The following is a 56,592-nucleotide window of genomic DNA, read 5'->3' on the forward strand; positions in this document are numbered from 1 at the left end:
AGTATGCGTGAAGCCACGCCCAAAGAAGGATTGTTTGATAGTGATCAATCGCGTTTTTATACCCAGATGCTTGATCAGCAACTGGTGCAGAATCTTTCTGACAAGGGAATTGGCCTGGCAGACATGATCGTACGGCAATTGTCACAAGCTGTCGGCAAGGAACAGGCTAACGCCATAGACGGAGCAGAATCTCTCTTGACAGCTATTGTCGGAAATGATGAGAAACCACTGGTTTCAGTGGCGCCGGGGCAAACAAAGGATCTGCCTTCCCAACTCTGGACGAATCTTAATCGGGCTACCGCTAAACCAAATTTTTCAGCTGTCTCGCCCGCATGGCGAACAAACCGGATGGGAATTGCTTCCAGCTCCGGGAATGATGGTCCTGAGATAGCTGCGGTTGATCAGCCCAGAGAGTTTGTGCTGGATGTATTGCCGCATGCCCGCAAAGTGGCGCGTGAAACCGGCATTCCTGAACATTTCATGATTGCCCAGGCCGCGCTGGAAACTGGCTGGGGCAGGCATCAGATCCGGCGGACGGACAATCAGCCAAGCTTCAATCTGTTTGGCATCAAGGCAAGCGGGAACTGGCGTGGACAAGTGGTGGAAACCATGACCACCGAATATGTGGATGGTACACCGCAAAAGATCAGGGAAAAATTCCGGGCATACAATTCCTACGAGGAAGCCTTCCGGGATTATGCGCGGTTACTGCAGAACACTCCCCGTTATGCAGCCGTGCTGAAAAGCCGCAGTGCCACAGCGTTTGCCTGGGGGTTGCAACAGGCTGGTTATGCGACTGATCCATCCTACGCGGAAAAGCTGCTGAAGATCATCAACAGTGATGCGTTGAACATATAAGGAGTTGTTAAATATTTGCTGCTTTTTTGCGAATACCAGCATCCAGTAGCAGTGGTTCCAAAGGTGTTGGATTGCTTCACGCCACCCACCTGTTTCACTATGTTCGCAGTGACGGCTAAAGCTTAAAACGGATCTCGCAAAGAGGGCGGTTGCGGGATTCATAACGAAATGAGCAAATATGATGAATCATGGCTTTAATCCCACTGGAATTTTGCCGTAAACAAATAGAAGTAATTCACGATAATCGAGGGTAGAACAATGGCAAACAGTATTATGAATGTGGGTGTTTCCGGGCTACAGGCTGCACAAACTGCCTTGCTGACGACCAGCCACAATATCAGCAATGCGACCACACCCGGTTATAACCGCCAGCAAGCTATTCAGAGTACGAATACCCCCCTGCCGCACAGTAATGGATTTATCGGCCGAGGCGTGCAGGTGTCAACCGTACAACGTATCTACAACCAGTATCTGGTCAGTCAGTCGTTGCAAGCGCAAGGCCAGAGCAGCCAATTGGATAGTCATTACAATGAGATCAAACAGATCGATAATTTGTTGGCGGATACCACTTCCGGGCTGACGCCTGCGCTGCACAATTTTTTCAATGCAGTACAGGATGTCGCCTCCAACCCGACCTCGATCCCTTCCCGCCAGGCGATGTTGAGCAACGCTGAAGCATTGGTTTCCCGCTTTCAGTCAATGGATCAGCGTTTGTCGGAAATGCGTGAGGGAGTGAACAGCCAGATTGCCAGTAGCGTGAATGAGATCAATTCACTGGCGCAGCAGGTTGTGCGGCTGAATACCAATATCCAGGCAGTAGAAGGCTCGGCAAATAGCCAGCCGGCCAATGATCTGTACGATCAGCGCGATGCGCTCATCCGTGATCTCAGCAAACTGGCCAATGTGGATGTCGTGCGTCAGAGTAATGGCCATTACAACGTCTTTATTGGTAATGGTCAGTCGTTGGTGGTCGGCACCAGTGCGATGGCACTCAAGGCGGTGCCCTCTTCAAGTGATCCGCAGCGCCTGGTGGTGGCAATGGATCAGCAAGGTGGAGAAATAGTGCTGCCAGAACACCAGTTGCAGGGGGGAAGTTTGGGAGGATTACTGGCTTTTCGCAGTGAAACACTGGATGCCATACAAACTGACTTTAATCAGCTTGCCGAGGGGCTTGCCGATACCTTCAATGATCAGCATGTATTAGGACTTGATCTACAGGGTACGGTAGGTAAAAATTTTTTTGAGGTGACGGATTCCAATCATGCTGCGCGAAGTATTGAGGTCGCAATCAGTGATCCCGCTGAAATTGCGGCAGCTTTAAATGATGGAGGCAGTTTTGATGATCGTGTGGCCGATAACCGTAATGCTTTGCAGCTTGCCAAGTTGCAGACAACAAACACTCTGCAGGGTGGAACAGCATCCTATCAGTCGGCGTATGCGAGTCTGGTCAGTCAGGTGGGTAATAAAACCCGTGAACTGGAAGTCACCAGCCAGGCACAGGAGAGCCTGCTTGCGCAGACAGATCAGGCCATACAGTCATTATCCGGGGTCAATCTGGAGGAAGAAGCTGCTAACCTGCTGCGTTATCAGCGGATGTTTCAGGCTTCCAGCAAGGTGATCGAAATCAGCAATTCGCTGTTTGATTCGTTGCTCAGAATCTGATCAATTTTTGACAGAAAAGGAATTTATCATGCGCGTCAGTACTAATACCTTATACGATCAGGGTACAAAATCCATGCTGCAACAGCAAAGTTCATTGTTCAAGCTGCAGCAACAGCTTTCAAGCGGCAAGCGCATCATGACCCCGTCGGATGATCCAATCGGAGCGGCGCGTGCTCATGAGTTGGCGCAATCGCTTTCATTGAATACGCAATATGCTGATAACCGTTACCGGGCAATGGACAGCCTGCAACAAGTGGATAGTACACTCGGCAGTGTTTCCAATGTTATCCAGAGTGTGCGAACCATGGTGGTAGCAGCGGGTAATCCGGCCTATTCTGATAATGAGCAGCAGATGATGGCCGTCGAACTGCGCGGTCATTTCGAGCACTTGCTGGGACTGGCGAATACCAAGGATGAACAGGGCAATTATCTGTTCTCCGGATTTAAGGGTAATACTCAACCGTTCGTCGAGCAGTCTGCTGGCGTTGTGACGTATCAAGGTGATCAGGAACAGCGACTGATACAAGTTTCCGGTTCCCGGCAGTTGCCGGTAAGTGAAACCGGTGATGCTGTTTTTGAACCGGGTGGTCAAAATCTGTTTCAGACAGTGGATAATTTTATTACAGCACTGAAAACCCCCGGTGGTATGCCCAATGGGGCAGTGGGTAATGTGTTGCAGGAGTTGGATACTGCTTTGGATAATGTATTGACCAAACGGGCTGCGGTTGGATCACGGCTGCAGGAAATCGATGCGCTGCAGCAAATTGGTGAGGATACTGCCGTTCAGTATCAGCAATCACTCTCGCGCCTGCAGGATCTGGATTTTGCGCAAGCTATATCTGATATGGTGCGTCAACAAGCCTTGCTGGAAGCAGCACAGAAATCCTTTACCCGTGTTTCCGAGCTGTCATTGTTTAATGTGATTTAGCCTGTTTCACTTGCCCGTGTTCAGCAGATTGCCGGTATTCAGGTAAATTCGTGACGATCTACTTTTGGAGAATGATATGAACCGGGAAGAATTGTATTTGAAGATTGCAGAGCTGCATCTCAAGCGTGTAGAAGTACTGCAAACAGTTGAATGGAGACTCACATTAAGTATCTGGACATTTATAGCGGGTATTGCGATGGTGAGTCTGGCCAATGCCAATAAAGTGAAACAGGTAGCCGTGGCTATGGGGAGCTTTCTCGGGCCTTTTGTCATATTGTCTCTGGTAAGTGCCATTTATGGGGTGCTCTGGTACTCGTATACCATCAGATTTTGCAAGAAGAATTACAACAGCCTCGTAACGGAACGTAATCGTTATCAGCGCATGCAGAATGAAGCAATAAAACTCCTTTTGAAAGCCAAATCCAGGGATTTCCTGATTAAAGCTGAGACCGAAGATAAACAGGTTGCTGAATCAGGTTTTCAGGAACCATCCTTCGAGCATCTTTCGGGTGATAGTTTTAAAAAATCAGGTATATGGCAGTTCAAGGCGGTTGTGACAGCGACATTGATGCTCTTTTCGTGGCTGCTTGTTGCAATGATTGTTGTTCCTGCTATCCAGTAAAAACCTGAATGATGCCGTAGTGGCCGCAGGTGAGCCAGTCTGGTTGAAGCGTGGTGGTTTTCGCGGCAACTTCAGGTGTAAGGCCAACCAGCACTTCTGATTTAAGTGTGCGTAAAAACAGGGCTGATCGGCCAAAACGCTGTAAAAAATAATCTTTTTCTGTGGTGTGCGACCAGCGTCGATCACCAGCAAAATAGCGATAATTCAAGTCCCCCTTGAAAATAACCAATTCTGCATTCTCAAAAGTTTCACGGGTAAGTGTTTCATCCGCATAAAAACTGGCAGGTAATCCCAATGCAGGACTGGTGCGCAGTGTCAGCTGATTTTGGCGTAACAACTGCGTAATATCTTCCCCCAGTTTGCGTGCTGCCGGAATAGATGAAACTCCCAGTTTCTCGATCAGATTTTCCATATTGATCATAGTCATGTCCGAAACAAACATCGGATAAGGTCTGACATGTGCAACGATGTGTGAACAGTAGCTGCTGATCTTGCGGATCAGCAGCAGGTCTGTCAGTACATCCATTCCGGCATTATCAAACACCAGATCAATCCGCTGCATTCGGGAAGTAATTAACTTTGTTGCCGCATCACTCTCATCTACCAGCAGCGAAACCTGATCAGCTTCCGGGATGGTGTGTTGACTGAGATCAGCTGTGTTTCCAATGACTGACCAGCGCAGCAGTTTGTGGATATCGCAGTCGGGACCACAATACTCGGCCAGTGTGGCAAGCGATTCAATGGCCTGTAAGTTGGCTGCTTCTTTAGCTGGCTGGAAAGGATCGGTCGGCGTGGCTGTGCTATAACCGAAGGCCAGCAGAATCCGTGCGTAGAAATAGAGCTCGACGGTAAGAAACGGCATGTTTGCCCAGCTCCGTCCGCTGTACGGTTTGATTATCTGATCAAGTGTGCCAAAAATTACCGGTGGCAAGGTAGTGATTTTTCCTTCCCGCATCTCTGTTGCCAGTTGCTGCAAAGCGTGTAAGACAGCTGTGTCAGCGTTATCGATAAGCTTGCCAAGAATGACAGGTAACCGCTTTTCCAGTGAAAAGGAAGCGAAGGAGCCGGGTTCTTCAGTAGTTAGACGGGGTGGAGGCAGAATTGACTGATGAGATGGCATGAGTGGTATTCTTGAATCTTATGACTGAATTGGACATTGTACCGGGAGGGTCGTGAAACGGCCATTTTCCGCAGACGGGGTGTATGGGTTGTAACAGGAGAGATGAGGATGAGATGGCTGATAAAGAGACACGACAGACTGTTATGGGTACTTGGTATGCTGATTGTTTTTCCTGGCACAAGTTTTTCTGAAGCCAGTTTCAATCGACCGTCTCTTCACAGTAGGCAATCCCAGATTCTTCCGGCAATCTGGATGGGAGGTGGTTTGTCGTATTTCCCTTTTTATATTCAACCGCTTCTGCTCTATCCGGAAATACCGGGGCTGTACCCCTGTTTCCCTTTTGGCAGTTGCATGGTGCTGCAACCGTATCGGAAATATGAACGGCGTGAGAAACAGCGGCCAGTATTCAAGCGGGGAGCGCCTTTGGCAGATGACGCCATGGAAATCTGGCGGGCAGGATTGCGCCCAGCTGTAGAGCCATTTCGTACTGATGAGCAGTTAATTATGCCGGCATTCCGGGGGCACAGCCTGATCCGGCCGGAATATCAGAAGGCTGGCAGCATTCTCCCCGAATTTTCAGCCGATGAGCGGAATGAGAACGATGAAAATGAGTGGCCAGATGAACAGTAAAATCCGGATACGAATCTGTTCATCTGGTGATGAAGCAGCACTTGCACTGATTGGCCAGGCGACATTTCTCGAAGCGTTTGCGGGCGTTCTGGAGGGACAAAATATTCTCACGCATTGTGCCAACGCCCATTCTGTTGAGTGTTATCGCAGCTGGCTAGCCGATAGCCGCTATCAACTCTGGCTGGCCGAAATCAGCCCGGGTCACGCCCCCATTGGTTACATGACTGTCGCGCCATCGCCGTTTTTGCTGCCGGACAGCTCCTCGCGTGATCTTGAATTGAAACGAATTTATATTTTCAGCAAATTTCAGGGGCGGGGCCTTGGTAAAAGGCTGCTACAGGAAGCCATTGCCGAATCACGTGCCCGCATGGCGGAGCGTTTGTTACTCGGTGTATATGAACATAATGATGCCGCCATCGGGTTTTATACCCGCATGGGGTTTCGCAAGGTAGGGACGCGCAAATTCAACATGGGCGGGCTGGAATGTGATGACTACGTCATGGGGCTGACAGTCTTTGCTTCCGAGTCTATCCATTCGGAAAATATATTGTAAACTGCCCATTGGTATGACGTGTATTCATCTCTCATAAAAATAGTCGTGTAATCAATCTAAACGGATAACAACAATATGGCCAGAAATGTGCAATGCATCAAACTTGGGTGTGAAGCGGAGGGGCTGGATTTTCCACCTTACCCAGGGGAATTGGGTAAACGGATTTTTGAAAATGTCTCCAGGGAAGCATGGGGGCAATGGATCAAACACCAGACGATGCTGGTGAATGAAATGCGGCTGAGCATGGCAGATATCAAGGCGCGCAAATATCTCGCCACCCAAATGGAAGCCTATTTCTTTGGTGAAGGAGCTGAGCAGCCGGTTGGCTACGTTCCTCCCGAAAAATAAACTATTGCGACCGTTTTCTACATTCCGGAAATATTGGGCAGGGGCTGATCGTGGTAAATAACGAACCGGACAAGGCATCGGCAACCAGGCCGGATATCCCGCTTACCAAACAGTTTTTGAATCGCGAGCTTAGCCAGATTGAATTTAATCGCCGCGTGCTGGCTCAGGCGGAAAATGAAGAAATCCCGTTGCTGGAGCGTTTGCGCTTTATCTGTATTGTCAGCAGCAATCTTGATGAATTCTTTGAAGTGCGCATTGCCGGGCTAAAAGAACAGATCAAGCTGGATTCCCCAGGTTTTGGTTCGGATGGCATGTCGCCGGGCCAGACGTTTGAACAGGTATCCAGGCAGGTGCATGAGCTGATTTCCCGGCAATATCAGCTGCTCAATGATGACGTTCTTCCCGCGTTAGTGGAGCAGGGTATCTGTTTTTTGCGTCGTAATGTCTGGGATGACAGCCAGCGTGAATGGATCCGGAATTTTTTCTTTCGTGAGCTGATGCCGATGCTGACTCCCATCGGTCTTGATCCTTTGCATCCTTTTCCGCGCGTGTTGAATAAAAGCCTGAATTTTGCGGTCGGGCTGGAAGGAAAAGATGCATTTGGCCGCAACTCTGGTGTTGCGATCGTACAGGCGCCCCGTATCCTGCCGCGTCTGATACGGTTGCCGAAAGAAGTCAGTAGCTACCCCTATAGTTTCGTATTTTTGTCCTCCATTATTCACGCGCATGTCGGCGAACTTTTCGCAGGGATGCATGTTACCGGCTGTTACCAGTTTCGCGTTACCCGCGATAGTGATTTGTATGTGGATGAAGAAGAAATCAAGAATCTGCGGATCGCATTGCAGGGCGAGTTATCACAGCGCCATCTGGGGGATGCAGTCAGGCTTGAGGTAGCAGATAACTGCTCACAGCAAATGGCAGAATTTCTGCTGGAACAGTTTGCACTCAAAAACGAGGACCTGTTCCAGGTAAGGGGGCCAGTCAATTTGGTCAGATTGATGCAGGTGTTTGATCTGATTGATCGGCCTGATCTCAAATTTCCACGTTTCGTTCCGGGTCTTCCTTTCTTGCCCCGGAAAAAGAAGGGGCATAATATTTTTGAGGTGATCAGCAAGGGTGATATCTTGCTGCATCATCCTTACCAGTCGTTTCAGCCAGTTGTTGAATTCATCCAGCAAGCCAGCGCTGATCCGGATGTTATGGCAATCAAGCAGACGGTGTATCGTGCCGGTTCAGACTCGACTCTGATGGAGGCGCTTGTGGCAGCCGCCAGTCTAGGCAAGGAAGTGACCGTAGTGGTGGAACTACTCGCTCGCTTCGATGAAGAAGCCAACATCAACTGGGCCAAGCGGCTGGAAGAAGTGGGCGCGCACGTTATTTATGGTGTCTTTGGCCACAAAACACACTGCAAAATGGCCATGGTGGTGCGGCGTGAAGCAGGCCAGCTAAAGCGCTATGTACACTTGGGAACAGGCAATTATCATACGGGAACAGCGCGGGTTTATACCGATTTTGGCTTGCTGACCTGTCATGAAGAAATCTGTACTGATGTCAGCGAGGTGTTTTTACAATTAACCGGACTGGGCAAGGCAAGCAAACTGCGGCATCTCTGGCAGTCACCTTTTAATTTGCATAACCAGATACTGAACAGCATCCAGCAGGAAGTAAAACATGCTACTGCAGGAAAGCCGGCTGCCATCATTGCTAAAATGAATGCCTTACTGGAACCGGCTGTCATTCAGGCGCTGTATGCCGCTTCCGCCGCCGGGGTAAAAATCAATCTGATTGTACGAGGTGCCTGTGCATTGCGCCCCGGTGTACCGGGGTTATCGGAGAATATCCGGGTGCGTTCCATTGTCGGGCGGTTTCTGGAGCATTCCCGTATTTTTTATTTTCTCAACAGCAAGCAGCACAACGTCTATCTGGCAAGCGCCGACTGGATGAGCCGGAATTTCTTCCGGCGCGTGGAAATTTGTTTTCCGGTGCTTGATCCACGGCTGAAAAAACGCGTTATTGTAGAAGGATTGAAACCGTATTTGCGCGATAACGTACAAGCCTGGGAAATGGATGGCGACGGGTATTACAAGCACAAATCAGCCAGAAGGAACAGTAGATTCAGTGCGCAGGAGGTCTTGCTTGAAAAGCTTGCAGCAGTTAAACAGGAGGCGATCGAATAATGTAATCTCATACAGGCGTTTTATAGTGGCGCGTGCGTAGTATCGTAATCCTTGGCAATTTCCTCTCCCATACCATCAAAGCTTTCCATGATCTCCTGTGCACGCTGTAAGGCGGCCTCAATATGGGGCAGAATATTTTCTTGGCCAATGCTGCTAGTAATGGATGAACGCTTTAGCATCTGTGCTGGCTGGTTACGTATGCCACACACAAGCAAGGTTTTGCCCGCCTGCTGCAAACGTTCAGGCAAACTTTCCAATGCATGTAGTCCTGTTGCATCAATTGCAATCATGTTGTGTAGGTGCAGAATCACAATGGGTGCGAACTGAGTAAGGTCTGTTGTTTTTTCCAATAGTTTATCGGTTGCGCCAAATAAAAATGGCCCCTGAATGCGCAAGATTGAAACATAGGAGGGGAGTCCCCTGTCTTGCAAGCTGTGAGCACGTCCGCTCTGAACATACTCATCGGTTACCGTGTAGACCGACGTTGTTTGTGATACACGATAGATATACAGCAGCGCAGCCAGCACAATACCAACTTCAACTGCAACGGTTAAATCAGCTAATACGGTTAAGCTAAAGGTGGCGGCCCATACTGCCTGCTCGGCTTTAGGAAGACGTATGATGCCGCGAATTTCTTTCCATTCTCCCATGTTGTAGGCGACGACAAAGAGCACTGCTGCCAACACTGCCAGCGGAATAAAACGCGCCAGGGGCGCTGCGATCAATAAAATGAGTAACAGTGTCAGGGCATGAATAACGCCTGCAACCGGGGTTTTTGCACCAGAACGAATATTGGTGGCTGTGCGCGCAATTGCACCGGTAGCAGGAATGCCTCCCACCAGTGGTGTGGCCAGATTCGCTACACCCTGCGCAATCAGCTCTACGTTAGAGTTGTGTTTGTCACCACTCATACCATCAGCGACCACTGCCGAGAGCAGACTTTCCACTGCTGCAAGTAATGCAACGGTTAATGCAGAAGGGAGAAGTGGAATGATCAGATCAGGTTGGAAAGCGGGCATGGTTAGTGCGGGTAAACCGGTTGGAATATCACCAAATGTACTGCCAATGGTTTCAATCGGCAGATTAAATCCCGCAGCACAAGCAGTTCCTAAGAACAACGCCACAATTGAGCCCGGAATATGTTTACTGATGCGTGGAAACAGTAAAATGACCGCCAGTGAAGCGCTTGCCATCAACACTGTTGGGATATTGATCGTGTCAATATATGTCCAGAGCATGGTAATGCGTTCTATAAATTCACTGGGAGCAGCAGGTGTTTGTAGCCCTAAAAAATCCTTGATTTGAGTTGAGGCAATCAGTAATGCAATCCCGTTAGTAAAACCAATAATTACTGGGCGCGGAATGAACTTGACTGCGGTACCCAAACCGGTAATGCCCATGATGATCAGTATCACACCAGCCATCATCGTAACCATCAATAAACCGGAAAAACCAAATTTGATAATGATGTCTGCAACAATCACCACAAACGCGCCGGTTGGGCCACCGATTTGCGTGTGCGAACCACCCAATGCCGAGATAATGAATCCGGCTACAACGGCAGTATAAATTCCCGATTGCGGAGTAGCACCTGAAGCAATGCCAAAAGCCATTGCTAATGGCAGCGCTACCAGGCCAACAGTCAGCCCGGCGATCAGATCAGCCACAAAATCCTGCCTAGAGTAGTTACGCAGGCATACAACAAGTTTGGGCATCCATTGATTCCAGCCGGAAGTGTATTTACTCATTGTTCGCCGGATTCTGTTTTATCTATCTGCTCAAGCTCCTGAAACATCATCACGGATTCCTCAATATGCGTCTGAAAGTAGCGGCGCATGATATCCAGAACCTCTATAAGAAGTGGATCACGCACCATATAAAAAACCTGATTACCTTTTTTACGCGTAGCGACAATCTGCTTGGCGCGTAAGACAGCGAGATGCTGTGAAGCATTTGCCTGCTCTAACGCCAACTTATCGATAATAATGCCGGCGGACAGCTCACCCTCTCGTAGCGCTTCTACAATAGCAATACGCGTTGGGTGTGCCAGCGCCTGAAAAACACTGGCCTTGAATTGTCGCAAAACATCCGACATTGAAACACCTGCTGTTGAAATAGAAGGATGGAAGTGTAATATTATATTTGTATATTCGCAATAAAGAATATAGCTATGAATTCTATATGTGGATGAAATAGACAAAAGACATGAGTAATACGAAAAGATATCGAGATCAGCGAAGATTGTCGTGATTCATCGTCTGCGCAATAATCGTTGACACAAGCATCTTCATCAGCGACATCAACGCCGATAGGAAGTAACATCACTCATCCACAAAACGGAAGATGTCGGCAACATGTAGTGGTCAAGTAATTTCAGACACTACGATAGGTTCCAGGGATCCAAAACTCATCTGCATCTTCTACTCCACTCACCTTTTACCTTTCGCCAGTTTAGGTGTTTATTTGGCTAACGTGGGGAAGTTGTGCAGGAGTCTTCAGGTTGTCGGCACCACAATGTCACCTGGCTGCAGCGTGGGGCACAGGCATGTTTGAATATAGGCGAGAAACGCGGCCCCGTTCATTGGGCCGTCGAGCACTAACGGAGCGGTGATCGCATCGTGACGCAGTCCCGCAATGAAGGTGGTGCTCTTCCAGTGGCCGTTGCCGTCTCATCCAGAAAGACTAGGTGACGGCAATCCCAATGCTGCTGCTCGCGGGCCCACTCAGTTCGTGCCTGACGTACGTCTGTGCGCGATTGCTCGCTGGCGTGCAGGTTTTTTTTAAACTCAACCCCCATTTGTTCAGTTGATGCCATAGCGCCGGCACCTTGATCTGAATGCCTTCTGCAGCCAAACGTTCACTAAGCTCGACAAGCGTTAGATCCGGCGTGGCTTCTATCCATTGCCGAATCTGCGCTTCCTTGTGCGCAATGCGGGATCGCCGATAACCTCCCATCGGCAAACTATGGCGCTGGCCCTCTTCTTTCCATCGCTTGCGTACCTGATAACACCTACACGCGACTCACCTCAAAGCGCCGGGCAATTGCCGTTGGACCTTCGCCACGATCCAACGCACCCAGAATGCGATCTCGAAGATCTTGTGAATAGGCATGCATAACCTTCCCCATCAGTTGTGATAGAAAATAGTCTATTACATGCATATATTTAAATCAAAAATGCTCTAGTTACACAGCAGCCCTGGTTTACCAGGGTACTTTGCAATGAGTCAGCACGGCTGCCTTGTACGTATTACCTGACTCAAAGGGCGTTTTTATAATTCCTGAATTTGAACACTTCCGTACTGTGTGGTAAGGATATGAGAGTCATCGCTGAGAACACTTGCACAAATATTTTCATCAATTGGATTGACCTTCACCCTTGGGCATCTTTCGCCTTAAGTGCCATAATTCGGCAAAATCTTTGGCTTTTTTGTGTGAAGAACCAAAACATAGTCATTTCTCGATCGATTATCATCATGTATGACAGCTAAGTCAGCTTTCAGTACATGGAAAAATCCTGGAAAAAGGGTTTATTTTTTATCCCCACATAGAATAACTTTCAAAGTCGGTTATGGATCCTATTACCCATGGGCTCATTGGTGCTACCACTACGCAGTCCTTTGCTAATAAACAAAATATTCGGCAAATATCCCTTGTTGGATTTTTTGGTGCACTCTTACCTGATTTAGATGTATTTATTAATAGTGCTGCTGATCCATTGTTAACTGTCGAATTCCATCGGCAGTTTAGCCACTCTCTATTTTTTACTCCGGTTGGCGCTCTAATTGCAACCGTAATCATTTGGTGGTTAGTTAGAAAAAAGCTAAGCTTCAAAGAAACGTATTTTTATAGTCTTTTGGCTTATGGATCTGCCTGCCTTTCAGATGCCGCAACCAGTTACGGGGTGCAATTGTTGTGGCCTTTTACGGATGAGCGGTTTTCATGGAATCTAATCTCTATTTTTGATCCTCTTTTTTCGCTGATATTGATTCTGGCGGTAGGTTTTGCATTCTATAAAAAGAAATCTCTATTTGCATGGATTGGGCTTGGGTGGATTGCCATTTATTTGGCATTTGGCTTCTCTCAGCAAAAGAGGGTAGAGGATTTGGCTCATGAAATAGCTAGCCGACAAGGCCACATAATTGAGTATTTAACAGTCAAACCAACCATGGCCAATGAAATTTTGTGGAGTATTCGTTATACGCAAGGAGATAATCTTTACACTTACGGAGTGCGACTGTTGCCTTTTTCAAAACCAAAATTATATGAAGGGGAAGTAGTGGCTTTGTTAAATTGGAAACAAAAATATGCGCCATTCAAAGGCACTACTATGTATCAAGATATCCAACGATTTAGCAAGCTTTCAGACGGGATACTGATTCTACATCCCGATTATGACTATGTAATTGGTGATGGGCGATATTCCTTATTGCCAACAACGGCTGCTCCGCTTTGGGGAATTGAGATTGATGTCACCAAATCAAATTCTCATGTACCTTTCGGCACCTACCGCAATCTTACCAAAGAAGTTCGCCAAGACTTTATGGATATGTTATTGGGTAAGTAAATGAACTTATTTCATTTGAAATGAAAAAATGGGGGGGTTGGAGCTAATAAATACAATATTCCGGGTGCCGGTGCGTTAATGGGTGATTGCATTGCCGAACTCAACGGCCTGAACCCTTCTGTCTGGCTCAAAGACACACTCATAAAATTACCTGCCTGGCCTAATAATCGAATTGACGAGTTAACGTGGTCAAGTAAAATCGGACACCTCAGTTAAGCTGCTTTTATCGATTTTGCTGCTTCTGCTTCATATTGATTCGGACTTTTGTAATCCAGGTATGAATGCAGTCTTTGGTTATTATAAAACACGGCGATATACTGCAAAATATCCTGCTGTGCTGCATGGCGGGTTTGGTAATGCCGCCATTGGCAGCGTTCCTGCTTGAGGCTGCCAAAGAAACTTTCCGCAACCGCATTATCCCAACAATTTCCCAGACGACTCATACTGCCAATAAAACCGTATGCTTTCAGTAGATTGCGGTATGCTTTGCTAGCATACTGCGACCCACGATCCGAATGCACGATCAGGCCAGGCGGTGGCCGGCGTAGCCAGATCGCCATTCGTAATGCATCACAAACCAGTGTTGTTTTCATCCGTGAGCTCATACTCCAGCCCACCACCTTTCGGGAGAACAAATCGATGACAACCGCCAGATACAGCCAGCCTTCCTGAGTCCAAATGCAGGTAATGTCGCAAACATAGACTTGATCCGGTCTGGCAACCGTAAATTGCCGATTCAATTGGTTCTCAAACACTGGCAACGGGTGATTGCTGTCCGTCGTCACCTTGTACTTCTTCCGGTGTTTCACTTGTATCCCGGCTTCTTGCATTAGTCTTCTCGCCTTCCAGCGACTAACCCGATAGTCCAAGGCATTTAGCGCTCGTTTCATCCTGCGACTGCCATAGGTGTAATCGCATGATTTTGCAATATTCTGCACAGCATTAAGTAGTTGCCTGTGGTGTAGATCATCCGGGCAATTGCAGCGGCGTTGTTCATAGTCATAGTAAGCACTGCGACTGACACCCAATAGCCGGCACATCAGGCCGACCGGGTAGGTCTTTTTCTTTTGGGTGATGAACGAATACTTCACTTCGTTTCTTTCGCGAAAAAGACCGCCGCCTCCTTTAGTATTTGCCGCTCAAGCTTTAATTGCTTGTTTTCTAGTTTAAGCCGCCGGATTTCTTCCTGCTCCGGTGTCAGTTTCCCATTACCGCGGAATGCCTGACCATTAGTATCCGCCTGGCTCTCCCTGATCCATCGCCCAAGCATGTTAGCCCTGATTTCCAGGCTTCTGGCAGCTTCTGCTATCGTTAATCCCTGATCCAGTACCAAGCTGATTGCATCCAGCTTGAATTCCTTTGTATAGTGTTTCCTGGGCTCCATTTCATCCTCCAATTAAGACTATTTTCTCTTAACTGGAGTGTCCGGGTCTATTAGACCATATCACATATGACGCTGTATGCGTTCAACCTGGCTCCGCTGGGCGCCATGGCCAAGGGCGAGATCGCCTATAATGCCGACGTCGCTACTGCGGCAGCAGAAAACCTTGCTGCGCTGGCCCGAATAGATGAATCGCGCTACTGGCCACCAGGATCGGACACGGCAACCCTGGGCGAAGAGCATACTAAGGCATTGAAAGAGATTTGGGCAGAGGGCAGCAAGATCGGCAGCCATGTGGAGAAACTGATCGAGACCAGCGCCGACATGGCCAAGGCGGCAGGCAACGGGCTGGCATCATTACGCGCGGCAATGATTCCGCTGGGAAAATCCTGCAGTGGTTGCCACGAGGACTTCCGTGCTGCGACGGATGAGTAAGTCGGCATAGCGTCGGCCAGAGGTAACTATGGCAAGATTACTGCGCTACCTGATTGTTTTGATGCTAATTGGCGGCGGCGCGTTCTGGTTCCTGACCAGTCCGCAGCGCGCAGATGTCAATGTATTCGCAGATACCAGCGGAGATGCCAAACGCGGCGAGACGATCTTCTGGGCTGGAGGCTGTGCATCGTGTCATGCAGCGCCCGGGGCCAAGGATGAGGCTCGGCTGGTACTGGCGGGCGGCTATCGGATCGTCAGTCCGTTTGGTACTTTTATAGCACCCAATATTTCGCCGTCAGACGAAGGTTTGGCTGGCTGGAGCGTAGCGGATCTGGGAAACGCGCTGTTGTATGGTACGTCCCCGGATGGCCGACACTACTACCCGGCTTTCCCCTATAGCAGCTATCAGCACATGAAGACGCAGGACATCGCAGATCTGAAGGCATTCCTGGATACGTTACCGTCCTCGGACACCCCGAACACCCCACATGAGCTTGGATTTCCCTTTACCATCCGACGCGGCATCGGTCTGTGGAAGCTGCTGAACATGTCGCCTAATTGGATGCTGGAAGCAGCCGACTCGCCGGAGCTTGAGCGCGGACGTTACTTGGTCGAGGCACTGGCCCATTGTGGGGAATGCCATACACCGCGCAACGTGACCGGGGGACTGGATCGCAGCCGATGGATGGCCGGTGCACCCAATCCGTCGGGAGAGGGCAAGATACCGGGAATTACGCCAGACACGCTGGACTGGAATACAAGGGATATCGTCTTTTACCTGGAAACCGGTCTGGACCCGGATTATGACAGCGCGGGCGCGCAGATGGTGTCGGTGATTGCCAATATGGGCCACCTGACGATCGAGGATCGCACCGCAATCGCCGCTTATCTCAAGGCATTACCACCGAGCAATTAGTAGTGATGGGAGCGTACGCTGCCCCCTGCTTTGCGGACTTCCCCAGGATGCTTCGCTGCTCACAGACGACATCCAGTTCCCTTGCAGCCGGCTTGGCAAGTGAACTTAGCGTTAACCGTTCTAAATGGTGCCGTTTTTCTCTATTCCAGCATTACCTGGGGCAGGAGCAGGCAGATACAGGCAAGCTGGGATGACGATGATTTGAGCCTCTACTAGATTCTAATGATTTATGCAGCGCATCAGGAAACTCAGCTTACCCAGTGGGAGAGTGTGAATGTGTTGGAAGTGTGGCTTTATTCCCTATCCGTGTAGGAAGACGAGAAACGTAACTCGCTACCAGTACGATTTCCGTCTTTGATGAAGGAGACTCAGCTGGTCCCCCTTTCACCGCAAGTACCAGGGTTGCTGCAGCGGGTTGCTTTACGAGTGATTCTATTGGACCTGGAATCCGTTTGGCACTGGCAACGGCCCGTGGGTCGACACCCTTTGGACGTACTATTTCCAAAGGGCCGATTGGCTCAATCGGTAACTGCCCGTTTAATGATGGTGGCGTCATCCGGTGACACGACCGGGGGCTTGGACGCGGGACCTCGTCTGGACGATCTTATACGTGTTAATGGGCATTGCCGCATAACAAAGACCTTTGCATAACCCTGATAATTTTGTTGTAGCGGTGGGGGAGGGATTTCCAAATGATACTTTTATGTGTTTTTAACAGAAAAATGAAGTTTTACTCCTTTTCCAAAGGAGTTTTTCACCCTTATGCTGCATTGGGGCAGACTGCTCCCCTTTTGAATGGCTCATCCACAAAAATTTTGTTGGCAGCTTTTTTCAGATTCATGCAGATGCTTTTCAGCACGACTTGGACATTGACTTTTATCGTGCCGAAGTAGCTGGCGCGCCCCATTCCAAATAGGTGTTTGGCCGTGCCAAAACATTGTTCGACGATATAGCGTTTTTTACTGATCAATTTGTTTACCAGCTTCTGTCGTGCCGAGAGTGGTTTGTTCCTTATATGCCCGGTGCATGATCGCGCTCTTGATTTTGTGCTTTTTCAGAAACTGCCGATTGGCGTTGGCTTACTGAACCTTTATCCGCATACACTCGATTCGCCTCGATGTGCGTGTGCGCGCCAACGATGGTTGTTTCGAAATGCACCATTTCGCTCTGGTTGGCAGGGGCGGTGTGCACCCCGCGCACGTAGCCGTCTTCCGCATCCACTCCAGTGTGATGGTCTTTTTAGGACGCGCCGCCGACTCAATCAGTATGGCATCAATCACCGCACCCGTCGTACCCTTGACCATCAAACTGTGTGATTGAATCTGTTCATTGATAGAGGCCAGAAGACCATCCAGCCTGTCGTTGACCATCAGGCGGATGCGAAACCGGCACAGAATAGTTTCATCCGGTATCGCATCCGACGAGGACAAACCGCAAAAATGCAGAAAATCAATCTGCACACGCAGCGCTTGCTCCAATCCGACAAGCTATGTCACTGACCAAGCAGGATCACCTTCAATATCATCAGTGCGTCAAACGGTTTCTGCCCTCCACCATTTGATAGCTCGCGCTTGTATAAACCAGTCAGCATCGGACGTAATGCTCCCCAGTCAATCAACGCGTCAATCTTCATCAGCGCGTTGTTTTGTTTCAGACGTTGCGCCAGTTCCAGGGATCCAAAACTCATCTGCATCTTCTACTTCTCTCACTTTTTATCTTTTGCCAGTTTAGGTGTTTATTTGGCTAACGTGGCGAAGTTGTGCAGGAGTCTTTTCAATATGAATGGGTCATCCAGGATCGGGATTCTGGTGGTTGATCTATCAGCCACCATCGTTCCCACCGTAATAAACAGATAATTCCTCCTTTACTCGTTGATTAAGATCAACTTCAAGCGCAGCAGAATACTTGAAACCTTATTTCTGAAATTTCAAAGGAGTTGATTGACTCCTGATCAGGGTAGCAAGCTGCCGCGAAGCTGACCGAATGAGCAAGGCGTAATCAAAACAAAAGATTGCGATATTTCATTCAGGAAGTTTTTTTAATTCAAAATCTTACTGAATAATGAGATTTGTTATACACCTATTTTCAAAGAAGTATGCACCGTTTACGGTGCATACTGAACGTTATGCACTTCAATTCAGAAAGGTGAGCGCATGAGAATTTTGACTTTGTCATTACCAATACTGCTTGCGGGGTGTGCAACCAACGCGACAGTTCCAAATATTCCTTCAAATGTTGTTCTGTCCGCCCCAGGGGCATACAACGAACAATATATTGAATCCGTAAAATTTGACATTGGCATAAGCCATAAACAGTCAAGCCCGGCAAAGTGCCTTGCTTTAGTTGTCAATAACAGTGAGCACACCCTTACAGACTCATCTAACTCTTTTGTAGGTGCTTACACTGGGAATTACTACAACATAGAGAAAAGTCGGCAGGTAGGCGGCGGTCAATCGCTACTCTATTCAGACGAAACCTCGGCCATAGCAAAAGGTAATACAAAGGGTACGTTCACATTTGGCTTAGTACCAATAACTAAAATTGTCACCTTCAAAATCGAAGTAAACGCCACACCTGAGAACAGGTTCATTAAATTCACAGATATCCAAGCTGCCCAAGAATCAACCGGAGCTGCAAACAACACTGGCTTCAGTAAAGCTGGTGCATGGTCTGGGGCAGAACCGATCTTCGTCTACAACCTTTTAAACAAAGTTTCAGACGACATTAAATCTTGCATGTCTGGCAGCTAAAGTATCGAAGCGCATAACAACTGGTTCAAGTCGCTCGCTGCGCTCACTGGGACGGGCTAAAGCCCGCCCCTTAACCAATCGTTAGACATCATGAGTAACGCAGTACCCGCCGAGATTTCGGTACAGCTATCACTGGCTCTCAACGCCATCGAGCGTCATCTGGAATCAACGTTGCTGGCCGTGCATTTGTACGGCTCTGCACTGGACGGTGGCCTGAAGCCATACAGTGATATTGATTTGCTGGTTACTGTGGCTGCACGGCTCGATGAGACTGTCCGACAAGCCCTGGTCGTAGATCTCTTGGAAATTTCTGCCTCCCCTGGCCAAAGTGAGGCTCTCCGCGCCTTGGAAGTTACCATCGTCGTGCATGGTGATGTTGTCCCTTGGCGTTATCCGGCCAGACGGGAACTGCAATTCGGGGAGTGGCAGCGTAAGGACATTCTTGCGGGCATCTTCGAGCCCGCCACAACCGATGTTGATCTGGCTATTCTGCTAACTAAAGTAAGGCAGCATAGCCTTGCATTGGCAGGTTCGGCCGCAGAGGATTTCTTTAACCCAGTTCCGGAAGGCGATCTATTCAAGGCATTGAGCGACACTCTGAAACTATGGAATTCGCAGCCGGATTGGGAAGGCGATGAGCGGAATGTAGTGCTTACCTTGTCTCGCATTTGGTACAGCGCAGCAACCGGCAAGATCGCACCGAAGGATATCGTTGCCAACTGGGCAATGGAGCGTCTGCCAGATCAACATAAGCCCGTACTGCTTGAAGCCCGGCAGGCTTATCTTGGACAAGGAGAAGATTGCTTGGCCTCACGCGCGGATCAGTTGGCGGCGTTCGTTCACTTCGTGAAACATGAAGCCACTAAATTGCTTAGTGCCATGCCAGTGATGTCTAACAATTCATTCAAGCCGACGCCGCTTCGCGGCGCGGCTTAATTCAGGCGTTAGATTTCACGGATACACTGATGCGAAAGCAAATTAAAATCGAGTGGGCTGCGATAAAGGTTGGCATAAGCGCAGTGGAGCGCGGCCTCGCATCCGGCAAATATCCGGTACCACCGAAATCTATGGAGCAATTGCTTATTGTTGGCGAGGACCACCGCTTCTGGCACCACTGCGGAGTGGATATCTTCGCGCTCTGCCGTGCGTTTTGGCGAAGCCTTCACGGCTCGCGGCAAGGTGGCTCCACCATAGCTATGCAACTCGTCCGCACGCTTACAGGGAGCTACGAACGGTCCTTCCCGCGAAAGGTTCGAGAGGTCGTGCTCGCCATACTGGTTACTTCCATTTACGGTAGAGAGCGACTTCCCGCGTATTACATATCGTTGGCATATTATGGATGGCGTATGAATAGCTTTTCACAAGCGTGCAGCCGACTCCGGCTTGATCCGCTGAGTATGAGGTCCGCGGATGCCGCAGGCCTTGTAGCACGGCTGAAGTACCCAGAGCCGCGTGTCACCGGCGCGCGACGCAAAACACAGATCAAAAAGAGAACAACACACTTGCTGTCGCTCGCCTTTTCCGATCAAGTAAACCATCCTAGCGTGCCGCAGGACGCAATGTGGATCAGTTCAAAGTAGCTAGCCATCTAAAAAGCATGCTGCAAGCATATCCTGCGGCAGCCGATGTTGCCGCGGCCGGGAAGCACGGGGGCGCGCAAGCAAGGTACGCGCTTGCGCGGCTGTGGCTGTCCGAGGGCATCCCGTGGGCGTTCAAGGAATGCCCTGCCGTGTACGAATCCATGCGGTCCTGGCTTGGTGTAATGCTCGGCGTGGACCCCAAGGAGGTCGGCCTTACGGGTAGCGCACGTTTAGGTTCCTCGCTGTCGCCACAAAAGCTCGGGCAGCCCTACGGCGACGCTTCGGATCTAGACTTATTCATAGTCTCAGAGAGGCTGTTCGACCAACTACGCGAGGAATTTACAAATTGGTCGTTCTCTTTTGAATCCGGCAAGGTCAGTGCACATAACGAACGGGAGCTTACATTCTGGAAAGCCAATAATGAGAGGGGTCCAAAAGTTATACAAAGAGGGTTCATTGATCAAAACATGATTCCGAACCATTCAGCATATCCAATCACGTCCAAGATCAGTCAGACGATGTGGCTAGTTGTCGAAAAACTCAAGAGAACACCGGGAGCACCGCGGCCAAGTAAAGCATCCATCCGGTGCTACTCTTCTTGGCTGTCCTTTGTACAACAGATCTCAATAAACTTGCAATAGGGCTTAAAATCTAACCAGTCATTCAACCGGACGCCAAAACCGCTACGCGGTTTCGCCGCCGGTTAATTCCAGCGTTACGTGTAATTAGTCCGATCACAGAAGGAACGCTCAGATGGCTGAAGCTGACAGTAAACGAAGAATTAAATACGCTTTGCAGCTAGTTGGTTGGAGCTATGAAAATGGCAACCAAGACGTGCTGAAACGAGATGCTGCCAGGGTTGCCCCATCGGAATATAGATCAGAGATGGACGGTTCTTTGTTTTGTCCTGTTTGTTTCACAAATCTAAATAGGGTGCCAAAGCAAAAGGAACATTTTTCTAATGGTCGGGAGGCATATTTTTGCCACTTAGCAGCTTACAAAGAAATCAAGTGCGATCTTCGTTCTAACAAGCCTGAAGGCAAGAGGTATGAAACATATGAAGAGGCACGTAAAGCTATAGATGATGAAAACCTAGTGATAGTAGATGGATTTATTACAGATAAGCCTGAGCTTCCCAATGACGCGGGGGGTGAATACGATGAAACTCCCGTCGAAGATATCGATGGCCCTATCTCAGATGTACCTATAGGACGGCATAGAGGTGAGTCCTTCAAACTTCCAAGTAAGATTACCACTGTGGCTGGTATTTGTAGGAATTTTGACGAGAATCTCTACAAATATTATTACTTTCCAAATCAAAAATACTCAATACGACTAGTCGATCTGCTTCACCCTGTAGAAAACATCCAAGAGGAAGATGATGAGCCTAAGCTTTACTTCGGAACCATCGAAAGTACTATCCATTTAGGTGAGCACAAAAGACCAGATAATATACGCATGACCTATTTAAAAAATATTCAAATAGGCGTTCAGGATTTTTGCATCAAGTTACAAGATAGGCATCAAAGAAGTCATGGCATTACCGATGCATCAGTTGGCAGAACTGTTATTGTTTATGGCAAAGTAAGTGATAACGGTACAGGTCTGTGTTTTAAAAATTTGGGCTGGGGTGAATTTGCATTGCTCCCCAGAAAGTATGATGGATTGCTAGCGTGAGCACACGTAACAAGGCGCTGCTAGGGACAAACCTACGCTATAACGTGGTCAAGTAAAATCGGACACCTCAGTTAAGCTGCTTTTATCGATTTTGCTGCTTCTGCTTCATATTGATTCGGACTTTTGTAATCCAGGTATGAATGCAGTCTTTGGTTATTATAAAACACGGCGATATACTGCAAAATATCCTGCTGTGCTGCATGGCGGGTTTGGTAATGCCGCCATTGGCAGCGTTCCTGCTTGAGGCTGCCAAAGAAACTTTCCGCAACCGCATTATCCCAACAATTTCCCAGACGACTCATACTGCCAATAAAACCGTATGCTTTCAGTAGATTGCGGTATGCTTTGCTAGAGCATTTTTGATTTAAATATATGCATGTAATAGACTATTTTCTATCACAACTGATGGGGAAGGTTATGCATGCCTATTCACAAGATCTTCGAGATCGCATTCTGGGTGCGTTGGATCGTGGCGAAGGTCCAACGGCAATTGCCCGGCGCTTTGAGGTGAGTCGCATGTGGGTGTATCAGGTACGCAAGCGATGGAAAGAAGAGGGCCAGCGCCATAGCTTGCCGATGGGAGGTTATCGGCGATCCCGCATTGCGCACAAGGAAGCGCAGATTCGGCAATGGATAGAAGCCACGCCGGATCTAACGCTTGTCGAGCTTAGTGAACGTTTGGCTGCGGAAGGCATTCAGATCAAGGTGCCGGCGCTATGGCATCAACTGAACAAATGGGGGTTGAGTTTTAAAAAAAACCCTGTGCACGCCAGCGAGCAATCGCGCACAGACGTACGTCAGGCACGAACTGAGTGGGCCCGCGAGCAGCAGCATTGGGATTGCCGTCACCTAGTCTTTCTGGATGAGACGGCAACGGCCACCAACATGACGCGACAGCGGGGTCGCGCGTCGCGCGGCCAGCGCTGTGTGGCTTCGGTGCCCCACGGCCACTGGAAGAGCACCACCTTCATTGCGGGACTGCGTCACGATGCGATCACCGCTCCGTTAGTGCTCGACGGCCCAATGAACGGGGCCGCGTTTCTCGCCTATATTCAAACCTGCCTGTGCCCCACGCTGCAGCCAGGTGACATTGTGGTGGCCGACAACCTGTCTTGTCACAAGGTTCCAGGCGTCCGCGCAGCCATTGAAGCGGCAGGTGCCACGCTGCTCTACTTACCACCGTATTCACCTGATCTGAATCCAATCGAGAAAATGTTCTCCAAACTCAAGGCCCTATTACGCAAAGCCGCCAAACGAACCATGGATGCCTTATGGGCGCAGATCGGCAAAGTGTTGGATCTGTTCACTCCGGAGGAGTGTGCCAACTACTTCGCTTCATGTGGATATGTAAACAAATAAGTCAAAAATGCTCTAGCATACTGCGACCCACGATCCGAATGCACGATCAGGCCAGGCGGTGGCCGGCGTAGCCAGATCGCCATTCGTAATGCATCACAAACCAGTGTTGCTTTCATTCTTGAACTCATGCTCCAACCCACCACCTTCCTGGAAAACAAATCAATGACCACCGCCAGATACAACCAGCCTTCCCGGGCCCAAATGCAGGTAATGTCACCAACGTAGATTTGATTGGGGGCTGCAACATCAAATTGCCGATTCAGCCTATTCTCAAATATCGGTTGTTTGTGATTACTGTTAGTTGTGACCTTGTACTTTTTCCGGTGCCTCACTTGCACATCTGCTTCTTGCATCAGGCTTCGAGCCTTCCTGCCTTCCTGCGACCAACCGGATAACCCCGTGCATTCAGCGCTTTTCCGATTCTGCGACTGCCATAGCTATGATGACTGGATTTTGCTATCTCCCGTACTGCTCCAAGTATTTCTATATGGCACGGGTCGGTAGAACAATTGTCAGCACAACGAACGTAATCATAGTAGGCACTGCGGCTTACACCCATGAGTCGGCACATCAAGCCGACCGGATAGGTCTTTTTCCTTTGGGTGATAAACGAATATTTCACTTCGTTTCTTTCGCGAAAAAGACCGCCGCTTCCTTTAAGATGCGTTTCTCCATTTCCAGCCGCTTGATCTGGATCTTGAGCTTTCTAATTTCCTCCTGCTCCGGTGTTAGCTTCCCATTGCCTCGGAATGCCTGACCCGTATTATCTGCCTGATATTCTCTGATCCATCTCCTCAGCATATTGGCATTGATTCCCAGGCTTCGGGATACTTCCGATGGTGTGTGGTCCTGATCCAATACCAGACTGATGGCATCTAGTTTGAACTCTTTTGTGTACTGCTTTCTCGTTTCCATTGCTTCCTCCAGTTAAGGTTATTTTCTCTTAACTGGACTGTCCGGTTTATTAAACCATGTCATTGAAATTGAACTCAAAATGCTCACATACTTCAAGTATGCTTCGCTTTCTTGTTCAATTTTGCCTTGCCTTGCATTGCATCCCTTGATCGGGATCTTGATCAGGTTCTAAGACTACAGTATGTTGATCGTCTCAATTCCGATTCTGATTCCGGCTAATCTGAATTTTTTCCTGTGTAATTTCCTGGATGCTGGCGGTGCCGGTCAGTGCCATGGTCAGTTCCAGTTCATCTCGCAGCAGTCGAATGATGTGCGCCACGCCAAGGGCGCCTGCTGTGGCCAGTCCCCAGATGTAGGGGCGGCCAACCATGACTGCATCTGCGCCCAAGGCGAGTGCCTTGTAAATATCCCGTCCATTACGAATGCCGCTGTCAAACAGTACTTTCCCTCGGCCAGAAATGGCGCTGACGATTGGCGGCAGGCAGGCAAGGCTTGCTGGTGTGCCATCCAGGACACGTCCTCCGTGGTTGGAAACCACCAGCCCGTCACATCCCAGGTTGATCACTTTTTCGGCATCCTCCGAGTGCAGGATACCTTTGACTAGCAGTGGTAGCGAGGTTTGATCCCGCAACCAGGCGAGATCCTCCCAACGTGGGGCTTGCGCCATCCAGCCGTTGAATACTTGGCTTTGTTGCGGTAGCAACGCGGGAAAGGGAGCGGGAAGATCCAGATTTATCGGTTGGATGGTCGTCGGCAGCTGGATGGTTGCCTGTTTAACCGGGGCATCTACCGTAAATATGATGGCGTTGTAACCTGCTGCAATGGTTCGTTGCAGTAATTTTAGTGTTCGTTCACGATTTTCCTGCCAGTACAGCTGAAACCATAAGGGTTGTCCGGCTGCGCTGATAATATCTTCCAGCGTTTGGCTCGCCAGGCTGCTGACACATGACTGCCCTTCCTGCGCACTGGCTGCCATGGCGCTAGCCGATTCCCCATGTGGGTGATAGAGTTGTTGATACGCTAATGGTGCCAGAATGACGGGATGGGCAAGCGTCTGCCCAAACAGGGTGATTTTCGTATGACCGCTACGTACATCGGACAGCGGCCGTGGAATGAGGTGAATGGAGTCAAATGCATGAGGGTTAGCTTGCAAGCTGACATTATTAGCGCTGCCTTCCTCCAGATAACGCCAGATTTCAGGTGGCAGGCGTTCTTTGGCATAAGGGAGGTAATCGGACGGGCTGTGTATGCCTTCCGGGACAGTTGAGAGTTTAGGTAACAGCTCATTCATTTTAAAAGTGCTGACTTATTTTGTCATCATGCGGTCATCAGGTTGCGGTGATTCGCCCATCGTTGCGAAAATCCACAGGATTGAAGCAATCCAGTTAGCGTATTATTTTTCAACTCTCCGCCCACTGCCGCAGCAGGTTATGGTAGGTGCCCGTCAGGCTGACAACAGCTTCAGTTTCGCCTATATTCTGGCGCAATTGCAGCAATGCCATATCCATTTCATATAGCAGGCGGCGTTGATTAGGATCGCGCACCATACTTTGGATGAACATGAAACAGGCGATCCGTTCTCCGTGTGTTACTGGCGTTACCTGATGAACAGAAGAAGAAGGGTATATCACCATACTTCCCGCCTGCAGTTTCACGCTTTGTTGACCAAAGGTATCGTTAATGACCAATTCACCACCATCGTAGGTTTGTGGGTTGGACAGGAACAGGGTGGCGGATACATCCGCGCGCACGTAGCCGACGCCATCTGGCAACATACGCATGGCATTGTCCACGTGAAAGCCATAATGATTGGTTTTTCCGCTGTAGCGGTTGAAAAATGGCGGCATGATTTTCTTTGGCAGAGTTGCCGTGAAGAACAGGGCATTACGGTTCAACGCCCCTAATACCAGTCCGCGCAGCGCTGCCATTTGCGGGGAATCTTCCGGCAGTTGCTGATTGTTTTTGACTTTGGCCGCCTGGGCGCCGGCGGTTACCAGGCCGCTCACCCAGGCAGATTCAGCTAACAGACTGCTTGCTGCTGCGAGCTCCTCTTCAGTTAATACATTGTCGATCGTCAGCAGCACTTGATTATATTTTCGGTTAGGACTAAATCAGAATTTGTATTCGGCTGTCATGATAACTCTGCGACGCTGGCCAGGGATAGTAAATGGGCCGTTGTCATAGATGGCATCATAATAGGTTGTGTTGAACACGTTCTGTACATTCAGCCGCATAGCCCATTTCGGTTGTTCATAGGCCACCATCGCATCCCAGCGCATGTAGGCAGGTGCAGTGTTCGGATGGAACTTGGTTTCACCTGGCAAGGTAGGGATTGGGCCGGCGCCACTTGGATTGTAACCGTAACGCTTGCCTTTGACCTCGACACCGCCGCCTATTTTCCAGCCATAAGGCAGCCTGTAAGTGGTCCACAGGTTAAATGTGTAGGGCGGGGTGTTGCGCGGACGTTTGCCTTTATATTCCGGGTTGGCTGAAGTCAGAACACCTGTTGTGGCGTTGACGTTTTCAGCAACTTCCAGAATCTCCGGATCCATCAGAGCAAGCCCGGAGAATACTTCCCAGTTGGGTGTAATACGGCCTGCCAGTTCCAGTTCAATGCCGTTTGTACGGCGCTTTTTGGTAAGAATTGCCGCAGTGGATTCCAGATCGGTATTACGCTCCCATTTTTTTTCTGCATGATAGAGTGCTGTACGCAATGCGAGGTCACCATCAAACAGTAGCCATTTGGCGCCAATTTCTTTGACATTACTGCGTTCCGGTGGCAGAGGTTGAACGGTGAGTTGATACAAATCGGCTGTCGGGCTGAATGAGCTGCTGGACGCCATATAAAGATGGGATTGATCGGAAAAGTGGTAGGACAGTGCTGCGCGTGTACTCCATTGACCATAATTCAGCTTGGGAGAGGTCGCGCTGGAATATGTTGCCCGCATTTCATCGCGTCTTCCTCCCAGTGTGAGTTTCCATTTGGGGATAAATTCAACCGTATCCTGTACATATACTGCGTAAGTATCGGAATTAAATTCGACTGGAATTCCTGCTGAGTTGGCTTTGTAAGGCCGGAACAGAGGCGGATTGGCTGACGTGGTTCCACTGAAGTTTTGTAGAGAATGACGGAAGCTGTCTTCATTGAGATATTCCCCGCCCAGCAGGAAATCGTGATTCATACCAAACAAATGGAATCGATGGTTATAGTCTGTCTGTACCGTTATGGTTTTGTAATTCATGGTGCGGGTTGGGCCGCCATTACACGATGTGGGTGTGTTACATACCTTGCCTTCGGCATTGGGGGCAATAGTCAGGCTGGGGGTACGTGCCCAGTAACTGCGTTCATAGTCCGCATAACGTACCTGCGTGCGCCATTCACTGGCAGGCGAGAAATGATGGGTAAAGGTGGCGGTTGAGATATTAACTGTACCTTTGTCAAAATTACTGTTGGTACCCCAGTAATATTTCACTGGAAATTTTTCTTGTGGTTTGCGTGTTGTGCTGTCGAAGTTCACACCGTAATCCGGCTTGTCATCTACTGTGGTGTAGATATGGCTCAGAATAAGTTCGTTGTCGGTGTTAAGCCCGATCCCCAAGCTGGCGGCGACCCCATCCCGTTCCAGTGTCGGTCTGTCATTGGCTGCCGGGTTTTTACGCCAGCCGCCATCAAACCGTTTCATTCCATTGAAGCGGAAGGCGATGGTGTCAGTAATCTGTTTGTTGAAATCACCGGTCATCTCATAGTAACCGTACATGCCCACACTACCGGTAATTTTCCCCCTGTCTCCCAGATGCGGCACTTTGCTGACCTGGTTGATAACACCACCGGCCTGACCACGCCCAAACATCATTGCTCCGGCACCACGCAGTACATCGATTTGTTCCAGATAGAAAGTTTCACGATTGTACTGCGCCGTATCGCGAATGCCATCCAGATAAATATCACCAAAGGTATAGAAGCCACGCAACATCATATTGTCGCCAGAACGTCCACCCTCGGCAGCGTTGAAAGTCAGGCCGGCAACATTGCGCAGCGCATCCTTGAGCGAGCTGACTTGTTGGTCTTCCATCAACTGGTTGGTGACGGTCGTCACCGCCTGAGGGATGTCGTGCGGATCCTGCAACGTTTTGCCGACACGGGTGGTGGTGGCACGGTACCCGTCTTTTTCAGCTTCGGCACCTGCTTCTACCTTGATGGTAGGGAGAACAGGCGTTTTTTTGGGGTAATCATCTCCTTCTGCTGCAAAAGCGCTGATTGACAGCCCGCCGGCCATCAGGGCAGCGCCGAGGGGGAGTAATGTTTTGGGTGGTTGTGGCATTTAATTTCCTTCTAACAAGATTATTGGCTGGCTTGCAGCTGGTAGTTGAAAAATACAAATAAGGATTGTTCGTGTTCAGGAGTTAACTCTTGACTACAGTAATTAGGTTGATCCCGGAGTGAGGATGATAAACATGCGCGCGTTATCAACTGCTTGAATGCGCATTCTTCAAAGCAGTTGGCCTATGTGTGCGTAATGTGTAAATCAAATATTCTTTATTATTTAATTTTTAATGAGAATAATTATAATTAATGTTAACGTTAGTATCAATATTTTTATGCTTTATGGGAACTATTTGAAATTGATACCTTGCCAGATGGGGAAAAATACGTGATTAAGGCGGGTAGAGAGTGGCAGATAAGAAGTGAATCCCAGATATTTCACTAGGAAAGGCAGATGATAGAGATCTGAATGTGAGTCGAGCGGAAAGCACCATACTACTTTTCCGCATTTGTAAACATCAGCAAACCTTGACTGCAAACCACGAACAAAGTGTGGCAAGCAGTGGAATAAAGCAATTCGGAATAATATTGATGGAATGTGCGAGACTACTTATACGCCTGTTGCGGTCAGGTACTTTCACAGCGGTTATTCCTTAATTGTTTCGCTCTAGAATATTGGCAACATCTATTCCAGACGAAAATTCAGGTATAAGAAGATAGTGGTTGAATCATTGAAATAGAGATAGTCTGATAAAAACGGATATTCTTTCTGGGTACAATGATTAAAACCGGGATGTTGCCAGGTTCGTTTTGATGCAGAAAAATCGATTTATTTAAGGCTGATTAATGTTACTGAAGATAGCTTTGCTTTTTCCTGGCATGATTTTGACTTTCTGGGTTAGTGCTATATGTGGAGGGGGGGCCAGCCTGATTCTGATCCCGCTGCTTAGCTTGTTTCTTCCTGCTTCGCTGGTCCCTTTTTCGCTGACGCTGGGTACATTTGCCAGTGCAGCATCACGTATCGTTGTTTTCAGAAAACACGTCAATACCCGGATATTTCTCTGGTTTATTCCATTTGCCATTCCAGCGGTGCTTCTGGGGGCGTGGTTGATCAAGTTTATTAATCCCCTATATCTTCAATTTGGGGTGGCTTTTTTTCTCTTGTTTAATATTCCACAGCTATTTCAGTCAGGGCAAGAACTGCAAAAAGGTGAAAAACCTTACCCCAATTATATACTGGCTCTGGTTGGCTTCCTTTGTGGCTTTGTTTCAGGAGTGATCGGGGCGGTAGGGTTACTTTTTAATCGCTTTTATTTGAGATATGGATTAAGCAAGGAAGAGATTATCGCAACCCGGGCTGCCAATGAGGTATACCTGCATGTGATAAAACTGGTTGTTTATACTTCACTTGATCTGTATTCGGAAGCAGCCTTGAGTCTGGGGCTGCTGATAGCGCTGGCAGCTGTCGTATCTTCTTTTTCCATAAAGTTTATCTTGCCTCTAATCAGCAATTTTGTTTTTAGAAAAGTTGGATATGGAGTAATGGTGGCCTCGGGTTTTGTCATGTTGTTCAGTACATCGTCACATGTCATCGAGCAAGATAATCTGCACTTTCTTTCACAAAATAGAGGGTATGAAAACGAGATTGCGATTTCATGGCGTAACAGTCATTTTGTACTCGAATATGACGCCAAGGATGGTGAGTTTGGAATTGAATGGCCGGTTGGTTATGAGGATTTGCCCCAGGATCTGAAGCGATATTTTGATGAATTGAAGGATCAATATGACAAAATACTGCTTGAAAAAGTTTTCAAGTTCAAAGGAGTATCAAGCTATGAATTTTACTGCTATAAGAACGGTGCACTTACCAGGATGGATTTTAAATCTGTTCTGACAGCGAGCTGAAATACGGTTAGCAAGTGATGTGGCAATATGGCATCAAAATTTTTATTACGGTTGTTCTGGTTGTTGCTGTTTCCGAGATCAGTCGGCGCAGCTCGTTTTGGGGTGCAATTGTTGCGTCCTTGCCGATTACTTCTCTGCTTGCGTTCATATGGCTCTACACCGGCACTGACGATATTGAAGTCGTGGTGAAGCTCTCATACAGCATTTTCTGGCTTGTCCTGGCATCATTACCGTTGTTCCTCGTGTTGCCCGCCCTGCTCAGACACGACATCATGTTCTGGCCTGCGCTTGCAATTGCGTGTGGTGTTACGGTTATTATATACCTGTTTAGTCCCACGGTGTGCGGCTGTAATATTTGCTATACGCCACTTCACTCAAGATACTGTCCGGCCAGGTAGATGCTGGCCGGATTTTATTTGACTCGATTATTTTTGTTCGCCACTGGGTTTTTGGGAAGCTTTCTGTGAAGCGCGGACCGCTTCCAGATTTTTGATGGCTTCTTCATTTCCTTGTTCGGCAGCTTTTTCAAACCATTCGACTGCTTTATTGGTGTTTTGCTCGACGCCTTCCCCCAACAGGTAAATAACACCAAGATTATTTTGTGCGTCAATATTTCCTTGTTCGGCAGCTTTAGTGAATAGCTCTACGGCCTTGGTTTTGTCCTGAGGAACGCCTTCGCCAGTGAAATACAGCAACCCGAGGTTAAATTGTGCGTCAGCATGACCTTGCTCTGCTGCCCGGTAGAACCACCCTGCCGCAGCTTCTGGATCTTTACTCAAGGGGTTTCCCTGGGCGTCGTGTGAAACGGCTTCTCCTGAAAAATACATGGAACCCAGGCCATTTTGTGCTTCTGCATCACCAGCTTCTGCTTTCTTACGCAGATTCAGAAAGCGCTGCTCAGGAGTCAGTCCGTCATCCAGTGTTGGCATGATTTTTTTCTTCAGTTCATCTTGCTCTTTTTCTGACAAACCTTCTTTCAGGAATGATGGAAGTTCGCCGGCGGTGGTGGATTCACCCATTAATGTAACTTCTGCTTCATTGGTTGCTGTTTTTTCGGTGGAGCTCTTGTTCCCACAGCCGGCGGCCAACAAGAGTGCTGCCAAAAGAACTGCGATAGTTTTCATGCTGTTTTCCTTTTTTCTGATTTATTGGATAAAGATCAACCGGATAGCTCCGGTGTTGTTGCATTGGCTGGTTTCATGTATTTCGTTGATTGGTAATAAATTAGTTCAATCTTCAATGATGGCAAACATGCGCCGGTATTCCTTGATTGCATAGCGATCGGTCATGCCGGCAATATAGTCGGCGATTATCTGATGCCCATGGTCGCGAAATTTGTGCTGGTATTTGGGAGGCAATAATGCAGGTTCAGCCGCAAATGCTGAAAACAGTTTTTCAACGATATGGTGTGCTTTATTGCTCATGCGCATCACCTGATAATGCTTATAGAGATTTTTATGCAGAAAACGTTTCAGCTCCTGTTGCTGTTGCCTGATCGTATCGCTGAAACCGACCAGGGTCGGCATTTCTCGCACGTTGTCCGGGCTGTTCGGGTTGGCCGCTTCAATGTGGACTTTGCTTTGTGTCGTCAGGTCAGTTGCTAAAGTATTGATCATGCCACGTACAGTTTCATGAACCAGACGTCGTCCGGCAATATCCGGGTAGTGTTGCTTTACCTGATGCAAATGCCGAGCGAATATTTCGATTTCTTCCAGTTGTGCCTGTGTAATGAGGCCGGAACGCACCCCGTCATCTACGTCATGATTGTTGTAGGCGATTTCGTCTGCCAGGTTAGCCAGCTGTGCTTCCAGTGATGCACTACGGCCATGCAGGAAACGTTCACCCAATTCTCCCAGTGCTTGGGCCTTGGATTTCGTGGCTCTTTTCAGAATTCCTTCGCGGGTCTCAAAACATAAATTTAATCCATCAAATCGGGCATAACGTTCTTCCAGTACATCTACTACCCGGAGTGACTGCAGGTTGTGTTCGAATCCACCATGGGCTTTCATGCAGTTATCCAGGGCATCCTGCCCGGCATGGCCAAACGGAGTGTGGCCCAGATCATGTGCCAGTGAGATGGCTTCCACCAGCTCTTCGTTGAGTTGTAAGTTGCGTGCGATGGAGCGGCCGATCTGGGCAACTTCTAAACTGTGCGTCAGGCGTGTGCGGAACAGGTCGCCTTCATGATTGACGAATACTTGGGTCTTGTATTCCAGCCGCCGGAATGCGGTGGAATGAATGACACGATCCCGATCGCGCTGAAACTGGCTGCGCCCGATCGGCGGATCTTCATGGATGCGGCGACCGCGCGAGTTGGTATCGGATACGGCGTAGGGGGGCAGATTATTACGCATTGGCAACACAGGCTGACAATGTTTCAAGCAGCAGCAGAGTGGGAACAGTGTTGTCCAGTGAAGCCTTGCCGATCCGATCCAGCAGGATGAAACGGATTGCGCCGTCCTTCACTTTTTTATCGAGTTGCATTGATTCCAGGTAGCGTTCAGGTGTGATACGTGGGCCTTTTACTGGCAGCCCGGCATTTTCAAACAAGTGCTGGATACGATCGGTATCCTGTGAAGTGATGCGTTGCAGGCGCTTGGAGAGATTGGCCGCCATGAGGGTGCCGGCAGCAACGGCTTCACCATGCAGCCATGCGCCATAGCCCATAGTGTTTTCGATAGCATGGCCAAATGTATGCCCAAGATTGAGCAGTGCGCGCACACCGCTTTCACGTTCATCCAGCGAAACAATTTCTGCCTTGATTTCGCAGCTGCGGCGTATGGCATAATTCATCGTTTCAGGATCACGCGCCAGCAGCTGCTGCATGTGACGCTCCAGCCAATCGAAGAAATCTGCATCATGGATCAATCCATATTTGATGACTTCTGCAATCCCGGCACGTAATTCTCTGTCCGGCAGGGTAGTGAGTGTGGCGGAGTCGGCTAAAACCAGGCGTGGCTGGTAAAAAGCGCCGATCATGTTTTTACCCAGGGGATGATTAATGCCGGTTTTTCCACCTACGGATGAATCCACCTGGGCAAGCAGCGTGGTGGGAATCTGGATAAAGGGTACGCCACGCAAATAGCTGGCAGCTGCAAAACCGGTCAGATCACCGACTACCCCGCCTCCGAGTGCGATCAGCGGTGTCTTGCGTTCACAGCGATGTTCCAGCAGCGCATCGAAAATCAGATTCAGTGTTTCCCAGTTTTTATATTGCTCACCGTCCGGCAGGATGACCGCAAAGGTTTCTACCTGGTGTTCAGCCAGCGCGCTGCGCAGTTTTTCCAGATAAAGCGGCGCGATGGTGGTGTTGGTAACAATTGCAGCTTTCTTGCCGGGCAGATGAGGGAGCAACAGGTCAATCCTGGTGAGCAGCTCCTGTCCGATATGGATGGTGTAACTGCGATTTTCCGGGAGAGTATCAAGTGCGACTTCAACTGATTCCATGGCATTCATCTGGTGCTCTTCAAAGGTTGGTTTGCCTGGTATAAAATTAACCTGCTGTTATTTCGGCTGTTTAACGGAGGGATGATTTTTCAGCTCAGCGCCGGTTGATTCCTGATTGAGCTGATGCAATCTCTGCAGCAGTTTCTGTACGAAGGCGCGGGCGCTTTGTTTGCCGCTGTCCATGATGATGTGTGCTGTTTCACGATACAGCGGGTCGCGTTGTGTAAACAGCCCGGCCAGCTTGGCATGTGCATTTCCTGTTTGCAGCAGTGGACGGTTTTTATCCTGATGCGTACGGCGACGCAACTCGGAGACAGGTGCGCATAGATAAATCACAGTGCCGTGTTGCCGCAATAAAGTGCGATTATCTGGATATAATATTGCACCACCTCCTGTCGCCAGGACGATATTCTGCTGCTGGACGACTTCCCGCAGCACTTCGCTTTCACGTTTGCGAAACCCGGCCTCTCCCTCTATTTCGAAGATCACGGGGATCCCCACTCCCGTACGTTGCTGGATCTCATGATCGACATCGATGAAAGTTTTGCCGACAAGATTGGCCAGCAATTTTCCAACCGTTGTTTTACCAGCGCCCATCATCCCGATCAGAATGATATTGCCCGGTATCAACTCGGCATCAGAATTTTTTGTGGTTGGGGTTTTACTGCGTTGCATAATGCAATTGTACTGTAAATCCACAGCCATCCTGCGAGTTCCCCTAGTGTGGATCCTGATTTAATGGAATAAAAATACAGCAAAAATAGAATTAACCGCCAGTTTATAAAAACCTGGCAACAAATGCTTTCTCGACATTTCCGGTGAGTGGGATTTTAACGCGATAGCCGCTGCCGGGAGCAACGCTGACAGTGTTGCCGTCAAGATCCTGCATGTATTCGAGCTGGATGATACGATTACCGGAGGGATGAACGATTTCCAGGCGATCACCGATTTGAAAGCGATTTTTGACCAGAATTTCGGCCATACCGGAAGCAGCATCAACCTGTTCGATATCTCCGACATACTGGCTGCGGGAGGATTCGGAGTGGCCACGCAGGTAGTTCTGGGTTTCCTCGCTGTGATGACGCTGATAGAAGCCATCGGTATAGCCGCGATTGGCCAGCCCTTCCAGCTGACCCAGCAAGGCGGGATCAAAGGGGCGCTGGTGGGTGGCGTCGTCAATTGCCTGACGATAAACCTGTGCAGTGCGCGCAACGTAATAGGTTGATTTGGTACGCCCTTCAATTTTGAGCGAATCAATGCCAATCTCGGCTAGGCGTGCGACATGCTCAACTGCGCGCAAATCTTTTGAATTCATGATGTAGGTACCATGTTCGTCTTCCATGACGGGCATCAGTTGTCCCGGCCGTTTGCCTTCTTCAATCAGGTAAACCTGATCGGCGTTAGGGTGGCGTTGCGTGGGAACATTGTCAAAGGGAGAAGATTGCGATGACAACAGCGCTTCATTGAAGTCGAAGTCAATTTTTTGCAGTGGCTCGATGTCTCCACTGGCATTTTCTGTGGCAGGCTTTACCTTGTAGTCCCAGCGACAAGAGTTGGTGCAGGTACCCTGGTTGGGATCGCGATGATTGAAATAACCGGACAGCAGGCATCTACCAGAATAGGCAATGCATAAGGCGCCATGCACAAATACTTCCAGTTCCATATCCGGACAGAGTTCGCGAATTTCGGTAATTTCCTCCAGCGACAGTTCACGCGATAGGATCACGCGCGGCAGACCAAGCGATTGCCAGAATTTGACGGCGGCGTAATTGACGGTATTGGCCTGGACAGACAGATGAATCGGGACATCCGGCCATTTTTCCCGGACCAGCATGATCAGACCCGGGTCGGCCATGATCAGCGCATCGGGTTGCAACTCAATGACCGATTCCATATCGCGCAGATAGGTTTTGACCTTGGCGTTATGCGGCATCAGATTACTGGCCACAAAAAACTTTTTGCCAAGCTGACGCGCTTCGGTAATCCCGGCACGCAGTTGTGGCAGTGTGAATTCGTTATTGCGGGCACGCAGTGAATAGCGTGGCTGGCCGGCGTAGACTGCATCTGCGCCGAAGGCATAGGCAGCACGCATTTTTTCTAGGGAGCCGGCGGGCAGGAGTAATTCGGGGGCTTTCAGCATGATGTAAAATGAGGTGATGTGTCAGCAATAATTTCCGCCGCACTGATTATCCGGTTTTTCAAAATTTCACTTGGTTTTTATTGTATCACCATGCTGATTAACCCTGTTTTTGTTCATTTGCGGTTGCACAGTGAATATTCCGTTGTAGACGGTATTGTGCGGATTGAAGAAGCGGTTGCCAAAGCGCGCGATACTGGTATGCCGGCGCTGGCGCTGACTGATCTGTCTAACCTTTTCGGATTGGTCAAGTTTTATCAGCATGCCTGCAAGGCTGGAATCAAGCCGATTGCCGGATGTGATGTCTGGATCAGTAATGAGAATGATGCGGACCGGCCGTTTCGCTTGCTGCTGTTGTGCCAGTCATTTTCCGGTTATTTGCTGCTGAGCCGTCTGTTGTCGCGCGCCTATCGGGAGAACATGCAGCGTGGTCGTGCGGAACTGAAGAAAGACTGGTTTCGGGAGGGAGCCGGGACAGAAGGACTGATCGCCCTGTCCGGAGGGGAGCAGGGCGAAGTGGAGCGATTGTTGCTGGCGGATCCAGCGGCCGCAACAACAGCTGCTCAGGAATGGGCAGCGTTATTCCCTGAAAGGTTTTATCTGGAAATTCAGCGCTGTGGCCGGCCTGATGAGGAAGTAACAAATCATGCCATGCTGGAGCTGGTTTCTGGTCTAAAACTACCTGTGGTAGCAACGCATCCGGTGCAGTTTATGCAGCCGGAAGATTTCAGAGCGCATGAGGCACGGGTGTGTATCGCACAGGGTTATGTGCTGGGAGATCGCCGACGCCCCCGGGAGTTTACTGAGCAGCAGTATTTCAAGACAGCAGCAGAAATGAGTGAGCTGTTTGGTGATGTGCCGGAAGCACTGGCCAATAGCGTGGAAATTGCCCGTCGCTGTTCACTGATGCTGGAATTGGGAGTCAACCGGCTGCCGGATTTTCCAACCCCGGCGGGAATTAGTGTTGAGCAGTATTTGCGTGATCGGGCGCAAGCAGGGCTGGTTGTACGGATGACACAGCTGTTTCCGGAAGCAGCGCAGCGTGATGAAAAATATCCGGTTTATCAGGCACGGCTGGATTTTGAAGTGGAAACTATCATTCAGATGGGGTTTGCCGGTTACTTCCTGATTGTGTCTGACTTTATCAGCTGGGCGAAGCAGCACGATGTACCGGTCGGACCGGGGCGTGGTTCCGGAGCGGGCTCGCTGGTGGCCTATTCGCTGGATATTACTGATCTGGATCCGCTGCGTTACGACTTGCTGTTTGAGCGTTTCCTCAATCCAGAGCGGGTTTCCATGCCGGATTTTGATATTGATTTCTGTCAGGATCGGCGTGAGCAGGTTATTGAATATGTGCGTGATCGTTACGGTGCAGAGAGCGTGGCGCAGATCGCAACGTTCGGCACAATGGCGGCCAAGGCAGTGGTGCGTGATGTCGGTCGCGTGCTCGATCTGCCTTACAATTTTGTCGATCAACTAGCCAAGCTGGTGCCATTCGAGTTGGGTATGACCCTGCACAAGGCGCGTGAAATTGAGCCATTACTTAATCAACGTGCAGAAGCGGAAGAAGATGTGCGCAATCTGCTGGAACTGGCCGAGCGTCTGGAGGGATTGACGCGCAACGTGGGAATGCATGCCGGGGGGGTATTGATTGCTCCAGGGAAAATAACCGATTTTTGCCCGGTTTACTGTGCTGATTCGGGGGATGCGGTCGTCAGCCAGTATGATAAGGATGATGTCGAAAAAATTGGGCTGGTGAAATTCGACTTCCTCGGGCTGCGGACATTAACCATTCTCGATCGGGCGGTTGCTGATATCCGACAGTACCAGTTGGCTTCATTGGGTGGGAAAGATGCTGGTGAGCAATCTGTGGAAGAAAATCGCTTTTCACTGGGCGATATTTCCCTTGAGGATGCAGCAACTTTTGCATTAATGGCAAAAGGCAACACCGTCGGAATTTTTCAGTTTGAATCACGCGGCATGAAAGATCTGCTGCAGAAGGCGAAACCGGACCGCTTTGAAGATCTGATTGCGCTGGTGGCGCTTTATCGGCCGGGACCGATGGATCTAATTCCCGATTTCATCGAGCGTAAACATGGCAAACGGGTGGAGTATCTGGATCCTCGCTTGCAGCCAATTCTCGGGCCGACTTACGGCATCATGATTTATCAGGAACAGGTGATGCAGATTGCCCAGGTGATTGGCGGTTACAGTCTGGGCGGAGCTGATTTACTGCGGCGCGCCATGGGTAAAAAGAAAGTGGAGGAAATGGCGCAGCAGCGCGCGGTTTTTGTTGAAGGCGCTATCAGAAATGGCATGATGGAAGCAGATGCCGTAACGTTGTTCAGTCTGATGGAAAAATTCGCCGGCTACGGCTTTAATAAATCCCACGCGGCAGCGTATGCGCTGATTGCTTACCAGACTGCCTATCTCAAGGCACATTATCCTGCAGAATTCATGGCAGCCTGTATGTCATCGGATATGGATGACACTGACAAGGTGAATGTGTTTTATGAGGATTGTAAGCTGAACGGTATTGCCATTCTGCCGCCGGATATTAATCAGTCTGCCTATTATTTTGTTCCGGTTGATCGCAAAACTATCCGCTATGGGTTGGGTGCTATCAAGGGAACGGGGGAGGCGGCTATTTCGGCAATCGTGCGGGCACGGGAGCAGGGAATAGCATTTACCGGCCTGTTCGATTTCTGTCAACGAGTTGATCGGCGTATTGTTAATCGCCGTACCATTGAGGCGCTGATCCGCGCAGGGGCATTTGATACGGTTGAAGCTAATCGTGCTGCACTTATGGCATCTGTCGGGATGGCACTCGAATACGCAGAACATTGCAGCCTGACTGCCAGCCAGGTCAGTCTGTTTGATGACAATGCTGATCTATTGCAGCAGCCGGTTATAACGGAGATCGCACAATGGCCGGAGAAAGAAAAGCTGCAGTATGAAAAAATGTCATTGGGGTTTTATCTGAGTGGTCATCCGTATGACAGTTATGCCAAAGAACTAAGCCGTTTTATCCCGGCGCGCCTTGGACGGATTGCTCCCGGGCGTGAGCCGCAGCTGATTGCCGGTGTGATCTACGCGATCCGGACACAAATGTCCCGGCGTGGGAAGATGGCGATTGTTACACTGGATGATGGTATGGCGAGAGTTGAACTCGTGGTTTACAGTGATTTGCTAAGTACGAATTCGCAGTTTTTGAAGGCGGATCAGCTGCTGGTGGTAAGCGCTGTGGTCAGCCATGGTAATGGAGAAAATGCTGAAAAACGTATTGTGGCAAAAGAGGTTTTTGATTACGCGACTGCTCGCTCAATGCATGCCAGAAAACTGAGAATCGTGATTGATAGCCCGGTGCTTCTCACTCCCGCGCAACTCAAGGAATTATTGACTGCATATCTTCCAGGAAGTAGTGTGCATAATGTGCTGCCTTCAGCAGTTTGTCCGGTGTCAATTGATTTTCGCAATGAGGGGGCTGGATGTGAAATTGACTTGAGCAGTCGCTGGCGTGTTCATTTGCATGAAAGGCTGATCGAGGCGCTTATGGATAGTCTTGGTCATGACAAGGTGGAGGTGATTTACTGATAACCGGTCTGCCTCAGGTTCCGTGAATGTACTCCACATAAACCCATAACATCATGATTGCAAACAATGTCAGAGATAGTATGACGCGTGCGGTGAGCGCCTTGACCATCCGCGTGCTGTTACCCTTGTCTTTGATCATGTAATACACTGCAGAGCCGAGGGTATACAGAATGGATAGTAAAAGCAGGATGGCGAGTATTTTCAAGGATTCTCCCGGTGGATTGATGGTATTAGTAAACCATTTTAATATTCCTTGTTGTCATTTGAAAACTTCAGCTGACAACATTAAAAAATCATGATTCGAACAACCGATCGGTTGTTTACACTTTTTATTGTAACTGATAACAGTTGGCCGTGAATCTTCCTGATACAGAATCTCCAGCAGCCATTTTTCTGATGGGGCCTACTGCCAGCGGTAAGTCTGGCTTGGCAATAGAAATCGCACGTCACTTCCCGGTAGAAGTTGTCAGTGTTGATTCAGCACAGGTTTACCGGCATATGGATATCGGCAGCGCCAAACCGGACAAATCGATTCAGATAGAAATCCCGCATCATTTGATTAATTTGATTAACCCTGATGAAAGTTATTCTGCTGCGCAATTCAGGGAGGATGCCTTGTCTGTCATGCATGGGATTACAGCACGCGGCAGAATACCGCTGTTAGTTGGCGGTACCATGCTTTATTTCAAGGTGTTGCAACAAGGATTGGCCACACTGCCTGCAGCTGATGAGGCTGTGCGCAAGGAGCTGGAACAATCAGCCCGCGAACAAGGATGGCCTGCTATGCATACTGTTCTGAGTCGGCTTGATCCTGTCATAGCAGAACGCATCAAACCGAATGACAGTCAGCGTATTCAGCGCGCACTGGAAGTCTGTTATCTGACTGGCAGACCTATGTCAGCAGTGCTGAAACAACAGCAGAGCCGTGATTTTCCATATCGTGTTTTTAATATCGCTCTACTTCCGGGTGATCGCAGCGTTTTACATGCTCGCATCAGTCAGCGGTTTGACAAAATGCTGGAAATAGGGTTGGTGGATGAAGTACGTATGATCCGTGATCAATTCCAGGTGACCGCTGATATGCCTGCAATGCGTTGCGTCGGATATCGTCAGGTATATACGTATCTGGAGAATGAAATCAGCTTGGCTGAAATGCGGGAGAGGGGTGTTTTTGCAACCAGACAGCTGGCCAAGCGCCAATTAACCTGGCTGAGAGCAATGAATGAACTGCATGGCTTTGATTGCCTGGCTAATCAGTTAGCCCAACAGATTATCGGCTTTATACAGAAGCAGCGTATCTTTGCCTGAGCAGTGTTTCAGCAGTGGTGGTTGTCTGTTTTGTGCCTGCAACTGGAATGATGTTTGCATCCCGCAGCTACAACGCTACACCCACGTCGGAATTGTATAGTCTGATTTATCAATCACACAACGATATCAAGGAAGAATACGCAGGGATTGCGCAATAGAACAAGATTGATCTTCCACCCGGCATGCTGGACAGATTATATGAATATTGATGACGCCAGGATTTGTTGATGGCGTCCCCAAGGGGATTCGAACCCCTGTACCCACCGTGAAAGGGTGGTGTCCTAGGCCTCTAGACGATGGGGACCAGTATTGCGGATAAAGTAAAAAGCTGGTGGAGATAAGCGGGATCGAACCGCTGACCTCTTGCATGCCATGCAAGCGCTCTCCCAGCTGAGCTATACCCCCGGTTAAGACAAGTCGGCAATTATACTGATCGCCCTATTTATTGTAAAGCTGCCTGTTGGAATTGCTAATTTTCATATGGTCCTGTATTCAGTTAGGATTGAAGATTGCTCCCCAGTTCCGTGTTCTTTTAATAATTTTGGCTGCGCGGCTTGATGCCCAATGTTTTAATTTTCCGGTAAAGATGAGTACGTTCCAAGCCTGCGCGCTCAGCAACACGGGTCATGTTGCCGTTTTCCTGTTCGATCAGTTTCTCAAAATAATTCTTTTCGAAAATATCCCGTGCTTCGCGCAGCGATATGTTGAGCGGAATATCTGAAACAACAGACACGGCTTCGCGTGAGGAGAATGCCAGGGCCTGTTGTACAGCATCGACAGAGATCTCATCATCCGCACAGGTTAGCGCCAGTGAATGCACGATACTTGTCAGTTGTGCAAGATTGCCTGGCCAGTCATAATTACGCAGTGCATTAAGTGTAGCTGTACTGAAATGCATGAGAGGTACTTCTCCTGATTCAATCCAGCTTGAAAGCAATTGGTTGGCTATTTCCGGCACATCTTCGCGGTGAGCACGCAAGGGAGGGATGGTGATACAGAGATTGCTCAGTATTTCAAACAGTTTTGGGTGATAGGCTCCCTGCGCCGTCAACTCTGCCAGAGAGCGTGTTGTTGCACAAACCAGTCGTACCCCATATTGCTCCAGCTTGCCGAGCAGCAGCAACAAGCCTTTCTGTTCCAGTTTGCTGAGATCTCCAACTTCTCCGAGGAAAAGTAATCCGCCTTTTGCCTGTTCCAATTGTGCCAAAGGGCTTTCTGCAAGGAATGAACAGGATTCCGGAGCAACCCAGGCCGTGTTAGGACGATGCAGGAATCGTGCGCAGTGTTCCACGCCAACCCCCGGCTCGCCGGTTAACAAGACGGGAATTTTAAGGTTTTCCACTTGCTCTAGTTTTTTTCGCAGCTCCGTGATTAGTCCGCTGTGTCCCAAATGTGATAGGGAAAGAGCCGGCGAAGATTTATGTTGTCTGCCGCCGCGCATGACCTGCCCGACCGTATTGAGTAATTTCTGCAGTGGAATTGGTTTTTCCAGATAACCAACTGCACCGACACGGGTTGCTTCTACTGCTGTATCAATTGTACCGTGGCCAGACATCATGACGACCGGCATGGTCAGGAGGCCGTTATTCGCCCAATCTTTCAGCAGTGTGATGCCGTCTGTATCCGGCATCCAGATATCCAGCAATACCAGATCGGGGCGTGTCTGGTTGCGATAGTTTCTCGCCTGTTCTGCATTTTCCGCGAGTGCAACGCTGTAACCTTCATCCCCCAGTATCTCGGATAATAATTCGCGTATCCCCAGCTCATCATCCACAACGAGAATAGTGTTATTGGCCATGTGATCCTTATCCTTTCATGTGACTGGGGTACGAGAATTTGTTTTTGCGGGCGGTATCCATCCCTGTTTACGCTTGTTATGGTGCAGATTCAGATTTGATTCCAGCCTTCTGGTCGGGTGTTGTCCCGGAGCTCTGTTGTTAAGAGTTTTCAATTTTGTAAATAGCGACGAACTGCTTTGGGCAGAGCAGTTATCTCTATATTGTGCCTTGCATGTTTTGCCTGTGCAAAATTTTGTGAAAATGCCAACTGATTTACTTTGCAATCTGCAACTGGATCACTGAGCATCTCAGGCATGAGCTGCCTCAGACGAAACATGCGAACTGTTGTGGAGGAATGCAGGCAGAATGATTGAAACCTGTGCACCATGCGGCTGAATATTTTGTATTTTGACAGTGCCACCGTGCTCATCCACAATTTTTTTGACAATCGGCAACCCGAGCCCGGTACCTCTTGGTTTGGTGGTGACATAGGGCTCAAATACATGTGTTTTGACCTGCTCCGGGAATCCTTTGCCATTATCAGTCACGCTCAGCTCGATTCCGTTATTAACGGATCTGGTCCGCACAGTAATAGCAGCTTCTTTTATATTGGCCAGTGCATCTTGCGCGTTCTGCAGCAAGTTGTGAATGACTTGACGCAACCTCGCCGGATCTCCTCTGACAGGGGCAAGCTCTCCTGCTAGTTCTATCGTGATTGGCGGCAGTGGTGATTCGTTTTCTGTGTTGTCAGTTGTCTGATAAAGCGCCAGAATCTCCCGTACCAGCCGGTTGATATCTACCTGGTATAACTCGGGTTCAGGTACTCGTGCGTATTCCCGGAATTCGTTCACCATTTTTTTCAGGGCTTCAACCTGATTCACGATTGTTTCTGTAGAACGCTTCAGAATTCTGGCATCTGGCTCGTCGAGTTTGCTGATCAGCTTATGCTGCAAACGCTCAGCGGATAACTGGATCGGCGTAAGTGGATTTTTAATCTCATGCGCCAGGCGTCGTGCTACTTCTCCCCATGCTACGGTACGCTGGACTTGTAACAGGCTGGTGATGTCGTCGAATACCACAACACCGCCACCGGATGCCTGGGGTAGGCGAGAGCCTCGCAGAAGCAGCACCTGCTCCTTATCTGCATTGAAGTGCAATACTTGTCTTTGCCATTCACCAACCTCTTCAGAATCAAAGCCGCTTCTTATTTCCCCGGCCAATAATCGCAATCCCGCTTCCTGTTTGGCGCATTCTTCTATGGTTAATCCCTCGAAATTGGTCAGCGGAATTTGCAGTATTTGCTCTGCACTCTGATTGACTGCACGTATTCTCAATACTTTATCAAAGACGATAACACCTGATGACAGATTGGCCAGAATATTTTCGAGATAGGCACGTGCATTTTCAATTTCCTGTTGATGCTGCTGTGCGATGGTGCGTGCGGCCTCCAGTTGTTCAGTCATGAGATTGAATGATTCAGTCAAGATACCGAATTCATCGGTACTGTGAATCTGGTGTCGCCGGCTGAAATCACCCTGAGCTACGGCGCGTGTTCCTTCTGCCAATGACCCCAGTGGCGCGCTTAATTTTTCGCTGATCAGAAATGCACCGGCCAGTGCGGAAAACAGAGCAAGCAACAAGGCCAGGGTCAATGTTACGCTGTACAGCCGAGTCAATCCCTGACGAGACAGCATTAATTCCTGATAATCACTAAAGCCAGCCTGAACGATTTCCGCGTTGTGTGCGATGGATTGCGGCACCCGTTGCAGTACCTGTAGTACTCGGATATCTTCGTTGGCGCTTAGTATGTTGACTGGAACAAGTACTCGCAGATACAGCGTGTTATTCGCGAGTGTTTCGACCGCACTGTAATCCCTCTGCATCCGGATGCGCCGCATCGCTTCTGTATTGGGGATTTCGGGAAACAATACGGTATCATCCAAACCGGTAAAGGCGATGACCTTTCCATCCTGGTTGAACAGGGTAGCTTCCTGTATTTGTGATTGAATTAGAAGCTGATTCAAAACGGTCAAAGGAAATGATGACGGTTCAGCCAGATCAATTGCGGCGGCCCGCGCCTTTTTCTGCAATTCCTCCAGCAGGTTATCCAGTATCGTTTGCCCCAGCGTTAGTCCACCTTCCAGTGCGCGATCCACTTTGACATCAAACCAGGATTCAATACTTTTTCCCAGAAACTGTACTGAAATACCATACACCAGCGCGCCGGGCAGAATGGCCATCAGGGAAAAAACCATCAGAAGCCGCAGTGCCAACTTTGAACCGAATACACCAGTCTTGAGTCTGCGCCGTAATCGTCCGAGTAGAAATCCAACGATTCCAATCAAGAGCAGCAGAAAAATTACGATGCTGACAATCAGCCAGCGGTAATGGCGTTCAAAAAATTCGGTATTGGCTCCGGCTGAGGCCAGCAGGAATAGCATAATGGTACTTAATCCTGCGACAACGAAAATAACGTATTTCATAAACGGGCTCTAACGATAATCAGATTCGTTGTCAGCTTCAGGGGTAGGCGGAAATGTAACCTGCCAGATTTTTTTTTCAGAAATGAGATTCCAGTCCTGAGTATCAAGCCATTCCAGTTGAAACGGTTTAGATAGCCGTGAGACATCCAGCCATACCTGCAGAACTGCGGTGTAAGTGGTGTCCGGGAGGAGTGGGGTGTGTTCCCTGATCAAAAGATCTGGCTGATGTCCCAAAGCCTGTAATGCAGCTTTTAGTGTTGGAAAATTTTGTGACTGGCCGCGTTGAACCAGGCGATATTGCCTGGTTAGTGCCTGATAGCTGAGCGTGGTTCTTTCTTTATAGCGAGCGACTTCTTCATTCAGCCAATACCAGCGTGGTTTCATAATCAAAAGCCGGGTGACGAAATAAAGATCGACCCCCTTTTTCAGGGCTTGCTTCATCGTTTTGCTCAAACCAATGTCAGCCTGGACATCGATATAAAAGCGTTTGCCTGATTCTTTAAGCTGGAAAGACTCTATTTCTATATGTCCTTTGGCGGCAAGTGTGGTTGATGAAAACAGCACGATTAACAATAAAACGATACTGAGCCAGGGACTCCTTATGTCAGCGTGCATGTCAGTTTTTTTGGAGCAAGGCATAAAAAAAGCCATCATGGTGCGGTCCCGGCAGCAGCTGGCCGTTGTTAATTTCTTCGTGGGAGCAGGGTAATCTGCTGGCATCCTGATGGATTGACAGGAATTTTTCAGTAATCAGGTTATTTTCTTCATTGAATACGGAGCAGGTGGCATACAGCAGTTTTCCTCCATGCCGCAGTAATGGCCACAGTTCATTCAATATGGTTGTCTGAATTTGTGCGAAGTTATCTGTGTCACCTGGTCTTCTGAGCCATTTGATATCCGGGTGGCGGTTGACCACGCCTGAAGCAGAACACGGGACATCAGCCAGGATTCGATCATACAATTGGCCATTCCACCATTGCGACGGATTCATTGCATCGCCACAAATCAACTGATAATCAGTTATTTGCAGGCGAGAGAAATTTTCTGTCAACCTGGTAAGCCGATCTTCATATTTATCCAGCACCGTCAATTTGATATTTTCAGTTAACTCAGCCAGATGGGTGCTTTTTCCGCCTGGTGCGGCACAGGCATCCAGCACACGCATCCCTGCTTTGACATCCAGCAGGGGGGCGGCAAATTGTGCGCCCGCGTCCTGTACAGTCACCAGTCCTTCGGAAAACCCGGGTAATTTCTCCACAGAGACCGGCCTGATAAGTTGCAGGGCGCTGCCCCCCAACCATTCGGAGCCAATCCCCTGAGCATCCAGCATTGCCTGATAATGATTAACCGAGGTGCGTAACGAATTAATGCGTAAAATCATAGCAGGGTGCTCATTGCTTGCGAGCAGAATGGCTTTATAGTCCTGCGGATATTGCTGACGCAGTTTGTCAATCCACCATTGCGGATAGGAATAGCGGGCGACTTCATTGCTCTTGATTTGATCAAGCAATAAAGTGCGCTGCCGCATGAAATTACGTAACACAGCGTTGATCAATCCCGATGCGGCAGGATTGCGTGTGATTTTGCGGGAAGATGACACGGCGTGATCGACAATGGCATGTGCCGGGGCTTTGCTGTAACAAAGCTGGTAGAGTGCGATTGCCAACAGGTAATGAAGTGATTTGTCTTGTGCCGGTTTATTTAATAATTGATGAAGGATGGTGTCAAGCTGACCATAATGGCGGAGCGTGCCATAGGCAATGTCCTGAATGGCGCCGCGTTGTTGGGGCGTAAGCCGGGAATTGATCTGCCAGATGTTACGCAATACTTCGTTCAGATTGGCGCCTGCAAAAACCTCCCCGATTGCCTGTATGGCCAGTAATTGAATTTCAATCATTTTCAAGAAAAATCACAGGTGACCCTGTGTGGTTTTTTGGAAATGTTCTCCAGGTTGTAGAGGGTGTCCGGCAAGGAATTGCGCGGCAGTCAGTTTTTTTCCACCTGCTTTTTGCAGAATGTTGATGGATAAAGCATCTCGTCCGCATGCCACGATTATCCCGTTATGGTCAGCAGCAATAATCTCACCGGCCTGACGGGTGTCGCTGCGATTGATGATATTGGCCTGCCATAGTTTGATCATGCTGCCATGCAGGCTGGTAAATGCGCCGGGATACGGGTTAAATGTCCGGATCATCCGGTCAATATGGGTGGAATCACGTGTCCAATCGATCTCAGCCTCGGATTTTCTGATTTTTGCTGCATAACAGGCGCTTGCATTATCCTGTAACGTGGGAGTTAGTTTGTCCTGATCCAGCAATGTCAGGGTTTCCACAATACATTTACCACCCAGATCAGCCAGCTTGTCGTGCAAGGTGGCGGCAGTGTCATGTGGTTCTATGAGAAATGCGCGTTTTAGCAGAACTGCTCCGGTATCCAGCCCTTGATCCATTTGCATGATGGAAATACCGGTTTCTGCATCACCCTCCAAAAGAGCGCGTTGAATAGGGGCGGCGCCACGCCAGCGTGGCAGCAGGGAGGCGTGGATGTTGATGCAACCGTGACGCGGGATACGCAATACCGCTTCCGGTAATATTAGTCCGTAGGCTGCGACAATCATTACGTCAGGCTTGAGTGTTTCAAGTTGTGTTTGTATATCCGGTGACTTTAATGTTTCTGGTTGTAATAGTGGAATGTTGTATTGCTGCGCCAGTATCTTAACCGGACTTGCCTGTAGTTTCATGCCGCGTCCAGCCGGTCGATCCGGTTGGGTCAGGACCAGGAGGATATCGAATCCTGATTTTTGTACTGCCTCCAGGGCTTTCGCCGCAAAAACGGGAGTGCCTGCGAAGATGATTTTCATGCGTGACCGTGCTCGCTGGATCAATGTGAGTTACCGGAATATGAGCGCTGGTTGGTATCTGGTCAGGCAATTTGTTTACGCGCCTGTTTTTTTAGCTTGCTCAGAATACGGGATTGCTTGAAAGGTGATAGATATTCGACAAATACCTTCCCGATAAGATGATCCATTTCATGCTGAATACAAACCGCCAGCAATCCGGTTGCATCCATTTCAAATGATTTTCCATCAATATCAGTTGCCCGGACAGTAATCTGTTCGGCGCGAGAAACTTTGTCAAAAATACCGGGTACGGAAAGACAGCCTTCCTGTGTTTCCGATTTTCCTGTGCTGGCGATAATTTCCGGATTGATTAAAACCAGCAGTTCGTCACGAGTTTCGGAGGTATCAATTACGACGACTCGCTTATGAACATCCACTTGGGTGGCTGCCAGGCCAACACCGGCAGCGGCATACATGGTTTCGGCCATATTGCTGGCCAGGATGCGTATTTCCCGAGTGACTGATGGTACGACGGCTGCAATTTTATGCAATCGTTCATCGGGATATCGAAGTATGTTCAGAATTGCCATAACAAATTTGCATAGTTCAAATACTGGAGTTTTGGGGAAGGTTCTATCATTGTGCACTGGTCAATTTTTATGATCAATCCGGTGCTCTGTCCAGTCTGGTGATTTTGTGGTTCGTCCGGAACAAACAAAATAACTTTACTTTTCCGGGTACCTTGATGGAGATGAAGAACCCTTATGCGTACTTTGACAATTATATCTGCGATTTTGTTTATCAACCTGTTTTCCGGGTTGTCTTCTGCGGCTGGTGAAACCAGATTGCGAGAGAATGCACCTGAGCATTACCAGGTTGTTCCCGGTGATACGCTCTGGGGCATTGCTTCCCGGTTTCTCAGAGAGCCGTGGCGCTGGCCTGAAATCTGGCGGATGAACCGTGAGCAGATCAGGAATCCGCATCGGATTTATCCAGGAGATGTCATCATTGTGGAAAATACTTTGTATGGCAGCCGCCTGAGAATGGCAAGTGAAAAAGGTACCGTCCGGCTTTCTCCCGGGATTCGCGTTGAGAAGTCAGCGGTGCGGGCCATTCCTGGTATTCCTGCTGAGAAAATAGAACCTTTTCTAAGTCAACCACTGGTAATCGAAAAGGGTAGATTGGATGGAGCCCCTGTTATTTTAGGAGCAAGTGATGATCGGGTGATTCTGAGCACCGGTGACAAAATTTATATACGTGATCTGCCCGTTGATCAGGGTGTAATCTGGCAGGTATTTCGTGACGGGAAGGCATTGACTGATCCTGATCGCGATAATCGCATCCTGGGTTATGAAGCAGTTTATCTGGGGACTGTTGAAATTACTGATTTTGCAGCTATCAGTACCGCAAGAATTTCCCGTTCGGTACAGGAAATTCTGAAAGGCGATCGTCTGCTTCCGCTTTCATCAGCAAAAATAGATAATTACTTGCCGCATGCCCCTGATTTTTCCGTGGTCGGTCGAATCATTTCAGTTTATGGTGGAGTGAATGAAATTGGCGAGAATATGATTGTTACGCTTAATCTGGGGAGCAACAGTGGAATTGAACCGGGGCATGTATTGGCTGTTTATCACGAGAACAATATTCGGTCGCATGAGGGAAAGCAGATTGGTTTGCCTGATGAGCGGGTGGGTTTAGCGATGGTTTTCCGTGTATTTGATACAGTTTCCTATGCGCTGATTATGCAGAGTACCCGGTCAATCAAGGTGGCGGATGTTGTAAAAACGCCCTGACAAGGTGATGTAAAGTTACTATACTCGCCCGCGTGTTAATTTTTGTAGTACAGCTTTTCGGTTGTTTAAAGTTGTTATCGGGGTGAGTTCTTTTTTCTATGCAGATTGACCGGGATATTGAATCTTGGCTGCGCCTTGGCCTGACAGAGGGTGTAGGGAGTGGAAGCTTGCGCCGATTGCTGGTCGCTTTTGGCGATCCAGCTGAGGTGCTTGCTGCAAATCAGCGTGCGCTTGAAGGTGTCGTAAAAAAAACAGTTGCCACCAGTATTTTTCAGCGCAAAGTGGATGGGGATAAATTTGCCAAAACGATTGAATGGCTGCAAGATCCGCTTAATTCACTGATTACGTTAGCAGATCCGGATTATCCGGGACTTCTGCTCAATATTCCTGATCCCCCTCCAATCCTGTATTTTAAAGGCCAGCGGAAATTTCTGGCGCGACCGGCCCTGGCAATAGTCGGCAGTCGCAATGCAACGCCACAGGGATTTGCAAATGCCGATGCTTTTGCCGAGGCTGCCAGTAACGCAGGATTCTGTGTGATCAGTGGTCTGGCGCAAGGTATTGATACAGCGGCCCATCAGGGTGGGCTGCGCGGTGCATCTTCCAGCATGGCTATTGTTGGCACCGGACTTGATCTGGTCTATCCCTCCAAGAATCGTGAACTTGCTCATAAGCTGGCAGATGAGGGTGCTCTGATTTCCGAGTTTCCCTTGGGGGTGCCCGCCATGAGCAAAAATTTTCCGCGCAGAAATCGTATCATCAGCGGTATGTGTCATGCATGTTTAGTTGTGGAAGCTACGTTGTATAGTGGGTCACTCATTACTGCCAGGCTGGCGCTGGAGCAAGGGCGTGATGTGATGGCCATACCCGGTTCTATCCATTCTCCTTTGTCAAAAGGCTGCCATGCGTTGATTAAACAGGGCGCGAAACTGGTTGAGAATATCCAGGATATTCTGGATGAATTGAATCATCAGCCGATACAACAAATTGAAGCTGCTCCGGTTAATCATAATGAAACGGGTGGATTGGTAGATGCAAGTAGTGATTGTATTGATGATACCGGGCTACTAATATATTTTGACTATGATTCCATCGATATTGATACGCTTTGCATACGCAGTGGCTTGACGGTTGAGGCGGTATCCGCCATGCTACTGATCTTGGAATTGGAAGGTAAGATTGGTAGTCTTCCTGGAGGAAGATACCAACGTGTTCGTTGATTCATTGAGTGTTTGGTAGTAATTCGTTACCCTGTTTAAGGTGTCTTGTAGTAATTTTAATTTGAGGTTGCAGGGTGGGCTATGTTCGATATTCTTGTTTACTTGTTTGAAAATTACTTCGATACCGGAAACTATCCGGATTCTGCTACGTTGACCCGGAAATTAACCATGGCGGGCTTTGATGACGAAGAAATTACGCTGGCACTTGACTGGTTGTCCGAATTTTCTCATCACGATACGGAGGGTTATCTGGCTGGGCTGGCTGAAAGCAATTCAATGCGCCATTTTACAAAAGAAGAGATGGAGATTATTGATACGGAAGGACGCGGATTTATTTTCTTTCTTGAACAGGCTGGTGTCATTAATCCGCTGCAACGTGAATTGTTAATCGATCGGGTCATCCGCATGGATGGTGATACTTCCAGCGTGGAAAAGATAAAACTGGTGGTGCTGTTTGATCTTTGGATCCAGAATCAGCTGGCCGACAGCAATACCATCGAAAAATTATTTGTAGTCAGTGATTCCCACCAGCGGCACTAATGCCTTGCAGATACTCTTTCCATCCAACCCGTTCATGACCGGCAGCCAGGAGACCGGATGATTTGATCGGCTGACGTAGCCCGTGTGTCAGTTGTTCATTGTGTCTATAGCAGTTTATAAGTACCTTATGAGTAAAAAACTAATCATCGCCGAGAAACCTTCTGTTGCTAATGATATAGCGCGTGTCCTGGGCGGATTTACCAAGCAGGGTGACTATTTCGAGAGTGATGAATATGTCTTGTCCTCCGCAATCGGGCATTTGCTGGAATTAATTGTCCCGGAGGAATATGAGGTTAAGCGAGGGAAATGGAGTTTTGATCATTTACCCGTTATTCCTCCACGCTTTGATCTTGCTCCGATCGAGAAAACCATGGATCGCCTCAAGCTGTTGAGCAAGCTGATCAAGCGCAAAGATGTTGATGTGTTAATTAATGCATGCGATGCAGGACGTGAAGGTGAACTGATTTTTCGTTATATCGTGCGTCATACTGGCAGCAAAAAACCGATTAAACGTTTGTGGTTGCAATCTATGACACCCGTGGCCATACGGGAAGCTTTTACAAATCTGCTGGAAGATAGCGAAGTGCAGCCTTTGGCAGATGCGGCCGTTAGCCGTTCTGAAGCGGATTGGCTAGTAGGTATTAATGGCACGCGTGTCATGACTGCATTCAACTCGCAGGAAGGCGGATTTCATAAAACGACAGTCGGGCGTGTGCAAACGCCTACACTGGCCATACTGGTTGAACGAGAAGAGGCGATCAAGAAGTTTGTGGCCAGGGACTATTGGGAGATTCATGCTGTTTTTCAGGCAGAAAATGGTTCCTATAAAGCGAAATGGTTTGATGAAAGCTTTAGCAAGCGTAAGGATGAATCTGAATCCAGGGCGGATCGGATTTGGGATCATGCCAGGGCTGAAGCGATTCGGGATAAATGCGATGGGCGAACCGGGATTGTTTCCGAAGAAAGCAAACCGACCAGAGAGAACTGCCCTTTACTATACGATCTGACCAGTCTGCAGCGGGAGGCCAATAGCCGTTTTGGTTTTTCTGCCAAAACGACGTTAGGACTTGCTCAGGCTTTGTATGAGAAACATAAGGTGCTGACTTATCCTCGTACTGATTCGCGTGCACTTCCTGAAGATTATTCGGAAACAGTCAAGGATACGCTGCAGGCGCTGAAAGAATCACATTATGATCAGTTTGCCAGCCAGATTTTAAAATCTGACTGGGTGAAGCCGAACAAACGGATTTTCAATAATGCAAAGGTTTCAGACCACTTCGCAATTATCCCTACAGCGCTGGTTCCAAAAAAACTCAATGAAGCGGAAGAGAAGCTCTACGACCTGGTGACCAAACGGTTTCTGGCAATTTTCTACCCGGCAGCCGAGTTTTTGGTCACAACCCGCATTACTAGGGTGGAAGATGAGCCTTTTAAAACGGAAGGCAAGGTTTTGGTGCATGCTGGCTGGCAGACTGTTTATGGCAAGGTGGAATCTGTCCGGGGGCAGGAAGAAGAGTCAGTGCTGGTGGCAGTGACACCGGGCGAAACGGTTCTAGCCCAGGAAGTAACTGCAGTTGCCAATCAAACGCGTCCTCCTGCCAGATATAACGAATCCACGTTGTTATCCGCGATGGAGGGTGCCGGAAAACTGGTGGAAGATGAAGAGTTGCGTGCAGCCATGAGTACTAAAGGGTTAGGTACACCCGCTACACGTGCTGCCATCATAGAAGGCCTGATTCATGAAAATTATGTTGAGCGTTCAGGGAGGGAGTTGCAACCGACAGCCAAAGCATTCTCGTTAGTGACTTTGCTGCGGGGAATCAAGGTTCCCGAGCTGATTTCACCCGAGTTGACCGGAGACTGGGAATTCAAGTTGCGTCAAATTGAGCAGGGCCAGCTTAAGCGTGATGTCTTCATGGAGAAGATTGCCACGATGACTCGTCATATCGTCGAGCAAGCTAAAAATCATCGAGGTAAGACTATCAGCGGAGATTTTGCAACCCTCCAGGTACCTTGCCCTAAATGCAGTGGCGTAATAAAGGAAACCTATAAAAAATTTCAATGTCAGCAATGTGATTTTGCATTGTGGAAGATTCTGGCAGGGCGGCAGTTCGAGGTGAATGAAATGGAAACGCTGATTTCCACCCGAGAGGTTGGTCCTTTGTCAGGCTTTCGCAGCAAGATGGGACGTGCATTCAACGCCCTTGTCAGGTTGACAGATGATCATGAAATGAAGTTTGATTTTGGCAACGAAGCCACCCAAACAGAAGAGGAAGTCGATTTTTCGGCACAGCAAGTGCTTGGAAAATGTCCTCAGTGTGGACATTCTGTATATGAACACAAATTATTTTATGTTTGTGAAAAGGCAGTAGGGCCAAGCCCTTCCTGCAGTTTCAGAACCGGAAAAATTATTCTGAATCGCGCTATCGATACGGAACAGGTGATCAAACTGCTTCAGACGGGCAGAACCGATTTGCTGACAGGATTTATTTCCAAGAAAGGGCGGCCTTTTTCTGCTTACCTAGTTGTAGGGACGGAAGGCAAGATCGGATTTGAGTTTGAGCAGAAAAAAGTGAAGAGCAAGCGTGCTGACGCTGTTCCGGAAACCGGTAAAGCAGCTTCTTGATCTGACCGGTAGATACCTTTCATTTTTTTGTGTTCCCGGAACAGACGTCAGATTAGCCATATATATAAATAATATAGCGAACGATGCCTGAAACAGCGGTGATAAGGATGGACAGGCTGCCTACCAGCGCAAGTCCTTCGACTACGAAGAAAGATAGCGCGTGTCCCAGGCTCCTGTATTCTATTTCTCCCGATTCATTGCGGTGCCGGTCTTTGCGAATTTTAACCCAATAGAGAACCATAAAGGCAATCGGAAGGGCCAGTATCGAATAAAGCAAGTTGGCTATCGGTGCAGTATCTTCCATCAGTTAACCTCGTTGAATATGAATAAAGTTATTATAAGAAAAGGGTTGTATTGTATTTGATCTGAGGTGGCTTTAGTAGAGTCGGTTGCGTTAATGTTTCGGTGACAGATGTAAATTGTTAATTTACAGATAGGTTCATTCAGTAAGGGTTATCAGTACAAAAAATATCCGGGGCTTAAGTGGGTATAAATTCGGCTGGATAATCTAAAAACAGAATTGCCACTTTAATGTACATTTGCCTAATTTGAAAATGATTCACGAAGCTGGATCAATTATTGTTGAACGAATGAAAAGAAATCATTATGTTTTGATTGATTCCTGCCTTTTACTGGCAGAAAGTCGCTAGCTTATGGAATGGCTTGATCTTCCTCTGGTTCGTTGTGCAGCAGGTAAGGTACGTTTGCCGGGTTCGAAAAGTATTTCCAACCGTGTTCTTCTGTTGTCTGCACTTGCTGAAGGCACTACAACGATCAGTAATCTGCTCGAATCTGATGATACCGGGCGGATGTTGGATGCTCTGAAGATGCTTGGGGTAGCTGTTACTCGCACTGATGAAGGTCAATATCTGATAACGGGGTGCAGTGGGAGATTTTCTGTAAAGGAAGCTGATCTGTTTCTGGGCAATGCCGGAACAGCCTTTCGCCCGTTAACTGCGGTACTGTCATTGATGCATGGTCATTATCATCTTTCAGGTGTGCCACGCATGCATGAGCGGCCGATTGGCGATTTAGTGGATGCGTTACGTCAAGTTGGGGCTGTAATTACCTATCTTGAGCGAGAGCATTTTCCCCCATTGGAGATCCATCCGGCTGCAATCCACCCAGCTGATATTCTTATCAATGGAAATATTTCCAGCCAGTTTCTCAGTGGATTGCTGATGGCGTTGCCTCTGGCTGGTGAGCCAGCAACCATCATTGTCAACGGTACACTTATTTCACAGCCCTACGTAACACTCACCATTGCGCAAATGGCCTATTTTGGCGTGCAGGTTGAACGGGAATCCTGGCTGCGTTTTATCGTGCCAGGGAATCAGATTTATCACAGCCCGGGAAAGATCGCTGTTGAAGGGGATGCATCGTCTGCTTCCTATTTTCTTGCTGCCGGAGCTATAGCAGGTGGCCCGGTGCGTGTTGATGGCGTGGGACGCGATAGCTGTCAAGGAGATATCCGCTTTGTTGAAGCGCTGGAAGCGATGGGAGCTTGCATCAAAATGGGGAGTGACTGGATAGAATCCAGTGCCCCAGGCTACAGATCTGACGGCAAGGTTTTAAAGGCGATTGATTTTGATTGTAATCATATCCCTGATGCTGCTATGACACTGGCTACGACCGCATTGTTTGCGCAAGGGACGACTACGCTCAGGAATATAGCGAGTTGGCGGGTCAAGGAAACAGACCGGATCACTGCGATGTCAACAGAACTTCGCAAGCTGGGTGCTCAAGTGGAATCTGGCGATGATTTTCTGCGGATCACGCCGCCGGACGGCCCTTTGGTGGCCAATACTGTGATTGATACCTACGATGATCACCGGATGGCGATGTGCTTTTCCCTGATATCCTTGGGTACACCGGTGCGCATCAATGACCCACATTGTGTAGCTAAAACTTTCCCGGATTATTTTGAAAAATTCACAGCCATTACACACCAATAATTTCCAGAAGTGTATTGAACCCAAATTTTACAAGCAACAATTTAAATACCGGAAGTATCTTGCTTGGATCGAGTGAACCATGAAAAATCAATATGTTCCGGTAATCACACTGGATGGTCCTTCCGCATCAGGGAAAGGTACAATCGCCCGTCTTGTATCACAGGTGCTTGGGTTTCATTACCTTGATAGCGGTGCACTTTATCGTCTGGTGGCGCTGGCTGCCATGA

53 protein-coding genes, 2 tRNA genes and 3 pseudogenes (2 of these 58 cut by a window edge) are annotated in these 56,592 nt (G+C 48.7%); 28 read left to right on the plus strand and 30 right to left on the minus strand.

Features of this window, described 5'->3' with window-relative positions:
• The 4 genes from flgJ to ACZ5EJ_RS01220 form a co-directional block, all read left to right on the plus strand.
• A protein-coding gene (gene flgJ / locus ACZ5EJ_RS01205) for a flagellar assembly peptidoglycan hydrolase FlgJ (RefSeq protein ID WP_011633466.1) crosses the window boundary here: on the plus strand, positions 1–858 show its 3' portion. The gene continues 150 nt to the left of window position 1, outside the view; the window shows 858 of its 1,008 coding nt (coding positions 151–1,008); its start codon lies off the left edge, out of view; it ends in the stop codon at positions 856–858.
• Between the two features lie 258 nt (positions 859–1,116).
• On the plus strand, positions 1,117–2,520 hold the full coding sequence (gene flgK, locus ACZ5EJ_RS01210) for a flagellar hook-associated protein FlgK (protein WP_074456203.1): 1,404 nt from the start codon (positions 1,117–1,119) through the stop codon (positions 2,518–2,520).
• Between the two features lie 28 nt (positions 2,521–2,548).
• Positions 2,549–3,448, plus strand: coding sequence for a flagellar hook-associated protein FlgL (flgL, locus tag ACZ5EJ_RS01215; RefSeq protein WP_464557281.1), 900 nt, complete (start codon positions 2,549–2,551; stop codon positions 3,446–3,448).
• 76 nt (positions 3,449–3,524) lie between these two features.
• Positions 3,525–4,070: a hypothetical protein gene (locus ACZ5EJ_RS01220; protein ID WP_464557283.1), complete on the plus strand. Its 546-nt coding sequence runs from the start codon at positions 3,525–3,527 to the stop codon at positions 4,068–4,070.
• On the opposite strand, the gene ACZ5EJ_RS01225 is transcribed toward ACZ5EJ_RS01220, so the two are convergent.
• The gene (locus tag ACZ5EJ_RS01225) at positions 4,060–5,190 is read right to left on the minus strand and encodes a damage-control phosphatase ARMT1 family protein (protein WP_464557285.1); all 1,131 of its coding nucleotides are present in this window, start codon (positions 5,188–5,190) and stop codon (positions 4,060–4,062) included. The two genes, ACZ5EJ_RS01220 and ACZ5EJ_RS01225, sit on opposite strands and share 11 nt — an antisense overlap.
• A 108-nt stretch (positions 5,191–5,298) precedes the next feature.
• On the opposite strand from ACZ5EJ_RS01225, the gene ACZ5EJ_RS01230 reads away from it, so the two are divergent.
• The 4 genes from ACZ5EJ_RS01230 (at position 5,299) to ppk1 (ending at position 8,898) form a co-directional block, all read left to right on the plus strand.
• Positions 5,299–5,820 (plus strand): hypothetical protein, encoded by a 522-nt coding sequence (locus ACZ5EJ_RS01230; RefSeq protein WP_256328338.1) that lies wholly within the window; start codon positions 5,299–5,301, stop codon positions 5,818–5,820.
• Positions 5,810–6,373, plus strand: coding sequence for a GNAT family N-acetyltransferase (locus tag ACZ5EJ_RS01235; RefSeq protein WP_011633472.1), 564 nt, complete (start codon positions 5,810–5,812; stop codon positions 6,371–6,373). The genes ACZ5EJ_RS01230 and ACZ5EJ_RS01235 overlap by 11 nt, the downstream gene beginning before the upstream one ends.
• Before the next feature lie 75 nt (positions 6,374–6,448).
• Entirely contained in the window at positions 6,449–6,721 is a 273-nt protein-coding gene (locus ACZ5EJ_RS01240) for an oxidative damage protection protein (protein WP_011633473.1), read from the plus strand.
• A gap of 50 nt (positions 6,722–6,771) precedes the next feature.
• Positions 6,772–8,898, plus strand: a complete 2,127-nt coding sequence (gene ppk1 / locus ACZ5EJ_RS01245; RefSeq protein WP_011633474.1) for a polyphosphate kinase 1 — start codon at positions 6,772–6,774, stop codon at positions 8,896–8,898.
• A gap of 20 nt (positions 8,899–8,918) precedes the next feature.
• Here ppk1 and ACZ5EJ_RS01250 read toward each other — a convergent pair whose 3' ends face one another.
• The 4 genes from ACZ5EJ_RS01250 to ACZ5EJ_RS01265 form a co-directional block, all read right to left on the minus strand.
• A complete protein-coding gene (locus ACZ5EJ_RS01250; RefSeq protein ID WP_464557287.1) occupies positions 8,919–10,613 on the minus strand; it encodes a SulP family inorganic anion transporter in 1,695 nt (564 codons plus the stop codon).
• Positions 10,614–10,642: 29 nt separating this feature from the next.
• On the minus strand, positions 10,643–10,993 hold the full coding sequence (locus ACZ5EJ_RS01255; RefSeq protein WP_074456207.1) for an ArsR/SmtB family transcription factor: 351 nt from the start codon (positions 10,991–10,993) through the stop codon (positions 10,643–10,645).
• A gap of 587 nt (positions 10,994–11,580) precedes the next feature.
• A complete protein-coding gene (locus tag ACZ5EJ_RS01260) occupies positions 11,581–11,853 on the minus strand; it encodes a COG3415 family protein (protein ID WP_240142252.1) in 273 nt (90 codons plus the stop codon).
• A gap of 55 nt (positions 11,854–11,908) precedes the next feature.
• A complete protein-coding gene (locus ACZ5EJ_RS01265; protein WP_240142253.1) occupies positions 11,909–12,058 on the minus strand; it encodes a hypothetical protein in 150 nt (49 codons plus the stop codon).
• A 409-nt stretch (positions 12,059–12,467) separates the two neighbouring features.
• Here ACZ5EJ_RS01265 and ACZ5EJ_RS01270 point away from each other — a divergent pair, with 409 nt between their 5' ends.
• Together ACZ5EJ_RS01270 and ACZ5EJ_RS01275 are read left to right on the plus strand one after the other, a co-directional pair.
• Positions 12,468–13,463 (plus strand): metal-dependent hydrolase, encoded by a 996-nt coding sequence (locus tag ACZ5EJ_RS01270; RefSeq protein WP_011633479.1) that lies wholly within the window; start codon positions 12,468–12,470, stop codon positions 13,461–13,463.
• Positions 13,464–13,541: 78 nt separating this feature from the next.
• The gene (locus tag ACZ5EJ_RS01275) at positions 13,542–13,679 is read left to right on the plus strand and encodes a transposase domain-containing protein (RefSeq protein ID WP_439822774.1); all 138 of its coding nucleotides are present in this window, start codon (positions 13,542–13,544) and stop codon (positions 13,677–13,679) included.
• On the opposite strand, the gene ACZ5EJ_RS01280 is transcribed toward ACZ5EJ_RS01275, so the two are convergent.
• Positions 13,676–14,847 (minus strand): IS3-like element ISNieu3 family transposase gene (locus tag ACZ5EJ_RS01280; protein WP_464556878.1). Its coding sequence is split into 2 segments (ribosomal slippage): positions 13,676–14,568 and positions 14,568–14,847, totalling 1,173 coding nucleotides; the frame shifts between segments, so codons are not numbered across the junction. The two genes, ACZ5EJ_RS01275 and ACZ5EJ_RS01280, sit on opposite strands and share 4 nt — an antisense overlap.
• 66 nt (positions 14,848–14,913) lie before the next feature.
• Here ACZ5EJ_RS01280 and ACZ5EJ_RS01285 point away from each other — a divergent pair.
• Positions 14,914–15,279 (plus strand): c-type cytochrome, encoded by a 366-nt coding sequence (locus ACZ5EJ_RS01285; RefSeq protein WP_074456497.1) that lies wholly within the window; start codon positions 14,914–14,916, stop codon positions 15,277–15,279.
• Between the two features lie 28 nt (positions 15,280–15,307).
• The gene (locus ACZ5EJ_RS01290) at positions 15,308–16,195 is read left to right on the plus strand and encodes a cytochrome c (protein ID WP_074456496.1); all 888 of its coding nucleotides are present in this window, start codon (positions 15,308–15,310) and stop codon (positions 16,193–16,195) included.
• 760 nt (positions 16,196–16,955) lie between these two features.
• On the opposite strand, the pseudogene ACZ5EJ_RS01295 reads toward ACZ5EJ_RS01290, so the two are convergent.
• The 3 genes and pseudogenes from ACZ5EJ_RS01295 to ACZ5EJ_RS01305 form a co-directional block, all read right to left on the minus strand.
• Positions 16,956–17,222 (minus strand): annotated as a pseudogene (locus ACZ5EJ_RS01295) (transposase); the annotation flags it as partial.
• Positions 17,223–17,274: 52 nt separating this feature from the next.
• Complete coding sequence (locus ACZ5EJ_RS01300) at positions 17,275–17,655, minus strand: transposase (RefSeq protein WP_256201602.1); 381 nt, start codon at positions 17,653–17,655, stop codon at positions 17,275–17,277.
• 32 nt (positions 17,656–17,687) lie between these two features.
• On the minus strand, positions 17,688–17,882 hold the full coding sequence (locus tag ACZ5EJ_RS01305; RefSeq protein WP_256201603.1) for a transposase: 195 nt from the start codon (positions 17,880–17,882) through the stop codon (positions 17,688–17,690).
• A gap of 466 nt (positions 17,883–18,348) precedes the next feature.
• On the opposite strand from ACZ5EJ_RS01305, the gene ACZ5EJ_RS01310 reads away from it, so the two are divergent.
• The 5 genes from ACZ5EJ_RS01310 (at position 18,349) to ACZ5EJ_RS01330 (ending at position 22,202) form a co-directional block, all read left to right on the plus strand.
• Positions 18,349–18,945: a hypothetical protein gene (locus ACZ5EJ_RS01310; protein ID WP_464557292.1), complete on the plus strand. Its 597-nt coding sequence runs from the start codon at positions 18,349–18,351 to the stop codon at positions 18,943–18,945.
• Between the two features lie 90 nt (positions 18,946–19,035).
• Complete coding sequence (locus tag ACZ5EJ_RS01315; protein WP_022675713.1) at positions 19,036–19,881, plus strand: ANT(3'')-Ia family aminoglycoside nucleotidyltransferase AadA6; 846 nt, start codon at positions 19,036–19,038, stop codon at positions 19,879–19,881.
• 131 nt (positions 19,882–20,012) lie between these two features.
• Positions 20,013–20,525 (plus strand): biosynthetic peptidoglycan transglycosylase, encoded by a 513-nt coding sequence (locus ACZ5EJ_RS01320; protein WP_464557694.1) that lies wholly within the window; start codon positions 20,013–20,015, stop codon positions 20,523–20,525.
• Positions 20,507–21,166, plus strand: coding sequence for a hypothetical protein (locus ACZ5EJ_RS01325; RefSeq protein ID WP_218117890.1), 660 nt, complete (start codon positions 20,507–20,509; stop codon positions 21,164–21,166). Before ACZ5EJ_RS01320 ends, ACZ5EJ_RS01325 begins: the two co-directional genes overlap by 19 nt.
• A 112-nt stretch (positions 21,167–21,278) precedes the next feature.
• Positions 21,279–22,202 carry a hypothetical protein gene (locus tag ACZ5EJ_RS01330; protein WP_464557293.1) on the plus strand — a complete coding sequence of 308 codons (924 nt, stop codon included), beginning with the start codon at positions 21,279–21,281 and terminating at the stop codon, positions 22,200–22,202.
• Positions 22,203–22,273: 71 nt separating this feature from the next.
• On the opposite strand, the pseudogene ACZ5EJ_RS01335 reads toward ACZ5EJ_RS01330, so the two are convergent.
• A pseudogene (locus tag ACZ5EJ_RS01335) lies at positions 22,274–22,555 on the minus strand (IS3 family transposase); the annotation flags it as partial.
• A 64-nt stretch (positions 22,556–22,619) separates the two neighbouring features.
• Here ACZ5EJ_RS01335 and ACZ5EJ_RS01340 point away from each other — a divergent pair.
• Positions 22,620–23,561, plus strand: a complete 942-nt coding sequence (locus ACZ5EJ_RS01340; RefSeq protein ID WP_464557696.1) for an IS630 family transposase — start codon at positions 22,620–22,622, stop codon at positions 23,559–23,561.
• Between the two features lie 14 nt (positions 23,562–23,575).
• On the opposite strand, the pseudogene ACZ5EJ_RS01345 reads toward ACZ5EJ_RS01340, so the two are convergent.
• The 4 genes and pseudogenes from ACZ5EJ_RS01345 to ACZ5EJ_RS01360 form a co-directional block, all read right to left on the minus strand.
• Positions 23,576–24,476 (minus strand): annotated as a pseudogene (locus tag ACZ5EJ_RS01345) (IS3 family transposase); the annotation flags it as partial.
• Between the two features lie 193 nt (positions 24,477–24,669).
• Positions 24,670–25,767 (minus strand): alpha-hydroxy acid oxidase, encoded by a 1,098-nt coding sequence (locus ACZ5EJ_RS01350; protein WP_011633495.1) that lies wholly within the window; start codon positions 25,765–25,767, stop codon positions 24,670–24,672.
• 109 nt (positions 25,768–25,876) lie between these two features.
• The gene (locus ACZ5EJ_RS01355; protein WP_011633496.1) at positions 25,877–26,560 is read right to left on the minus strand and encodes a Fe2+-dependent dioxygenase; all 684 of its coding nucleotides are present in this window, start codon (positions 26,558–26,560) and stop codon (positions 25,877–25,879) included.
• A 27-nt stretch (positions 26,561–26,587) separates the two neighbouring features.
• Positions 26,588–28,798 (minus strand): TonB-dependent receptor, encoded by a 2,211-nt coding sequence (locus ACZ5EJ_RS01360; RefSeq protein ID WP_011633497.1) that lies wholly within the window; start codon positions 28,796–28,798, stop codon positions 26,588–26,590.
• 788 nt (positions 28,799–29,586) lie between these two features.
• On the opposite strand from ACZ5EJ_RS01360, the gene ACZ5EJ_RS01365 reads away from it, so the two are divergent.
• Positions 29,587–30,645, plus strand: a complete 1,059-nt coding sequence (locus ACZ5EJ_RS01365; RefSeq protein WP_464557295.1) for a sulfite exporter TauE/SafE family protein — start codon at positions 29,587–29,589, stop codon at positions 30,643–30,645.
• Between the two features lie 17 nt (positions 30,646–30,662).
• Complete coding sequence (locus tag ACZ5EJ_RS01370; protein ID WP_464557296.1) at positions 30,663–31,043, plus strand: DUF3147 family protein; 381 nt, start codon at positions 30,663–30,665, stop codon at positions 31,041–31,043.
• A gap of 27 nt (positions 31,044–31,070) precedes the next feature.
• Here the strand turns inward: ACZ5EJ_RS01370 and ACZ5EJ_RS01375 are convergent, their stop codons facing one another.
• From ACZ5EJ_RS01375 to trhP, 5 genes are all read right to left on the minus strand, one after another.
• The gene (locus ACZ5EJ_RS01375; protein ID WP_011633499.1) at positions 31,071–31,769 is read right to left on the minus strand and encodes a tetratricopeptide repeat protein; all 699 of its coding nucleotides are present in this window, start codon (positions 31,767–31,769) and stop codon (positions 31,071–31,073) included.
• A 105-nt stretch (positions 31,770–31,874) separates the two neighbouring features.
• Complete coding sequence (locus tag ACZ5EJ_RS01380; protein WP_011633500.1) at positions 31,875–32,999, minus strand: deoxyguanosinetriphosphate triphosphohydrolase; 1,125 nt, start codon at positions 32,997–32,999, stop codon at positions 31,875–31,877.
• Positions 32,992–34,101 (minus strand): 3-dehydroquinate synthase, encoded by a 1,110-nt coding sequence (aroB, locus tag ACZ5EJ_RS01385; protein ID WP_074456074.1) that lies wholly within the window; start codon positions 34,099–34,101, stop codon positions 32,992–32,994. Before aroB ends, ACZ5EJ_RS01380 begins: the two co-directional genes overlap by 8 nt.
• A 48-nt stretch (positions 34,102–34,149) precedes the next feature.
• On the minus strand, positions 34,150–34,797 hold the full coding sequence (locus ACZ5EJ_RS01390) for a shikimate kinase (RefSeq protein ID WP_107818303.1): 648 nt from the start codon (positions 34,795–34,797) through the stop codon (positions 34,150–34,152).
• A 73-nt stretch (positions 34,798–34,870) separates the two neighbouring features.
• On the minus strand, positions 34,871–36,232 hold the full coding sequence (gene trhP, locus ACZ5EJ_RS01395) for a prephenate-dependent tRNA uridine(34) hydroxylase TrhP (protein WP_011633503.1): 1,362 nt from the start codon (positions 36,230–36,232) through the stop codon (positions 34,871–34,873).
• Positions 36,233–36,322: 90 nt separating this feature from the next.
• Here trhP and dnaE point away from each other — a divergent pair, with 90 nt between their 5' ends.
• The gene (dnaE, locus tag ACZ5EJ_RS01400; RefSeq protein WP_074456087.1) at positions 36,323–39,823 is read left to right on the plus strand and encodes a DNA polymerase III subunit alpha; all 3,501 of its coding nucleotides are present in this window, start codon (positions 36,323–36,325) and stop codon (positions 39,821–39,823) included.
• 13 nt (positions 39,824–39,836) lie between these two features.
• Here dnaE and ACZ5EJ_RS01405 read toward each other — a convergent pair whose 3' ends face one another.
• The gene (locus ACZ5EJ_RS01405) at positions 39,837–40,028 is read right to left on the minus strand and encodes a twin transmembrane helix small protein (protein ID WP_011633505.1); all 192 of its coding nucleotides are present in this window, start codon (positions 40,026–40,028) and stop codon (positions 39,837–39,839) included.
• Between the two features lie 149 nt (positions 40,029–40,177).
• Here ACZ5EJ_RS01405 and miaA point away from each other — a divergent pair, with 149 nt between their 5' ends.
• Entirely contained in the window at positions 40,178–41,131 is a 954-nt protein-coding gene (gene miaA / locus ACZ5EJ_RS01410) for a tRNA (adenosine(37)-N6)-dimethylallyltransferase MiaA (protein ID WP_074456088.1), read from the plus strand.
• A 228-nt stretch (positions 41,132–41,359) separates the two neighbouring features.
• Here the strand turns inward: miaA and ACZ5EJ_RS01415 are convergent.
• The 9 genes from ACZ5EJ_RS01415 to def form a co-directional block, all read right to left on the minus strand.
• A tRNA-Glu gene (locus tag ACZ5EJ_RS01415) sits at positions 41,360–41,435 on the minus strand.
• A 25-nt stretch (positions 41,436–41,460) separates the two neighbouring features.
• Positions 41,461–41,536 (minus strand) — tRNA-Ala (locus tag ACZ5EJ_RS01420).
• Between the two features lie 127 nt (positions 41,537–41,663).
• Positions 41,664–42,929: a sigma-54-dependent transcriptional regulator gene (locus ACZ5EJ_RS01425; protein ID WP_011633507.1), complete on the minus strand. Its 1,266-nt coding sequence runs from the start codon at positions 42,927–42,929 to the stop codon at positions 41,664–41,666.
• 149 nt (positions 42,930–43,078) lie between these two features.
• On the minus strand, positions 43,079–43,225 hold the full coding sequence (locus tag ACZ5EJ_RS01430; RefSeq protein WP_176752588.1) for a hypothetical protein: 147 nt from the start codon (positions 43,223–43,225) through the stop codon (positions 43,079–43,081).
• Positions 43,218–45,392: a sensor histidine kinase gene (locus ACZ5EJ_RS01435; RefSeq protein ID WP_011633508.1), complete on the minus strand. Its 2,175-nt coding sequence runs from the start codon at positions 45,390–45,392 to the stop codon at positions 43,218–43,220. The genes ACZ5EJ_RS01430 and ACZ5EJ_RS01435 overlap by 8 nt, the downstream gene beginning before the upstream one ends.
• A gap of 9 nt (positions 45,393–45,401) precedes the next feature.
• Positions 45,402–46,007 carry a DUF4390 domain-containing protein gene (locus ACZ5EJ_RS01440; RefSeq protein WP_011633509.1) on the minus strand — a complete coding sequence of 202 codons (606 nt, stop codon included), beginning with the start codon at positions 46,005–46,007 and terminating at the stop codon, positions 45,402–45,404.
• A 1-nt stretch (position 46,008) separates the two neighbouring features.
• Complete coding sequence (gene rsmB / locus ACZ5EJ_RS01445; protein WP_464557698.1) at positions 46,009–47,289, minus strand: 16S rRNA (cytosine(967)-C(5))-methyltransferase RsmB; 1,281 nt, start codon at positions 47,287–47,289, stop codon at positions 46,009–46,011.
• Between the two features lie 12 nt (positions 47,290–47,301).
• Positions 47,302–48,252: a methionyl-tRNA formyltransferase gene (fmt, locus tag ACZ5EJ_RS01450; protein ID WP_011633511.1), complete on the minus strand. Its 951-nt coding sequence runs from the start codon at positions 48,250–48,252 to the stop codon at positions 47,302–47,304.
• A gap of 62 nt (positions 48,253–48,314) precedes the next feature.
• The gene (gene def, locus ACZ5EJ_RS01455; RefSeq protein WP_011633512.1) at positions 48,315–48,821 is read right to left on the minus strand and encodes a peptide deformylase; all 507 of its coding nucleotides are present in this window, start codon (positions 48,819–48,821) and stop codon (positions 48,315–48,317) included.
• 174 nt (positions 48,822–48,995) lie between these two features.
• Between def and ACZ5EJ_RS01460 the strand changes: the two genes are divergently transcribed.
• The 4 genes from ACZ5EJ_RS01460 to ACZ5EJ_RS01475 all read left to right on the plus strand — a co-directional run bounded on the left by ACZ5EJ_RS01460 (position 48,996) and on the right by ACZ5EJ_RS01475 (position 54,410).
• Complete coding sequence (locus tag ACZ5EJ_RS01460; RefSeq protein ID WP_074456076.1) at positions 48,996–50,024, plus strand: LysM peptidoglycan-binding domain-containing protein; 1,029 nt, start codon at positions 48,996–48,998, stop codon at positions 50,022–50,024.
• A gap of 98 nt (positions 50,025–50,122) precedes the next feature.
• On the plus strand, positions 50,123–51,244 hold the full coding sequence (dprA, locus tag ACZ5EJ_RS01465; RefSeq protein ID WP_074456077.1) for a DNA-processing protein DprA: 1,122 nt from the start codon (positions 50,123–50,125) through the stop codon (positions 51,242–51,244).
• A gap of 81 nt (positions 51,245–51,325) precedes the next feature.
• On the plus strand, positions 51,326–51,784 hold the full coding sequence (locus ACZ5EJ_RS01470; protein WP_011633515.1) for a Smg family protein: 459 nt from the start codon (positions 51,326–51,328) through the stop codon (positions 51,782–51,784).
• A gap of 127 nt (positions 51,785–51,911) precedes the next feature.
• Positions 51,912–54,410 (plus strand): DNA topoisomerase III, encoded by a 2,499-nt coding sequence (locus ACZ5EJ_RS01475; protein ID WP_074456078.1) that lies wholly within the window; start codon positions 51,912–51,914, stop codon positions 54,408–54,410.
• 52 nt (positions 54,411–54,462) lie between these two features.
• On the opposite strand, the gene ACZ5EJ_RS01480 is transcribed toward ACZ5EJ_RS01475, so the two are convergent.
• Positions 54,463–54,714 (minus strand): hypothetical protein, encoded by a 252-nt coding sequence (locus ACZ5EJ_RS01480; RefSeq protein ID WP_011633517.1) that lies wholly within the window; start codon positions 54,712–54,714, stop codon positions 54,463–54,465.
• Between the two features lie 349 nt (positions 54,715–55,063).
• On the opposite strand from ACZ5EJ_RS01480, the gene aroA reads away from it, so the two are divergent.
• Together aroA and cmk are read left to right on the plus strand one after the other, a co-directional pair.
• Positions 55,064–56,365, plus strand: a complete 1,302-nt coding sequence (aroA, locus tag ACZ5EJ_RS01485) for a 3-phosphoshikimate 1-carboxyvinyltransferase (protein WP_074456079.1) — start codon at positions 55,064–55,066, stop codon at positions 56,363–56,365.
• Positions 56,366–56,444: 79 nt separating this feature from the next.
• Positions 56,445–56,592, plus strand: partial view of a (d)CMP kinase gene (cmk, locus tag ACZ5EJ_RS01490; RefSeq protein WP_074456080.1) — the 5' end (the start) only. It continues 524 nt past the right edge of the window; 148 of the gene's 672 nt are visible here — the first part of the coding sequence; the start codon lies at positions 56,445–56,447; its stop codon lies beyond the right edge, outside the window.

It is taken from the genome of Nitrosomonas sp. TNE100 (genome assembly GCF_055387135.1).

What these genes read in the sequence shown, in the direction of transcription:
- trhP (WP_011633503.1), bottom strand. Translation starts at nt 36,232, where the DNA reads ATGCTGAAAGCCCCCGAATTACTCCTGCCCGCCGGCTCCCTAGAAAAA.
- ACZ5EJ_RS01225 (WP_464557285.1), bottom strand. Translation starts at nt 5,190, where the DNA reads ATGCCATCTCATCAGTCAATTCTGCCTCCACCCCGTCTAACTACTGAA.
- ACZ5EJ_RS01285 (WP_074456497.1), top strand. Translation starts at nt 14,914, where the DNA reads ATGACGCTGTATGCGTTCAACCTGGCTCCGCTGGGCGCCATGGCCAAG.
- ACZ5EJ_RS01290 (WP_074456496.1), top strand. Translation starts at nt 15,308, where the DNA reads ATGGCAAGATTACTGCGCTACCTGATTGTTTTGATGCTAATTGGCGGC.
- ACZ5EJ_RS01375 (WP_011633499.1), bottom strand. Translation starts at nt 31,769, where the DNA reads ATGAAAACTATCGCAGTTCTTTTGGCAGCACTCTTGTTGGCCGCCGGC.
- def (WP_011633512.1), bottom strand. Translation starts at nt 48,821, where the DNA reads ATGGCAATTCTGAACATACTTCGATATCCCGATGAACGATTGCATAAA.
- ACZ5EJ_RS01360 (WP_011633497.1), bottom strand. Translation starts at nt 28,798, where the DNA reads ATGCCACAACCACCCAAAACATTACTCCCCCTCGGCGCTGCCCTGATG.
- flgL (WP_464557281.1), top strand. Translation starts at nt 2,549, where the DNA reads ATGCGCGTCAGTACTAATACCTTATACGATCAGGGTACAAAATCCATG.
- aroA (WP_074456079.1), top strand. Translation starts at nt 55,064, where the DNA reads ATGGAATGGCTTGATCTTCCTCTGGTTCGTTGTGCAGCAGGTAAGGTA.
- ACZ5EJ_RS01430 (WP_176752588.1), bottom strand. Translation starts at nt 43,225, where the DNA reads ATGCCTGAGATGCTCAGTGATCCAGTTGCAGATTGCAAAGTAAATCAG.
- ACZ5EJ_RS01370 (WP_464557296.1), top strand. Translation starts at nt 30,663, where the DNA reads ATGTGGCAATATGGCATCAAAATTTTTATTACGGTTGTTCTGGTTGTT.
- ACZ5EJ_RS01350 (WP_011633495.1), bottom strand. Translation starts at nt 25,767, where the DNA reads ATGAATGAGCTGTTACCTAAACTCTCAACTGTCCCGGAAGGCATACAC.
- ACZ5EJ_RS01475 (WP_074456078.1), top strand. Translation starts at nt 51,912, where the DNA reads ATGAGTAAAAAACTAATCATCGCCGAGAAACCTTCTGTTGCTAATGAT.
- ACZ5EJ_RS01270 (WP_011633479.1), top strand. Translation starts at nt 12,468, where the DNA reads ATGGATCCTATTACCCATGGGCTCATTGGTGCTACCACTACGCAGTCC.
- flgK (WP_074456203.1), top strand. Translation starts at nt 1,117, where the DNA reads ATGGCAAACAGTATTATGAATGTGGGTGTTTCCGGGCTACAGGCTGCA.
- ACZ5EJ_RS01330 (WP_464557293.1), top strand. Translation starts at nt 21,279, where the DNA reads ATGGCTGAAGCTGACAGTAAACGAAGAATTAAATACGCTTTGCAGCTA.
- ACZ5EJ_RS01365 (WP_464557295.1), top strand. Translation starts at nt 29,587, where the DNA reads ATGTTACTGAAGATAGCTTTGCTTTTTCCTGGCATGATTTTGACTTTC.
- ACZ5EJ_RS01435 (WP_011633508.1), bottom strand. Translation starts at nt 45,392, where the DNA reads ATGAAATACGTTATTTTCGTTGTCGCAGGATTAAGTACCATTATGCTA.
- ACZ5EJ_RS01220 (WP_464557283.1), top strand. Translation starts at nt 3,525, where the DNA reads ATGAACCGGGAAGAATTGTATTTGAAGATTGCAGAGCTGCATCTCAAG.
- ACZ5EJ_RS01255 (WP_074456207.1), bottom strand. Translation starts at nt 10,993, where the DNA reads ATGTCGGATGTTTTGCGACAATTCAAGGCCAGTGTTTTTCAGGCGCTG.
- ACZ5EJ_RS01390 (WP_107818303.1), bottom strand. Translation starts at nt 34,797, where the DNA reads ATGGCTGTGGATTTACAGTACAATTGCATTATGCAACGCAGTAAAACC.
- ACZ5EJ_RS01310 (WP_464557292.1), top strand. Translation starts at nt 18,349, where the DNA reads ATGAGAATTTTGACTTTGTCATTACCAATACTGCTTGCGGGGTGTGCA.
- ACZ5EJ_RS01275 (WP_439822774.1), top strand. Translation starts at nt 13,542, where the DNA reads ATGGGTGATTGCATTGCCGAACTCAACGGCCTGAACCCTTCTGTCTGG.
- ACZ5EJ_RS01440 (WP_011633509.1), bottom strand. Translation starts at nt 46,007, where the DNA reads ATGCACGCTGACATAAGGAGTCCCTGGCTCAGTATCGTTTTATTGTTA.
- ACZ5EJ_RS01260 (WP_240142252.1), bottom strand. Translation starts at nt 11,853, where the DNA reads ATGGGAGGTTATCGGCGATCCCGCATTGCGCACAAGGAAGCGCAGATT.
- ACZ5EJ_RS01460 (WP_074456076.1), top strand. Translation starts at nt 48,996, where the DNA reads ATGCGTACTTTGACAATTATATCTGCGATTTTGTTTATCAACCTGTTT.
- ACZ5EJ_RS01240 (WP_011633473.1), top strand. Translation starts at nt 6,449, where the DNA reads ATGGCCAGAAATGTGCAATGCATCAAACTTGGGTGTGAAGCGGAGGGG.
- ACZ5EJ_RS01250 (WP_464557287.1), bottom strand. Translation starts at nt 10,613, where the DNA reads ATGCCCAAACTTGTTGTATGCCTGCGTAACTACTCTAGGCAGGATTTT.
- fmt (WP_011633511.1), bottom strand. Translation starts at nt 48,252, where the DNA reads ATGAAAATCATCTTCGCAGGCACTCCCGTTTTTGCGGCGAAAGCCCTG.
- rsmB (WP_464557698.1), bottom strand. Translation starts at nt 47,289, where the DNA reads ATGATTGAAATTCAATTACTGGCCATACAGGCAATCGGGGAGGTTTTT.
- ACZ5EJ_RS01470 (WP_011633515.1), top strand. Translation starts at nt 51,326, where the DNA reads ATGTTCGATATTCTTGTTTACTTGTTTGAAAATTACTTCGATACCGGA.
- ACZ5EJ_RS01480 (WP_011633517.1), bottom strand. Translation starts at nt 54,714, where the DNA reads ATGGAAGATACTGCACCGATAGCCAACTTGCTTTATTCGATACTGGCC.
- ACZ5EJ_RS01340 (WP_464557696.1), top strand. Translation starts at nt 22,620, where the DNA reads ATGCATGCCTATTCACAAGATCTTCGAGATCGCATTCTGGGTGCGTTG.
- ACZ5EJ_RS01305 (WP_256201603.1), bottom strand. Translation starts at nt 17,882, where the DNA reads ATGAGTTTTGGATCCCTGGAACTGGCGCAACGTCTGAAACAAAACAAC.
- ACZ5EJ_RS01380 (WP_011633500.1), bottom strand. Translation starts at nt 32,999, where the DNA reads ATGCGTAATAATCTGCCCCCCTACGCCGTATCCGATACCAACTCGCGC.
- dprA (WP_074456077.1), top strand. Translation starts at nt 50,123, where the DNA reads ATGCAGATTGACCGGGATATTGAATCTTGGCTGCGCCTTGGCCTGACA.
- aroB (WP_074456074.1), bottom strand. Translation starts at nt 34,101, where the DNA reads ATGAATGCCATGGAATCAGTTGAAGTCGCACTTGATACTCTCCCGGAA.
- ACZ5EJ_RS01425 (WP_011633507.1), bottom strand. Translation starts at nt 42,929, where the DNA reads ATGGCCAATAACACTATTCTCGTTGTGGATGATGAGCTGGGGATACGC.
- ACZ5EJ_RS01230 (WP_256328338.1), top strand. Translation starts at nt 5,299, where the DNA reads ATGAGATGGCTGATAAAGAGACACGACAGACTGTTATGGGTACTTGGT.
- ACZ5EJ_RS01235 (WP_011633472.1), top strand. Translation starts at nt 5,810, where the DNA reads ATGAACAGTAAAATCCGGATACGAATCTGTTCATCTGGTGATGAAGCA.
- ACZ5EJ_RS01315 (WP_022675713.1), top strand. Translation starts at nt 19,036, where the DNA reads ATGAGTAACGCAGTACCCGCCGAGATTTCGGTACAGCTATCACTGGCT.
- dnaE (WP_074456087.1), top strand. Translation starts at nt 36,323, where the DNA reads ATGCTGATTAACCCTGTTTTTGTTCATTTGCGGTTGCACAGTGAATAT.
- ACZ5EJ_RS01265 (WP_240142253.1), bottom strand. Translation starts at nt 12,058, where the DNA reads ATGCATGTAATAGACTATTTTCTATCACAACTGATGGGGAAGGTTATG.
- ACZ5EJ_RS01320 (WP_464557694.1), top strand. Translation starts at nt 20,013, where the DNA reads ATGGAGCAATTGCTTATTGTTGGCGAGGACCACCGCTTCTGGCACCAC.